This is a genomic window from Lysobacter sp. K5869 (genome assembly GCF_018847975.1).
In the GTDB taxonomy this organism is placed as follows: domain Bacteria; phylum Pseudomonadota; class Gammaproteobacteria; order Xanthomonadales; family Xanthomonadaceae; genus Lysobacter.
Window position 1 is genome coordinate 114,905 of the sequence record NZ_CP072597.1, and the last position, 57,007, is coordinate 171,911.

The 57,007-nt window shown below is 68.9% G+C and carries 47 protein-coding genes, 1 tRNA gene, 1 pseudogene and 1 riboswitch (2 of these 50 cut by a window edge); of the genes and pseudogenes, 17 read left to right on the top strand and 32 right to left on the bottom strand.

Features of this window, described 5'->3' with window-relative positions; genetic code table 11:
* Both purH and J5226_RS00460 read left to right on the top strand, forming a co-directional pair.
* On the top strand, window positions 1–187 hold the 3' portion of the coding sequence (purH, locus tag J5226_RS00455) for a bifunctional phosphoribosylaminoimidazolecarboxamide formyltransferase/IMP cyclohydrolase (RefSeq protein WP_215837901.1). Its footprint begins 1,400 nt before the window's first position; the window shows 187 of its 1,587 coding nt (coding positions 1,401–1,587); its start codon lies beyond the left edge, outside the window; the stop codon is at window positions 185–187.
* Window positions 188–233: 46 nt separating this feature from the next.
* Entirely contained in the window at window positions 234–944 is a 711-nt protein-coding gene (locus J5226_RS00460) for a hypothetical protein (RefSeq protein ID WP_215837902.1), read from the top strand.
* A 289-nt stretch (window positions 945–1,233) separates the two neighbouring features.
* Here the strand turns inward: J5226_RS00460 and J5226_RS00465 are convergent, their stop codons facing one another.
* A complete protein-coding gene (locus J5226_RS00465; RefSeq protein ID WP_215837903.1) occupies window positions 1,234–2,691 on the bottom strand; it encodes a sodium:alanine symporter family protein in 1,458 nt (485 codons plus the stop codon).
* A gap of 327 nt (window positions 2,692–3,018) precedes the next feature.
* On the opposite strand from J5226_RS00465, the gene purD reads away from it, so the two are divergent.
* Window positions 3,019–4,317 (top strand): phosphoribosylamine--glycine ligase, encoded by a 1,299-nt coding sequence (gene purD, locus J5226_RS00470; protein WP_215837904.1) that lies wholly within the window; start codon window positions 3,019–3,021, stop codon window positions 4,315–4,317.
* A gap of 156 nt (window positions 4,318–4,473) precedes the next feature.
* Here the strand turns inward: purD and J5226_RS00475 are convergent, their stop codons facing one another.
* On the bottom strand, window positions 4,474–4,755 hold the full coding sequence (locus J5226_RS00475; protein ID WP_215837905.1) for a hypothetical protein: 282 nt from the start codon (window positions 4,753–4,755) through the stop codon (window positions 4,474–4,476).
* A gap of 139 nt (window positions 4,756–4,894) precedes the next feature.
* The gene (gene cls, locus J5226_RS00480; protein WP_215837906.1) at window positions 4,895–6,388 is read right to left on the bottom strand and encodes a cardiolipin synthase; all 1,494 of its coding nucleotides are present in this window, start codon (window positions 6,386–6,388) and stop codon (window positions 4,895–4,897) included.
* A 321-nt stretch (window positions 6,389–6,709) separates the two neighbouring features.
* On the opposite strand from cls, the gene J5226_RS00485 reads away from it, so the two are divergent.
* Together J5226_RS00485 and J5226_RS00490 are read left to right on the top strand one after the other, a co-directional pair.
* On the top strand, window positions 6,710–7,153 hold the full coding sequence (locus J5226_RS00485; protein WP_215837907.1) for a hypothetical protein: 444 nt from the start codon (window positions 6,710–6,712) through the stop codon (window positions 7,151–7,153).
* A gap of 340 nt (window positions 7,154–7,493) precedes the next feature.
* Window positions 7,494–8,120: a DUF1345 domain-containing protein gene (locus J5226_RS00490; RefSeq protein WP_215837908.1), complete on the top strand. Its 627-nt coding sequence runs from the start codon at window positions 7,494–7,496 to the stop codon at window positions 8,118–8,120.
* Between the two features lie 113 nt (window positions 8,121–8,233).
* Here the strand turns inward: J5226_RS00490 and J5226_RS00495 are convergent, their stop codons facing one another.
* Together J5226_RS00495 and J5226_RS00500 are read right to left on the bottom strand one after the other, a co-directional pair.
* Complete coding sequence (locus tag J5226_RS00495) at window positions 8,234–8,638, bottom strand: hypothetical protein (protein WP_215837909.1); 405 nt, start codon at window positions 8,636–8,638, stop codon at window positions 8,234–8,236.
* Between the two features lie 183 nt (window positions 8,639–8,821).
* On the bottom strand, window positions 8,822–9,085 hold the full coding sequence (locus tag J5226_RS00500) for a hypothetical protein (protein ID WP_215837910.1): 264 nt from the start codon (window positions 9,083–9,085) through the stop codon (window positions 8,822–8,824).
* Between the two features lie 404 nt (window positions 9,086–9,489).
* Here J5226_RS00500 and J5226_RS00505 point away from each other — a divergent pair, with 404 nt between their 5' ends.
* Window positions 9,490–10,089 (top strand): mechanosensitive ion channel family protein, encoded by a 600-nt coding sequence (locus J5226_RS00505; RefSeq protein ID WP_255323076.1) that lies wholly within the window; start codon window positions 9,490–9,492, stop codon window positions 10,087–10,089.
* A gap of 152 nt (window positions 10,090–10,241) precedes the next feature.
* Here J5226_RS00505 and J5226_RS00510 read toward each other — a convergent pair whose 3' ends face one another.
* Window positions 10,242–11,291: an alpha/beta hydrolase gene (locus J5226_RS00510; protein ID WP_215837912.1), complete on the bottom strand. Its 1,050-nt coding sequence runs from the start codon at window positions 11,289–11,291 to the stop codon at window positions 10,242–10,244.
* Between the two features lie 375 nt (window positions 11,292–11,666).
* On the opposite strand from J5226_RS00510, the gene J5226_RS00515 reads away from it, so the two are divergent.
* The 3 genes from J5226_RS00515 to J5226_RS00525 all read left to right on the top strand — a co-directional run bounded on the left by J5226_RS00515 (window position 11,667) and on the right by J5226_RS00525 (window position 14,434).
* Complete coding sequence (locus tag J5226_RS00515) at window positions 11,667–13,550, top strand: MFS transporter (protein WP_215837913.1); 1,884 nt, start codon at window positions 11,667–11,669, stop codon at window positions 13,548–13,550.
* Window positions 13,551–13,670: 120 nt separating this feature from the next.
* Window positions 13,671–13,994: a CD225/dispanin family protein gene (locus tag J5226_RS00520; protein WP_215837914.1), complete on the top strand. Its 324-nt coding sequence runs from the start codon at window positions 13,671–13,673 to the stop codon at window positions 13,992–13,994.
* Window positions 13,995–14,014: 20 nt separating this feature from the next.
* Window positions 14,015–14,434 carry a DUF2752 domain-containing protein gene (locus J5226_RS00525; RefSeq protein WP_215837915.1) on the top strand — a complete coding sequence of 140 codons (420 nt, stop codon included), beginning with the start codon at window positions 14,015–14,017 and terminating at the stop codon, window positions 14,432–14,434.
* A gap of 19 nt (window positions 14,435–14,453) precedes the next feature.
* Here J5226_RS00525 and J5226_RS00530 read toward each other — a convergent pair whose 3' ends face one another.
* From J5226_RS00530 to J5226_RS00570, 9 genes are all read right to left on the bottom strand, one after another.
* Complete coding sequence (locus J5226_RS00530; RefSeq protein ID WP_215837916.1) at window positions 14,454–17,309, bottom strand: TonB-dependent receptor; 2,856 nt, start codon at window positions 17,307–17,309, stop codon at window positions 14,454–14,456.
* A gap of 93 nt (window positions 17,310–17,402) precedes the next feature.
* The gene (locus tag J5226_RS00535) at window positions 17,403–18,410 is read right to left on the bottom strand and encodes a FecR domain-containing protein (protein WP_215837917.1); all 1,008 of its coding nucleotides are present in this window, start codon (window positions 18,408–18,410) and stop codon (window positions 17,403–17,405) included.
* Entirely contained in the window at window positions 18,407–19,162 is a 756-nt protein-coding gene (locus tag J5226_RS00540; protein WP_345778191.1) for an RNA polymerase sigma factor, read from the bottom strand. Before J5226_RS00540 ends, J5226_RS00535 begins: the two co-directional genes overlap by 4 nt.
* 446 nt (window positions 19,163–19,608) lie before the next feature.
* A complete protein-coding gene (ampE, locus tag J5226_RS00545) occupies window positions 19,609–20,520 on the bottom strand; it encodes a regulatory signaling modulator protein AmpE (protein ID WP_215837918.1) in 912 nt (303 codons plus the stop codon).
* A 186-nt stretch (window positions 20,521–20,706) separates the two neighbouring features.
* A complete protein-coding gene (gene nudC, locus J5226_RS00550; protein WP_215840275.1) occupies window positions 20,707–21,651 on the bottom strand; it encodes an NAD(+) diphosphatase in 945 nt (314 codons plus the stop codon).
* A gap of 17 nt (window positions 21,652–21,668) precedes the next feature.
* Window positions 21,669–22,043 carry an iron-sulfur cluster insertion protein ErpA gene (gene erpA / locus J5226_RS00555; RefSeq protein ID WP_215837919.1) on the bottom strand — a complete coding sequence of 125 codons (375 nt, stop codon included), beginning with the start codon at window positions 22,041–22,043 and terminating at the stop codon, window positions 21,669–21,671.
* Window positions 22,044–22,269: 226 nt separating this feature from the next.
* Window positions 22,270–23,049 (bottom strand): DUF6776 family protein, encoded by a 780-nt coding sequence (locus J5226_RS00560; RefSeq protein ID WP_255322947.1) that lies wholly within the window; start codon window positions 23,047–23,049, stop codon window positions 22,270–22,272.
* Window positions 23,050–23,081: 32 nt separating this feature from the next.
* On the bottom strand, window positions 23,082–23,507 hold the full coding sequence (locus tag J5226_RS00565; protein ID WP_215837920.1) for a polymer-forming cytoskeletal protein: 426 nt from the start codon (window positions 23,505–23,507) through the stop codon (window positions 23,082–23,084).
* A gap of 3 nt (window positions 23,508–23,510) precedes the next feature.
* Complete coding sequence (locus J5226_RS00570; protein ID WP_215837921.1) at window positions 23,511–24,248, bottom strand: DUF6776 family protein; 738 nt, start codon at window positions 24,246–24,248, stop codon at window positions 23,511–23,513.
* Window positions 24,249–24,319: 71 nt separating this feature from the next.
* On the opposite strand from J5226_RS00570, the gene J5226_RS00575 reads away from it, so the two are divergent.
* Window positions 24,320–24,913 carry a DUF4126 domain-containing protein gene (locus J5226_RS00575; protein WP_215837922.1) on the top strand — a complete coding sequence of 198 codons (594 nt, stop codon included), beginning with the start codon at window positions 24,320–24,322 and terminating at the stop codon, window positions 24,911–24,913.
* A gap of 584 nt (window positions 24,914–25,497) precedes the next feature.
* Here the strand turns inward: J5226_RS00575 and bfr are convergent.
* The 3 genes and pseudogenes from bfr to J5226_RS00590 form a co-directional block, all read right to left on the bottom strand.
* Window positions 25,498–25,974 carry a bacterioferritin gene (bfr, locus tag J5226_RS00580; RefSeq protein ID WP_215837923.1) on the bottom strand — a complete coding sequence of 159 codons (477 nt, stop codon included), beginning with the start codon at window positions 25,972–25,974 and terminating at the stop codon, window positions 25,498–25,500.
* Window positions 25,975–26,151: 177 nt separating this feature from the next.
* Window positions 26,152–26,355, bottom strand: coding sequence for a (2Fe-2S)-binding protein (locus J5226_RS00585; protein WP_215837924.1), 204 nt, complete (start codon window positions 26,353–26,355; stop codon window positions 26,152–26,154).
* A gap of 276 nt (window positions 26,356–26,631) precedes the next feature.
* Window positions 26,632–27,111, bottom strand: a pseudogene (locus J5226_RS00590) (RNA pyrophosphohydrolase); the annotation flags it as partial.
* Between the two features lie 125 nt (window positions 27,112–27,236).
* Here J5226_RS00590 and J5226_RS00595 point away from each other — a divergent pair.
* The 3 genes from J5226_RS00595 (at window position 27,237) to J5226_RS00605 (ending at window position 28,621) form a co-directional block, all read left to right on the top strand.
* Window positions 27,237–27,313: transfer RNA gene (locus J5226_RS00595), tRNA-Met, on the top strand.
* Window positions 27,314–27,518: 205 nt separating this feature from the next.
* Window positions 27,519–27,875: a 6-carboxytetrahydropterin synthase QueD gene (queD, locus tag J5226_RS00600; RefSeq protein ID WP_215840278.1), complete on the top strand. Its 357-nt coding sequence runs from the start codon at window positions 27,519–27,521 to the stop codon at window positions 27,873–27,875.
* 326 nt (window positions 27,876–28,201) lie between these two features.
* Window positions 28,202–28,621, top strand: a complete 420-nt coding sequence (locus tag J5226_RS00605) for a phasin family protein (RefSeq protein WP_215837925.1) — start codon at window positions 28,202–28,204, stop codon at window positions 28,619–28,621.
* Window positions 28,622–29,044: 423 nt separating this feature from the next.
* Here J5226_RS00605 and bioD read toward each other — a convergent pair whose 3' ends face one another.
* On the bottom strand, window positions 29,045–29,731 hold the full coding sequence (gene bioD / locus J5226_RS00610) for a dethiobiotin synthase (protein ID WP_215837926.1): 687 nt from the start codon (window positions 29,729–29,731) through the stop codon (window positions 29,045–29,047).
* 169 nt (window positions 29,732–29,900) lie between these two features.
* Between bioD and J5226_RS00615 the strand changes: the two genes are divergently transcribed.
* The 3 genes from J5226_RS00615 (at window position 29,901) to btuB (ending at window position 33,604) form a co-directional block, all read left to right on the top strand.
* On the top strand, window positions 29,901–30,383 hold the full coding sequence (locus J5226_RS00615; RefSeq protein WP_215837927.1) for a GAF domain-containing protein: 483 nt from the start codon (window positions 29,901–29,903) through the stop codon (window positions 30,381–30,383).
* On the top strand, window positions 30,380–30,841 hold the full coding sequence (locus J5226_RS00620) for a TfoX/Sxy family protein (protein WP_215837928.1): 462 nt from the start codon (window positions 30,380–30,382) through the stop codon (window positions 30,839–30,841). The genes J5226_RS00615 and J5226_RS00620 overlap by 4 nt, the downstream gene beginning before the upstream one ends.
* A 537-nt stretch (window positions 30,842–31,378) precedes the next feature.
* A riboswitch (cobalamin riboswitch) is annotated at window positions 31,379–31,637 on the top strand.
* Between the two features lie 122 nt (window positions 31,638–31,759).
* On the top strand, window positions 31,760–33,604 hold the full coding sequence (btuB, locus tag J5226_RS00625) for a TonB-dependent vitamin B12 receptor (RefSeq protein ID WP_215837929.1): 1,845 nt from the start codon (window positions 31,760–31,762) through the stop codon (window positions 33,602–33,604).
* A 265-nt stretch (window positions 33,605–33,869) separates the two neighbouring features.
* Here btuB and J5226_RS00630 read toward each other — a convergent pair whose 3' ends face one another.
* From J5226_RS00630 to J5226_RS00675, 10 genes are all read right to left on the bottom strand, one after another.
* Window positions 33,870–34,775 carry a hypothetical protein gene (locus J5226_RS00630; RefSeq protein WP_215837930.1) on the bottom strand — a complete coding sequence of 302 codons (906 nt, stop codon included), beginning with the start codon at window positions 34,773–34,775 and terminating at the stop codon, window positions 33,870–33,872.
* Window positions 34,772–35,692, bottom strand: coding sequence for a hypothetical protein (locus tag J5226_RS00635; RefSeq protein WP_215837931.1), 921 nt, complete (start codon window positions 35,690–35,692; stop codon window positions 34,772–34,774). The genes J5226_RS00630 and J5226_RS00635 overlap by 4 nt, the downstream gene beginning before the upstream one ends.
* 61 nt (window positions 35,693–35,753) lie before the next feature.
* Complete coding sequence (locus J5226_RS00640) at window positions 35,754–39,104, bottom strand: hypothetical protein (protein ID WP_215837932.1); 3,351 nt, start codon at window positions 39,102–39,104, stop codon at window positions 35,754–35,756.
* Between the two features lie 228 nt (window positions 39,105–39,332).
* A complete protein-coding gene (locus J5226_RS00645) occupies window positions 39,333–41,612 on the bottom strand; it encodes a hypothetical protein (RefSeq protein WP_215837933.1) in 2,280 nt (759 codons plus the stop codon).
* Between the two features lie 95 nt (window positions 41,613–41,707).
* The gene (locus J5226_RS00650; protein WP_215837934.1) at window positions 41,708–43,864 is read right to left on the bottom strand and encodes a hypothetical protein; all 2,157 of its coding nucleotides are present in this window, start codon (window positions 43,862–43,864) and stop codon (window positions 41,708–41,710) included.
* A gap of 489 nt (window positions 43,865–44,353) precedes the next feature.
* The gene (locus J5226_RS00655) at window positions 44,354–45,046 is read right to left on the bottom strand and encodes a hypothetical protein (RefSeq protein ID WP_215837935.1); all 693 of its coding nucleotides are present in this window, start codon (window positions 45,044–45,046) and stop codon (window positions 44,354–44,356) included.
* Between the two features lie 33 nt (window positions 45,047–45,079).
* Window positions 45,080–46,882, bottom strand: a complete 1,803-nt coding sequence (locus J5226_RS00660) for a hypothetical protein (RefSeq protein WP_215837936.1) — start codon at window positions 46,880–46,882, stop codon at window positions 45,080–45,082.
* A 1-nt stretch (window position 46,883) separates the two neighbouring features.
* Entirely contained in the window at window positions 46,884–49,382 is a 2,499-nt protein-coding gene (locus J5226_RS00665) for a hypothetical protein (RefSeq protein ID WP_215837937.1), read from the bottom strand.
* A gap of 171 nt (window positions 49,383–49,553) precedes the next feature.
* On the bottom strand, window positions 49,554–50,411 hold the full coding sequence (locus J5226_RS00670) for an NmrA family NAD(P)-binding protein (protein WP_215837938.1): 858 nt from the start codon (window positions 50,409–50,411) through the stop codon (window positions 49,554–49,556).
* Between the two features lie 180 nt (window positions 50,412–50,591).
* On the bottom strand, window positions 50,592–51,383 hold the full coding sequence (locus tag J5226_RS00675) for an FCD domain-containing protein (protein WP_215837939.1): 792 nt from the start codon (window positions 51,381–51,383) through the stop codon (window positions 50,592–50,594).
* A gap of 293 nt (window positions 51,384–51,676) precedes the next feature.
* On the opposite strand from J5226_RS00675, the gene J5226_RS00680 reads away from it, so the two are divergent.
* On the top strand, window positions 51,677–53,893 hold the full coding sequence (locus J5226_RS00680) for an alpha-galactosidase (protein WP_215837940.1): 2,217 nt from the start codon (window positions 51,677–51,679) through the stop codon (window positions 53,891–53,893).
* A gap of 45 nt (window positions 53,894–53,938) precedes the next feature.
* On the opposite strand, the gene J5226_RS00685 is transcribed toward J5226_RS00680, so the two are convergent.
* The 3 genes in view from J5226_RS00685 to J5226_RS00695 are tightly spaced (at most 30 nt apart) and all read right to left on the bottom strand, a layout consistent with a single transcriptional unit that may run on beyond the window.
* Window positions 53,939–54,829 (bottom strand): aldose 1-epimerase, encoded by an 891-nt coding sequence (locus tag J5226_RS00685; RefSeq protein ID WP_215837941.1) that lies wholly within the window; start codon window positions 54,827–54,829, stop codon window positions 53,939–53,941.
* 16 nt (window positions 54,830–54,845) lie between these two features.
* Window positions 54,846–56,045: a glycoside hydrolase family 27 protein gene (locus J5226_RS00690; RefSeq protein ID WP_215837942.1), complete on the bottom strand. Its 1,200-nt coding sequence runs from the start codon at window positions 56,043–56,045 to the stop codon at window positions 54,846–54,848.
* A 30-nt stretch (window positions 56,046–56,075) separates the two neighbouring features.
* On the bottom strand, window positions 56,076–57,007 hold the 3' portion of the coding sequence (locus J5226_RS00695) for a sodium/sugar symporter (protein ID WP_215837943.1). Its footprint extends 625 nt past the window's final position; only the last 932 of its 1,557 coding nucleotides appear in the window; its start codon lies off the right edge, out of view; its stop codon occupies window positions 56,076–56,078.

The window sequence follows — 57,007 nt, forward strand, 5'->3', positions numbered from 1 at the left end:
GCCGGGTTCGGTGATGGCGTCGGACGCGTTCTTCCCGTTCCGCGACGGCATCGACGCCGCCGCGGCCGCCGGCATCAAGGCGGTGATCCAGCCGGGCGGTTCGATGCGCGACAACGAAGTCGTCGCCGCGGCCGACGAGCACGGGCTGGCGATGGTGTTCACCGGCGTGCGCCACTTCCGCCACTGAGCCGCCACCGGTGCGGGCGCCTCGGCGCCCGCGCCGCGCGCCCGTCATGCCGCTGGAATTCAAACCGTATCCCTCGCCCGACCAGCACGCGCTCGGCCGTAGCCTGCTGCGCTCGCTGACGCGCAAGCTGATCGTGCTCGCGGTGTTGGCCGCGGCGCTGGTGCTGTGGGCCGGCTGGCAGTATTCGCAGCGGCAGTCGGTCGAGACCAAGACGCTCGGCGATTACCGCATCGGCGGCGACGCGGTCACCGTGTTGCTGGTCCAGCCCGATGTCTCGCTCGACCTAGGCACCGGGCTGCGCGGCGATTACACCGCGCAGCTCGCGCGCGCCGTCGCCGCGCAGTTGGCGCAGTTGGGCTACCGCACGCGCCAGCTGTCGGCGCGCAGCGACGAAGAGCGCTTCGGCCAAGTCTCGCGCCTGGAAGACAAGAACGCCGCCATCGCGCATCAGACGCAAACCCTGCAGTCGCTGCGCGAAACCGCGGCGCCGGTGCTGCGGGTGTCGCTGGAAGGCCTGGAGAACGACGGCTCGGTCGTCACCCGGCAGCGCTACAAGGTCGAACTGCTCGACCCGCGCACGCTGGAGCCTTCGTGGGAAGCGCTGCTGACGTGGCGCGAAGGGCGCTCGCAATCGATCGCCTTGCTCTGGCATCTGCGCCAGAACCGGCTGCCGCCGCCGTTGTGGGACAGTCTGGCGGCGCTGGCGGTGGAGCGGATGCGCGAGGACGGCAAATTGCCGGCCGACGCGATCCATTAACCCCGCCCGCTTCGCCGCACCCGCGCCACCGTCATTCCGGCGAAAGCCGGACTCCATTTTGATTTTGCCTTTGCCTTTGTTCTTTCGCGCAAGAAGCGCGGAAGCGACGGCAAAATGGATTCCGGCTTTCGCCGGAATGACGGGGTGTGAGGATGGGGAAATCGCCCTGTAGGAGCGGCGCGAGCCGCGACCGCGACACCGCCCCTGCGACGAACCCCGCACAACGCGGCGCCTGTACACGCGGCGCCTCCGCACGCAGCGCCTGCGCACGCACGCGCCCGTCGGCCGCTTACGCCCCCGGCTTAGCCCGCTCCTTCCAAATCTCGTGATCCACCCCATGCCCCAACTCGGGATACTGGGAAATGTGGAACTCCGGCGACTTGCCCTCGTCCAACTGCCGGTCGTAGTCGCGGGTCAGCTTCACCACCACCTTCGCCAGCAACAGCACCGCGATCAGGTTCAGCGTCGCCATCACCGCCATCGCCGCGTCGGCCGCGTCCCACACCAGCTGCACCTTCGAGAACACGCCCCACACGATCACGCACAGCGCGACGATGCGCAGCACGAACAGCGATTTGCGCCCGCCGCCGATGTAGAGCAAACCGCTCTCGGCGTAGGAGTAATTGCCCAGGATCGTGGTGAAGGCGAAGAAGAACAGCGCGATCGACGCGAACCACGCGCCCCACTCGCCGAAGAACACGGTCATCGCGCGCTGGGTGATGACCACGCCGTCGCCGCCCTGGCCGAGCACGCCCGACAGCAGCACGATCAGGCCGGTCGCGGTGCAGATGAACATGGTGTCGAAGAACACGCCCAGCGACTGCACGAAGCCCTGGCTGGACGGGTGATGCGGCACCGGCGTCGCGGCCGCGGCGATGTTGGGCGCGCTGCCCATGCCGGCCTCGTTGGCGTACAAGCCGCGCTTGACGCCGTTGAGCATCGCCGCCGCCATGCCGCCGGCGATGCCGCCCGCGGCCTGATCGATGCCGAACGCGCCGCGCAGGATCATCATCACCGCCGCCGGCACTTGGTCGTAGTGCGCGATCAGCGCCCACAGCGCCAGGCCGATGTAGCCGGCCGACATGAACGGCACCACCCATTCGGCGACCTTGGCGATCGAACGCAGCCCGCCGAAGATGATCGTGCCGGTCAGCACCACCAGCACCACGGCGACCGTGGTCTGCGAGAACTTGAAGGTCTCGCCCACCGACTGGGCGATGGCGTTGGCGTGCACGCCGTTGAACACCACGCCGTACGAGAACAGCAAGCAGGCCGCGAACGCCCAGCCCATCTTCGGCGCGCGCAAGCCGCGGGCGATGTAGTAGGCCGGGCCGCCGCGGTACTGGCCGTTCTCGTCGCGCACCTTGTACAGCTGCGCCAGCGAACTTTCGGCATAGGCCGTGGCCATGCCCACCGCGGCCGTGCACCACATCCAGAACAACGCGCCCGGGCCGCCCAGGCTCATCGCGATGGCGACGCCGGCGAGGTTGCCGGTGCCCACGCGCGCGGCCAGCGACGTGCACAGCGCCTGGAACGGCGAGATGCCGGCGTTGTCGCCGTCGGTGCCGCGGCCGATCACCTTGAGCATGTGCGGGAAGCGGCGCACCTGCAGCAAGCGCAGGCGCACGGTGAAGAAGATGCCGACCGCGAGCAGGCCGTAGATCAGCACGTAGTTCCACAGCACGTTGTTGATCGCGCCGATGATCGGAGAGATGGCGCGTTCGATCAGGTGCAGCAGCCAGTCCATGCGGTCGGTTCCGGAGTTGGGGCGAGAAGGAAAGTCGGTGGATGCGGCCGCGTCCGCGCGGCCCAGCGCCTGGATTCGCGCCCGGGCCCGCGCCTCGCGCGCGCCGCCCGCACCGGGCGCGATCGCGCGAAACCGCGGAAAACCCGGCCCGGACCCGCGGCCGCCCCGGCGCCGCGGGCACCGCAAGCGGGCGCGCGGTCCCCTCCCTGGGCCGGAAGCGAGCGATGGTAGCAGCCCGGTCGCCCCGCCCCGTCCCCTGCCGTAAAATCCCATGCGGCATAAGCCGCTGCTCATCCGTCATTTCCCCCTAAATTCCCTGGAGTACGCATGAAGGTCCTCGTCATCGGGTCCGGCGGGCGCGAACACGCGCTGGCCTGGAAGCTCGCCCAATCCCCGCGCATCGACGAGGTCCTGGTCGCTCCCGGCAACGCCGGCACCGCGCGCGAAGGCAAATGCCGCAACGTCGCGGTGGCCGCCACCGACATCGACGGCCTGCTGAAACTCGCCGCCGACGAAGGCGTCGCGGTCACCGTGGTCGGCCCTGAGGCGCCGCTGGTGGCCGGCGTGGTCGACCGCTTCCGCGCCGCCGGCCGCCGCATCTTCGGGCCCACCGCCGCCGCCGCCCAGCTCGAAGGCAGCAAGGCCTTCGCCAAGGACTTCCTCGCCCGCCACGGCATCCCGACCGCTTACTACGCGGTGCACACCGACGTCGACGCGGCCCTGGCCTACGTGCGCGAGAAGGGCGCGCCGATCGTGGTCAAGGCCGACGGCCTCGCCGCAGGCAAGGGCGTGATCGTCGCGACGACGCTGGGCGAAGCCGAAGACGCGGTCCGCGACATGCTCTCCGGCAACGCCTTCGGCGCCGCCGGCGCGCGCGTGGTGATCGAGGAATTCCTCGACGGCGAAGAAGCCAGCTTCATCTCCATGGTCGACGGCAAAAACGCGCTGCCGATGGCGACCTCGCAAGACCACAAGCGCGTCGGCGACGGCGACACCGGCCCGAACACCGGCGGCATGGGCGCGTACTCGCCCGCGCCGGTGGTCACTCAAGAAGTCCACGACCGGGTCATGCGCGAAGTGGTGATGCCGACCGTGCGCGGCATGGCCAGCGACGGCGTGCCGTTCACCGGCTTCCTCTACGCCGGCCTGATGATCGACGCCAGCGGCGCGCCGAAGGTCATCGAGTTCAACGTGCGCTTCGGCGATCCGGAAACCCAGCCGGTGATGCTGCGCCTGCGTTCGGACCTGCTCGATCTGGTCGAGGCCGCGCTCGACGAACGCCTCGACACGACCCAGGCCGATTGGGATCCGCGCCCCTCGCTCGGCGTGGTGATGGCCGCCGAGCACTACCCCGACACGCCGCGCACCGGCGACCCCATCAACGAATGGGACGCGCCGCTGCCCGCCGACACCTACGTCTTCCACGCCGGCACCCAGCTCGTCGACGGCCAGGCCGTGACCGCCGGCGGCCGCGTGCTGTGCGTGTGCGGGTTGGGCGACAGCGTCGCCGACGCGCAGCGGCGCGCCTACGAAGGCGTGGCCGGGATTTCGTGGCAGGGCGAGTTCCATCGCCACGACATCGGCTGGCGCGCGATCGAACGCGAGCAGCAAGTCGCGAAGCCGTAAGCCGCTCGCGAGCGAAAAACAAAACGGCCGGGAGCGCGAGCCCCGGCCGTTTTCGTGTAGCCCTGTAGGAGCGGCGTGAGCCGCGACCGCGAAACCACGCCTACGTCGCAACCGCGATGTCGGGGTCGCAGCTCACGCAGCTCCTACGGCCAGACTTCAATGCAACGCCGTCGGCGTCTCTTCCGGCGCCGGCTGCAACGACACCGCCACCTCCTCCAACTCCGCGATCTCCTGATCCAGGGCGTCGTACAACTCGCCCTGCCGCGTCATCAACTCCTCGATCCGCTGCGCCTGCTTGAGCTTCTTCAACTCGCCGTCGAACAGCAGCCACTGCGCGGTCAGCTGCTCGACGTAATTCTTGGCGTAGTGGCGCATTTCCTTGAGCTGGTTCAGCGTCGAATTCACGTGATCCAACGGCGTCTTGCTGTCGGCGGACATGGCGGCCTCCTCGTTGCAAGGTGAGGCCTCAGGGTATCGGGGCGAAGCTGGCTGGGGACGAAACGCGCGCGGCGATGCGCGTCGCAGATTCACCCGGCGCCGACATTCCCGACTGCGCGAAAGCGCGGATCGCGGGATTTCACAGCACCGGCGACATCATCGCCACCGCGTTCTGGATCAGGCGCGCAGGGAACGGCCACGCCTCCACGTCGGCGAGCGCGATCCGCTGCGAGACCGACAAATACTTCTCCTGCCGCTGGCGCACGGCCGCGACGACCGCTTTATCGGCCACCAACAGATTGTTCTCGAAATTCAGATCGAGACTGCGCCGATCCATGTTCGCCGAGCCGAGCAAGACGATCTCGCCGTCCAACGTCATCGCTTTGGCGTGCAGCAACCCCAAGGGATATTCGTAGACCTCCACGCCGCATTGCAGCAGATCGGCGTACGCGCTGCGGCAGGCCTGCCCCACCAGCCACGAATCGTTGCGCTGCGGAAACACGATCCGCGTCGTCACGCCGCGCCGCGGCGCCGCGCAGATCGCGCGCAGGATCGATTCGTCGGGAACGAAATAAGGCGTGACGATCACCAGTTCGTGCCGCGCCGCATAGATGCAGGCGACGAACATATCGGTCATCGCGTTGTGGCGGGTGACCGGACCGGTTTCGAACGCCTGCGCGATGCATCGCTCATCGAAACGCTCGGGCGTTACCGCGTCGGGGTAATGCTCCAGCCCTTCCTCGCCGGTCTCCGGAATCCAGCCGCTGAGGAACAGGAACTGCGCCTGCCGCACCACCGGCCCCTCGCAACGCAGCAACAGATCGATCCACGGCGCATACGCGGCCTTGACCCGGAACTCGGCGTCGGCGCAGTTCTGGCTGCCGCAGTAGGCGATGCGGTTGTCGATCACCACGATCTTGCGGTGATCGCGCAGGTCCATGCGGCTGAAGGCCATGTGCTGCAAGCGGTTGATGTCGTCGAGCGTGCGCAACAGCTTGACGCCGGCGCCGCCGAGTTGCGCCCAGCGTTCGCCGGCGATGAAGGCGCGCGAGCCGAACGCGTCCACCATCACCCGGCAGGCGACGCCGCGGCGCGCGGCGCCGGCGACCGCGTCGGCGACGCGGCCGCCGACGTAGTCGTCGAGCCAGATGTAGAAGGCGATGTGCACCGATTCGCGCGCCCGCTCGATATCGGCGATCAGCGCGTCGAGCGCCGCCTGACAATCGCGCTTGGGCTGATCGGCCGGACTGTCGGCCGCGCCGAGCAGCGCGATCCGGTTGCCGCCGACCGCATGAAAACCGTTGATCGAACTCGCCAGTTCGAACAACGACGCCGCGTTGTCGGCCAGCTCGCGCGGCGCGTTGGCCGCGTCGTCGGTCGAGGGCATGCGCTTGTACGCGTTCTCGATGCGCTCCACGCGCTTGCGGCCGATGCTGGTTTCGCCGAGCAACAGATACGCGACCATGCCGATCACCGGCGCCAGCATGATCACCGCCACCCACGCCGCGCGCGAAGCGGGCGTGCGGTTGGGCCGGGTCAAGGCGCGCGCGGCGGCGAGCAAATGCGCGACGAACAGCACCGCGGTCACGCCCAGATTCAGCGACGCAGGCAACCAGCTCCAATCGAACGGCATGCGGTCTCCTTCGATCCGTACCTGAATCCGGTGCGCGGCACGGCGTTCGCGCGCTCGCACCGCGCGGAATCAGAGTGCCTCGCGGCGCTCGCCAAAGTCCAGCCGCGCCGATGTTTCGTCCATGCCCCGCCGGTGCGGCGCGAACCGCGGCCACCGTTTCATCCCCCGATAACGAGCCCTCTGCCTCACTTCGACGGACACGCGACTCGAGCGTGCTAGCTTCGTAGCGACCCGGATCGCCTGCGTTCGTCGCGAACGCTCCGCAACCGCGCCTTCGCGCCCGCGATCCCGCACGATCGTTCACCCGGCAGGAGTCTCCCGTTGAGCAACCCCGACCTAGACCTGTCCACGCCCGAGACCGCCCTGCACGCGTTCGAGGACGCCTGCCGTGGCGGCGACCGCGATCTCGCCCAGCGATGCCGCAACTTCGAGCACGAAGCCGAACTGCTGCTGCACCACCCGCGCGCGCGCGGCAACGCCGCGCTGCCGGCCGCCGATCCCGCGGCGGTCGCCGACGCGCTGGAACGCGAATGGCGGCAAGCGCGCCTACCCGATTTCCTCGGCGTCGCCACCAGCGTCGCCGCCGTCGAGCATTTCGGCGGCCGCTTTTTCGTAGTCACGCAGAACGTGCGCAACGCCGACGGCAGAACGTTTTCGCATCGGCTTTACATGTCGCATTCGGAAGGCGGCTGGGCGGTGCTGCGCCCGGTGCCGGCTTACGAAGCGCCCGCCGAGCCCAAGCCGTGGTGGGCGGTCTGGCGCTGAACTCGCGTTGCCCGCGTCGCCGTCGCTCTCGCGGTTTGCGTTCGTCGCGTTGCCGTTGCGCGAGCCGCTCGGCGATGCGCGGCGCGATGGCGTCGTAGTCGACTCAGGCGGCCTGCGTCATTCGCTCGGGGTCGTCGTGGAACTGGTTGGAGCTTGCGAACGCCGCGGCGATCTCCGCCACTCAACGCAATTCGTCGGGCACGCGTCCCCGGCAGGCTCGCCGACGCACGCGGCGCATCGCGCGTGCGACGCCCCGCCGCCGCGCTGGCTAGCCCGCCGCCGCCGGCGCTATTCTTGCCCTGCCGTCGCCACCGACCGGCGCGCCTAGCGAGGGCTGCCCATGCTCGATTCCCGTCGGTTCTTGTTCCTGCTGATCGGCGCCGCCTACGCGCTCGGCTTTCTGGCGGCGCCGTGGCTGGGCTGGCAGCGCGCGGTCATCGTCGCCGCGAACGGCTTCTTCGTCGTCTACCTCGCGCTCGCCCTGCCCAGCCTGCACCGCCTGAGCGGGCAGCGCCTGCGCAAGGCCGCGGTGAAAAGCGACGTGCCGGTCTACGCGCTGTTCCTGATCGTCGTCTCGACCGTGACCACCGCGCTGGCCGCGTTGTTCATGACCATCAACGCCGAACACCGTCCCGGCCTCGCCTGGCTGATCGTCGCCCTGCTGTCGATCCCCTTGGGCTGGGCGACCATCCACATGCTCGCCGCCTCGCACTACGCCCACCTCTACTGGCGCCCCGGCCCCGCCAACGAACCGCGCCGCGGCCTGGATTTCCCCGGCGAAGGCGACCCGGCCGCGCTGGACTTCGTCTACTTCTCGTTCGTGATCGGCATGGCCGCGCAGACCTCGGACGTGGCGATCTCCGGGCGGGCGTTGCGGCGGTTCGCGTTGATGCACTCGATCGTGGCGTATTTCTTCAATGCGGTGTTGGTGGCGGCGGCGGTGAATGTGGCGGTGGCGGCGAATTGAAGGACGAATCGCGGCGGTCGACCGCCCGCCGGACCGAATAGGAACAGCTCGGCAGCCGTCCACCTACAAATCCACACCACCCGGCCCGCGACGCGAGCCGGGCGGCTTATGGCTCAGACCGCGGCTCGCTTTCGCAGCGGACCGAACAACGCGATCCGATACCCCGCCTTGCGGATCAGGCTTGCCGAGAAGAACAGCAGCACCACGATGCAGATCAGCCGCAGATACGGAACGATCGTGGACAACACGATGACACCGGTGATGAAGCCCGACCAATCCAACGCGCTCGCCGCCAGATAACTGCCGTAGGCGCCGGCCACGAACGCCACCACCGTCAGCAGCGTGGCGACCAACCCCCACGGCCCCGGCAGTTCCATCGTCGCCGCCATGATCGCCAGCCCCACCGTCGCGATGCTGGTCAGAAACGCGAGCACCAACAACCGCAGCCCTAGGAGCGCGTCCTTGGCGGCCGCTTCGAGCTTGTGGTTGGAATTGAAAGTGACGTTGCTCAGGTCCACGCCTACCCCCTATAGGTCGTTGAGCCGCGATTGTGTGCGAAGCGCGGCCGCACCACCAGATCCCACGGCCATCGCACAGCTTCCCGCTTCTCCGCCAAACGCCACGCTCTAGTCTGGATCGCCGCCCGGCTGATCGAAGTAATGGCAACCGGCCAGATCGGCTTCAGAGGGCGCGTTCTTGGCTCAGTCGCAGATTTCGTCGATGAACTTCTTGATTTCGGGATCGACGTTGCGGGCCCGATACATATTGAAATAGAAGAACCCCAGAAACAGGAAGCCGCCGCCCGCCATAAGAATGACGGCAAGAACGGCTATGCCGCTTTTCGAGCGGGTGGCCGCATCCAGGAACTCCATCAGATCGAAATCGACGCCGTGCATCGACATCACGCCAAACGCGATGATGGCCAACCCTATGGCGATGGAAAGAAAGCCCTTGATGAGATACATGTTTGTCCCTTAACTCGATCTTTGCGGCACGGCCGGCCTGCGCGGCCCGAGCTCGGCGAAACCGCCCAGTGTTTCTGCTTCGAGCCGAAGCCCAGGTCGGCGTGCACGGCGGGGACGGGCCTCACCTCCCGGCGAGGGACGCGCGAATCCGCATGGACAAGCCCCTATCCCCGTCGGCTCCCCCTCCAGCATACGCCGCGGCCGAATCCATCGTTACGACAGCGGGCCGGGTGGATCCGGCCGGCTGCCGCATGGTTCTGCTCGCGACTACGTACCCAACCGCGGCGTCGACAAAGGGTGTAGGCCACTTTCGACAAACAGCGCCGGGTTTCGGCACTGCGCGCTAACTCCCCGCCCCTTACACTGCCGGTCCATCCCCGCCGAGACCGCCCGCAATGTCCCCCATGCTCGCCCAGGCCACCTACATCGCCACGAAAATCGGCGAGGCCTTCGCGATCCTGGCCGCCGCGTGGCTGTTGACCACGCTGCTGCGCCAGTTGGTGAAGCGCATGTCCACGCGCTACGACATCGCGCCGGCGTTCGCGCTGGGGCTGCGCCGCGGGCTCAGCACGGTGATCTACATTACCGCGCTGCTGATGTTCCTCAACCGGGTCGGGATTTCCGGGTCGGTGGTGTGGACCACGCTGACCGGGTTCGTCGCGGTGGGCGCGGTGGCGTTCTTCGCGGCGTGGAGCGTGTTGTCGAACATCTTCTGCGCGTTCTTGATCCTCACCACGCGGCCGTTCCGTCTGTACGACTACATCGAAGTGCTGGAGAACGGCGACAAGCCGGGGCTCAAGGGGCGCGTGGTCGACATCAATTTCGTCTACACGACGCTGCAGGAAACCCACGCCAACGGCGACGACACGGTGCTGCAGGTGCCCAACAGCCAGTTCTTCCAGCGCACGACGCGGCGCTGGCGGCACGAGCCGGAGTGGGTGCGAACGCTGCGCGAGCACAAGACCGCCGAGGGCGCGGAGTGGCAAGACGCGGGCGGGCGCTGAGCGCCGCCTCCGGCGTCCGCGAAAGCCGCGCGATCATCCTGTAGGAGCGGCGCGAGCCGCGACCGCGAAACCCCGGCTGCGACGAGCGTTGCGTCGCGAATCGATCGGGCGCGGTCGCGGCTTGCGCCGCTCCTACAGGGGCTTCGGGCGGGTCACAAGGCGACGACATCCATCACCGCTTGAGCGAAGGCCTGCGGCGCTTCCTGCGGCAGGTTGTGGCCGATGCCCCCTTTCAGCTCGCGGTGCTCGTACTTGCCGGTGAACTTGCGCGCATACGCCGCGGCCGGCGGATGCGGGGCGCCGTTGGCGTCGCCCTCCAAAGTAATCGTGGGCACGGCGATGGCCGGCGCTTGCGCGAGCCGCGCTTCCAAGGCGTCGAAGCGCGCTTCGCCTTGCGCCAGACCGAGCCGCCAACGGTAGTTGTGGACGACGATGGCGACGTGGTCGGGGTTGTCGAACGCGGCCGCGCTGCGGGCGAAGGTGGCGTCGTCGAAGCGCCATTGCGGCGAGGCCAGTTCCCAGATCAGGCGGGCGAATTCGCCGCGGTTCTGGGCGTAGCCGCGTTCGCCGCGGTCGGTGGCGAAGTAGAACTGGTACCACCATTGCAGCTCGGCCTTCGGCGGCAGCGGCGCTTGGCCGGCGTGCTGGTTGCCGATCAGGTAGCCGCTCACCGACACCAATCCCTTGCAACGCTGCGGCCACAGCGCGGCCATGATGCCGGCCGTGCGCGCGCCCCAATCGCAGCCGCCGAAGATCGCCGATTCGATGCGCAGCGCGTCGAGCAAGGCGATGGCGTCGGCGGCGAGCGCGGCTTGTTGGCCGTTGCGCGGGGTGTCGGCGGACAGGAACGTCGTCGCGCCGTAGCCGCGCAGATAAGGGACGATCACGCGGTAGCCCTGGCGGGCGAGGATCGGCGCGACCTCGGCGTAGGTGTGGACGTCGTAGGGCCAGCCGTGCAGCAGCAGCACCGGCGTGCCGTCGCGCGGGCCGAGTTCGGCGTAGCTCACGCGCAGGACGCCGGCGTCGATGTGCTTGAGCGGGCCCCAGGCGACCGGCGCCGCGAGCGATACGGCGCGCGGCGCGGCGGCAGCGAAGGCCGGGGCGACGGCGCCGAGCGGGCCGGCGAGCAAGGCCAGCGCGGCGCCGCCGAGCAGGCCGCGGCGGGTGGCGTCGAGAGGGCGGTCGGTCGGGGTAGCGGTCATGGCGGGCTCCGGCGGCGTGGCGTTGGGGTGGGACCATTTCGCCTTCGCCGGGTATCGCCAAGGTGTCCGCGCCGCCGGGGTTTTGTATGCCTGCGTCGGCGCGGGGCGCGGCGATACAGTGGGATACAAAGCGGCGATGCGGCGCCGCATCCCGCCCCCTGCCGACCGTGCAGCCCCGGCGCCGGCATCGGCCGGCGCGAAGACTTCGTCCGTACGCACCCCGCGCGGTCTAAGCCCACAGCCTCGCCGGGCTACTTTCGCGCTACCCGCCCGACCCCGCTACACCCCCGTCAGCCCCTTTTGCTAGGCTCCCAGCGCGAATCCTTCGCATGAGCCGCACATCGACGTGCGGACCCGACCGGACAGCAGGACGGCATGGCGCACAACCAGTTCGCGTTGCTCACCCAACGGCGCTTCCTGCCGTTCTTCCTCACCCAGGCGTTCGGCGCCTTCAACGACAACGTGTACCGGCAGGCGATCATCGGCCTGCTGTTCTATCTGGGCGTCAGCGACGAGCAGCGCACGCTCTACACCAACCTCGCGCCGGCCTTGTTCATCCTGCCCTACTTCCTGTTCTCGGCCACCGCCGGGCAGATCGCCGAGAAGCTGGAAAAGCACAAGCTCATCCGCATCACCACGACGATGGAAATCGTCATCATGTCGCTGGCGGCGGTGGGCTTCCTCACCCAGAACATGACCGTGCTGCTGATCGCGCTGTTCTGCACCGGCTTGCAGTCGACGCTGTTCGGGCCGGTCAAGTATTCGATCCTGCCCTCGGTGTTGAAGCCCGAGGAACTCACCGGCGGCAACGGCCTGGTCGAGATGGGCACCTCGATCTCGATCCTCGCCGGCATGATCTTCGGCGGTTTGATCTTCACCCTGGCCGGCGCGCACGGCCCGATCGTCGCGGCGGTGGCGATCATCGCGCTGGCGGTCACCGGCAACATCGTCAGCCGCTTGATTCCGCGCGCCGACGCCGGCGAGCCGGAGTTGAAGATCAATTGGAACCCGATTCCCGAGTCGGCCAAGATCATGCGCATGACCCGCCGCCAGCCGGCGGTGCGCAACGCGATCCTCGGCGTGTCGTGGTTCTGGTTCGTCGGCACGGTGCTGACCTCGCAGCTGCCGGGCTACGCCGAGGACAACCTCGGCGGCGGACCGACGCTGTACATCTTCGCGCTGGCGCTGTTCTCCATCGGCACCGGCGTGGGCTCGATGCTGTGCGAGAAGCTGTCGGCGCGCACGGTCGAAATCGGCCTGGTGCCGCTGGGCGCGTTCGGCATGACCGCCTTCATGGTCGATCTGTATTTCGCCCATCCCGGCATGGCCACGGCCAAGGGCCTGGACGTGAGCGGCTTCGTCCACAGCCAGGGCGCGTGGCGGATCGTCATGGACTTGGTCGGCATCGGCGTGTTCGCCGGTTTCTTCGTGGTGCCGCTGTTCGCGCTGATCCAGAACCGCTCGCCGAAGAACGAACTGTCGCGCGTGATCGCCGGCATGAACATCCAGAACGCGGCCTTCATCGTGCTGGCGGCGGCGTTGGGCGTGATCGTGCAGCGCTTCTTCCACTGGACGATTCCGCAGGTGTTCCTGGCGCTGGGCATCGTCAACGCCTTGGTCGCGATCTACATCTTCACCATCGTGCCCGAGTTCCTGATGCGCTTCCTCAGCTGGGTGCTGGTGCGCGGCCTGTACCGGCTGCGCGTGGAAGGCACCGAGCGCATTCCCGACGAAGGCCCGGCGCTGATCGTGTGCAACCACGTCAGCTACATGGACCCGCTGATCCTCAGCGCGAGCGTGTCGCGGCCGATCCGCTTCGTCATGTACTACAAGATCTTCAAGATTCCGGTGATGAACTGGATCTTCCGCACCGCCAAGACCATTCCCATCGCCGGCGCCAAGGAAGACCCGGAAGTGCTGCGGCGCGCGTTCGAGGAAATCGAGGCGGCGCTGGCGGACGGCCAGCTGGTCGGCATCTTCCCCGAGGGCGCGCTGACCAAGGACGGCGAGATCGCGCCGTTCAAATCGGGCGTGGAGAAGATTCTGGAAAAGACCCCGGTGCCGGTGGTCCCGATGGCGCTGCGCGGGATGTGGAGCAGCATGTGGAGCAAGCGCGATTCGCGCCTGGGCCGGATGCGGGTGCCGCGCCGGTTCCGCGCCGCGGTCGAGGTGGTGGCCGATCCGCCGCGCGATCCGCAAGGAGTCACCGCCGAAGCGCTGGAAGCCCAGGTGCGCGGGCTGCGCGGGGATCGTGCGTGAGCCTGCGCTGATCTGCGTCCGGGCCGCGCGTTCGGCGTGCCCGGGCGACGCCGGCGCTGCTAGGATGCGGGCAACCGCCGCCGTTCCGGCGCGGCTCTAAGGACTCAGGGGAGAGTCGAAATGAACCAGCCCGTCGCCGCTATTTCGCCGTATCAGAACTATTTGGCCTGGTCGATCACCGTCACCGTGCTGGGCCTGTGCTTCTGCTGCCTGTTCGGCGCCGCGCCGGGCGTGGTGGCGATCGTGTACGGCAGCCAGGTCAACAGCAAGTTCGCCGCCGGCGACGAGGACGGCGCGCGCCGCGCCTCGGAGAACGCCAAGCTGTGGTGCTGGATCGGCACCGCGGTGTCCGCGCTGGGCATCGTCTGGACGATCGTGTCGTTCTTCATCAACGGTTTGTCGTTCGTGCCCAACGGCGATTTCCAGAAGCTGCTGGGCCACTGAGCCCGCGCGCCCCGACGCCCATGCAAGCGCCCGCCCGCCATTACGCGCTCGCCGCCACCGTCGCCGCCGCCGGCGCGGCCGCGGCGGCCGCCACGTGGATCCTGCAACGGGTCGATCCCAACGTCGCCGGCAGTCCGCTGCCGGCCTGCATGTTCCATCGTTTCACCGGGCTGTACTGCCCGGGCTGCGGCATGACCCGCGCGCTGCACGCGCTGGTCCACGGCGATTTCGCCCACGCCGTCGCCATGAACGCTTTGCTGCCGGTGCTGATGGTGGCGCTGCCGCTGCTGGTGCTGCACAGCTTCGGCTATCGCCTGCCGCTGCCGCGGCGCGCGGTCGATACGCTGCTCAGCGCGAAATTCTGGCTGCCGCTGCTCGGCGGTTTCTGGGTGCTGCGCAATCTGCCGTGGCCGCCGTTCTCGTGGCTCGCGCCGGGCTGAGCCCGCGCAGCGGCCGTCCTCAGAAGCGGTACATCGCGCTCAACAGGTAATAGCGCCCGACCGGGTCGTCGTCGACCAGGCTGTAGCCGCCGCTGTTGTAGTCGTAATTCACCGGGCGGCGGTCGTTGAGGTTGCTGATGTTGAGCCCGATCAGCCACTTGTCGAATCCGCCGTAGGCCAGATCCAGATCGAGCAAGGTCGCGCTCGGCGTGCGGCAACGCATCGGCGCGTCGAGGAATTGTTCGCACGGCGAACCCGGGCGGTCGCGCGAGACCGTCGTCGGGCCCATGAAGTGGGCGTTGAGCGTGGCGATCCAATCGCGATAGCTCCAGCGCACGCTGGCCAGCACGGTGCGGTTGGGCGTGCCGAAGCCGGCGTAGTCCAGTTCCGGCGCCAACGGATGCACGCGGCGCAGCAGCCGGTCCATGTAGTGCCCGTTGACGCGGAAACCGAAGTTGCCCCAGCGCTGGGTCTGATAGCGGTATTCGGCGCTGAGCTCCCAACCGGAGACTTCGGTGCTGCCGTAGTTGCCCAGATAGCGCTGCGCGCCGACCAGATAGCCGTATTCGTCGCCGACGAACGCCTCGGGGAACAGCTTGGGATAGTCGAGCGGTTCGATCGGCAGGATTTCGTTGCGGCGGCGGATGCGGTAGCGGTCCACGCTCAGGGTGAAGTCTTCGCTCGGCGTCCACACCACGCCGAAGTTGCGGCTGGTCGAGGTTTCCGGGCGCAGCTTGGTGTTGATGCGCGAGGTCACATCGAGCTCGCAGTAGCCGTTGCCCAGATCCACCGCGCACGGCAGCGGCGCGTCCTTGGCGTCGAGATAGCCCTTGTTGTTGCCCATCGTGATCGGGCGGCGCAGTTCGGCCAAGGTCGGCGCGCGATAGCCCTCGCCGGCCGAGGCGCGCAGGATCAGCGACTTCAACGGCTGCCAGCGCAGGCCGAACATCGGCGAGACCTGATTGCCGTAACCCGAGCTGCGGTCCACCCGCCACGCCGCGTCCATCCACAAGGTTTCGTGCAGCGGCACGTTGACCTCGGCGTAGATCGCCGCGGTGTTGCGGCTGGCGCGGCGCAGATCGAAGGTCTGCGCCAGCGCGACGTCGCCCTTGAGGAACGCGTCGTCGGGCCGGTTGGTCAGCACTTCGCGGCGCGCCTCGAAGCCGGTGGCCAGGCTCAACTCGCCGCCGGGCAATTGCGCCAGCGGGCCTTCGATGCTGCCGGAGAAGGTGTCGAGCACCATCTCGCCGCCGAGCGTGGTCAGCGGCGAGATCCGCTCCAGCACTTCCGGCGTGTTGGTGTCGGCCTTGTTGAAATGCAGGGTCTGGCTCTTCACCTCGGCTTCCACCGCCGGCTCGCTGATCAGGCCGTGGATGCGGTTGTCGACCTTGTTGCGGCGCTGGGCGAGGCTGACGTCCCAATCCCAGCGGCCTTGGAAGCCTTTGACGCCGACGGTGAAGTCGCGGGTGGTGGTGGTGGTGCGGCTGCGGATCGGGCCGACGTCGGAGAACCAGTAGTTCAATCCCAGGCCGTAGAAGCTGTCGGGGTGGCTGCTGGGCAACGACACCACCGCGTTGAACGGCGCGGTCTGCACGTCGAGCTTGACCCGGGTCGCGCGCAGGTCGGCGTAGAACTCCTTGTTGTCGCCGAAGGGCTGACGGAAATAGGTGTACAGCGCGCTGCTGTCGATGCCCGGCTGCAGGCTGACGTAGCGCGGGAAGTCGAGCCGGCAATCGGTGTCGAACTTGGGATTGGTGGCCTCGTCGCCGTCGGCGCAGCCTTTGTTCGGCAGCACCCAATACGCGTAACCGAAGCCGTAGCCGGAACGGTAGCGGCCGTCGGCCTGACCGTTGCGGCGCTGATCCATCGTCGCCCACGAACGTTGGCTGCCGATCAGCGGATTGCGGGTGAAGCGGTCGACGCTGAGGAAGATGCTGCCGCCGCCGGGCGTCTGTTCGCCGAAGCTGGCGTACTGGCGCTGCTGCTCGGCGTCGCCGCGCTGCGACACGCCGTAGCTGGCGCCGACTTCGGCGCCGCGGTAGTCCTTCTTGAGGATGATGTTGACCACGCCGGCCATCGCGTCGGCGCCGTAGATCGCCGAAGCGCCGCCGTGGGCGATCTCGATGTGGTCGACCATGCTCAACGGGATGCCGTTGAGGTCGGTCAGCGCGCCGTAGTCGGTGGAGACCAGGCCGTAGTTGGCCATGCGCCGGCCGTCGACCAGGAACAGCGTCGCGCGCGGGCCCAGCGAGTACAGGCTGGCCGAGGCGGCGGCGGCCGAGGGCACCTGGCTGGCGCCGTTCTCGGTGGCGACGTTGCGCGGGTGGTGGCCGCTCATGCCGGGCATCAGCCGCAGCACGTCGAACAGGGTTTGGTGGCCGCTGGCGCGGATCTGCTCGTTGGTGATCAGAGTCAGCGGCAGCGAGCTCTCGAACGCGGCGCGGCCGATGCGGGTGCCGGTGACGTGGACGGTGTCCAGCTCGGTCGTGGTCGGCCCGCGCGGCGCCGGAGCCGCCGCGACGGCCGGCGCCGGCTGCGGGCGCGGCCGTTGCCGCGGCGCCGGCTGCAGCAAGTAGACATTGGCTTTTACGGCTACCGCGGTGAGGCCGGTGCCGTCCAACAACCGGGCCAGACCTTCCCGTACGGGCGGTTCGCCGCGCAAACCGGCGGTGCGCCGGCGCGCCACCAGGGCCGGCGAATAGATCAGCTGCAAACGATTACGGGTGGCGAACGCGTTCAGCGCGTCGTCTAGCGCGCCTGGGGCAATGGTGTAGCCATCGGCTGGAAGTTCGCCTTGCGAGGCCGGCAAGGCCAAAGCCAAAGGCGAGAACGTCAGCGCGATGGAAACGATGAACGCATGGGAAATCTTGGCCATCCACCAACCGCATCGATCGGGCTACAGCTGAACCGGTGCGCCCCCTGTCGTTGGCGCAGCCCAACCATATCACCGCCGCGACGGCCAGGGGGCTCAGCCCGGATTGCGATGCAGGACAATTTCGTCGTCCGCGGCGCGTTCGGCCTTCAGCGACCAGCCCTGCTCGAGGGCTTCCAGCAGCGCGGCCTGATCGCCGATGTGGAACACGCCGCTGACGGTGATCTTGCCCAGGTTCGGGTCGGCCAGCCGCAGCTTGGTCGCCGAGTAGCGGTTCATCTCGGTGAGCAGCGCGTCCAGGCGGCGGTTCTTGAACACGAGATCGCCGCTGGGCCAGGACTCGGCGACGCTGAGGTCGAGCGGCTCGGGCGGGGTCATGCGGCCGCTGTGGTCGTAGCTGAGCTGCTGGCCCGGGCGCAGGGTGCTGCCGGCCTGGGCCAGCCCGTTGGACACCTGCACCTCGCCCTCGATCAGACCGACGTTGACCTCGCTGCCGTTCTTGAGGACCTGGAAGGTGGTGCCGATGTCGCGGATGGTGCCGGTGCCGGCGATGACCGAGAACGGCCGCGCCGGATCGGCGGCGACCTGGAACTGGACGCGGCCGCGATCGACCTCGATCTCGCGGCGCTCGCCGCTGAAGCGGGCGAGGATCGCGGTGTCGGTGTCGAGCATCACCTGGGTGCCGTCGGCCAGACGCAGCGAACGCTGCTCGCCGACTTGGGTCGCGTAGCGCAGGCTTTCCACCGGCGCCGGCGAACGCAGCCAGCCGACGCCGACGACGGTCGCGACCAGCAAGGATGCGGCCATCGCGGCCGGCGCCCACCAGCGCGAGCGCGCGCGTTCGCGTCCGGTCTGGCGCCAGGCGATGCGCGCGGCGGCTTGCAGCATTTCGTCGCCGGCCAGTTGCGCGGCGGCTTGATGCGCGCGCTCGGCGGCGACGTAGGCGGCGACGTGGGCCGGCGAAGCGTCGAGCCAGCGCTCGAACTCGGCGCGCTCGTGCGGCGTGCATTCGGGCGAGTCCAGCCGCGCTACCCAGGCTTCCGCGCGGCCGTCGTGCGGGCCGGGCGCGTTGGCGTTCGTCGATGTGGGCAGTGTCGTGTTCATGGCTCTTGCAAGGTCTCGTAGCCGCTTTCCTTCATGCGCGCGCGCAACAGCGCGAGCGCCCGGCCGATATTCTTCTCCACCGCCTTTACAGAAATGCCGCAGTGTTTCGCGATCTGCGTGTAACTCATTCCGTTGATGCGGTTGAGCAGGTAGATCTGGCGGCTGCGCACCGGCAACTGCATGATCGCCGCGCGCACCAGCGCCAGTTCCTGCTCGGTCGCCACGCGCTGGTCGTGGCTGGGTTCTTGCGACGGCAGCGCGTGGTAGTCCTCGTCCAGGCTGACGTGTTCGGGCGCGTGGCGGGTCTTCTGCCGGCGCCCGCGATCGTTGAGCGCGTTGATCGCGATGCGGTACATCAGGATCTTCAGCGCGTCGGCCGGCTGGTCGCGATAGCGCAGCATGCGCATCATCGTTTCCTGGGCGATGTCCTGGGCGTCCTCGTGCGAGGCGGCGGACTTGCGCAGGAACGCGATCAGCGCCTCGCGGTTGTCGCGCAGGAACGCGACGAATCCTTCGTCGTCCTGCTGCGCCGTCGCGACCTGATTCGCCGCCGCTGACTCCTCGCCCACGTCCACCTTCGCCCACGCCCCGGTTATCTGCTTCGATACTAGCCCAGCCTCCGCGGCCGGGCGAACGAAGCTCAAGTCGAAACCAGAACGGTCTTGCGCGCCGGACGCCGGCGCCAATCCGATCTGGCCCATGCCGGTTTGATTCAAACCGACTTGAAGCACCGAGGTGAAGCGATTCGCCAAATCCAACTCCTCCGCAAGCGTGATGATCGGCGCAAGACACGAATCGTGTGCCTACGTGGCACACGGGGCCCGATCTTCACGCCGGGCTCCCGTGCACACGCAAAGCGCGTTCCGTCGTCGCTGTCGCCGTTGCCGGCTGTTGTCGCGGCCGGACGCCCCAGGACGCCGGCCCGGGCCTGTCTCCATCGCAGCGCGCGGACCGTCCAGCCCCCTCGGCAGGACCGCCTTTCGACGCCGGGGTGGCCAGCGGCTCAGGCTCGCGCGGCTCGCGACTTCTGCAGAACCCGAACGTACAAACGCGCGGCGGCGCGCGCCCCCCTACCCGTTGCCGGGCGGCAAGGTGCGCAAAGCACGCGAAATGCGTCGAAACTGCGACAAAAACGAAGTTGGGGCTGACGGGCGGGAGAAATCGGCGGACCGGCGGCGGGGCCGGTCCGGGCAGCCGTTCAGGCCACGAAACCGGCGATCACGAACAGCGCCAGCACCGCCAGCCACACCAGCAGGCTGCGCCAGACCAGACTCATCGCGTCGCGCAGCTCCGGCACCTCGCCGGTGACCACGGCCACGGCCTGCCCCGGCACGCCGGATTCGTTGACGTAGTCGGCGGCCTCCTCGGCCAGTTCGCACTTCACGCTGGCGCGGGCGACCGCGCCGAGGAAGCGGTTGTCCAGGCTGAAGCGCGCGCCGCCGGATTCGCGCCAGGCGCCGAGCACGGTGTCGAAGTTGCCGACCAGGGCCATCGCCAGGGTCAGCAGCTGCGCCACCGGCCAATCCAGCAACGACAACAAGGTGCGCGCGCCGCCGAGGGTCTCGCCGGGCAAGCGCCGCGAGGCCTCGCCCTCGGCCGCCAAGGCGGTCAGGCGATAGCCGAGCGCGCCGACCGGGCCGAGCAGCAGGAACCAGAACAGCACGCCGAACCAGCGCCGCAGCGCGCTGCGGAACACCGCCTCGACCAGCGAACCGCCGTCGAGCGCCGGAGTGGCGCCGTCCGGCCACAGCCGCGCCGCGGCTTCGCGGCGGGCGCCGGCGTCGCGCGCGGAGGCCAGCGCTTCCACATCCAGGTCCAGATCGCGCGGGCCCCAGGCGTAGAACAAAATGAAGATCGCGAACACCAGACCGCCGAGCCCGATCAGCGGTTCGGCCAGGGCCAGTTGGAACAGGCTCACCGCCAGCAACGGCGGCACCAGCGCGATCACGATGCCCCAGCGGCCGCGCCAGAAGCTGCCCTCGGGAAAGCGGCTGTCGATCCAACGCAGCCAATCGTCGAACCAACCGAAGTGGCGCACGCCGGCGGCCAGCGATTGGGCGAGATGGCCGAGCACCAGAGCGACGACGGCGGCGATCAGGGTGACGGACATCGGGACGACGCTCCTGGCGTGGCGAATCTGGCCCGGATTCTAGCGCGACCGTGTGCAGGCGAGGTCGCGCACGACGGCAGCGCTGACGGTCGCGCAAACGCATCGAGCCTGAAGCCCTCCCGCGGCGTCGCGCGTGGAGGGCTTCAGGCCCGATGCGTTCTGCGGCGCGACCGCCTCATACCCCGGTCAACGCCGCGCGCGTTCCTCGGCGGCCAGCCGCCACTGTTCGATCAGCCAGCGCGAAATCGAGATGCTCGGCGACAGCAGATAGCCTTCGCCGTCGTCCGCGCCGCGTTCGCCGCGCGCGATGGCGGCGCGGATTTCCTCGAGGGTGAACCAACGCACTTCTTCGAGTTCGGCGCTGCTCTGCGGTTCGTCCGCGCCGGCCTCGGCGGCGAAGCCGAGCATCAGCGCGCCGGGGAACGGCCACGGCTGCGAACCCAGATAGCGGCAGCTGCGCACGCGCACGCCGGTTTCTTCCAGCACTTCGCGCGCGACGGTCTGCTCCAACGATTCGCCCGGCTCGACGAAACCGGCGATCACCGAGAACCGGCGCGCCGGCCACGCCGCCTGGCGGCCGAGCAGCAAGCGTTCGCCGTCGCTGACCGCGACGATCACCGCCGGATCGGTGCGCGGGTAATGTTCGATGCCGCATTGCCCGCAGCGGCCGGCCCAGCCAGCGCGCTCGAATCCGACCATGCCGCCGCAGACGCCGCAGAAACGGTTGCGGCCGCGCCAGAACTGCAGCGCGCGCGCCTGGGCGAACACGCTGGCGTGCAGCAGCGGCCAGTGCGCGGCGGCGGCGCGCAGGTCGACCCGACGCGGCGCGTCGAAGGCGACCAGTTCGGCGTCGATGGCGAACCACGCGCCGCCCTCGCCGTCGAGGCCGAGAAAGATCGCCGCGCCGGGCCCGCCCGGACCTTCGCTGAGTTCGCGGCCGAGCGGCGCGCGCAAGGCGCCGTCGTCGCCGGCCAGCGCGTTGCCGGTGGCGTCGAGCACGATCACCCGCGCGCCGGGCCACAGTTCGATCAAGGCCTCGGGCTGATCGCGCAGATGATCGGCGCGGTCCAGCGCCGCGCGCCAGGCCGCGTCGGCTTCGACGAAGGCGAAGGGGCGCGCGGCCTGCGTCAGGGCGGCTTCGGCGGTACTCACACGCCGAACGAGGAACCGCAGCCGCAGGTGGTCTTCGCGTTCGGATTGCGGATCACGAACTGCGAGCCGTGCAAGCTCTCGGTGTAGTCGACTTCCGCGCCCATCAGGTATTGCAGGCTGAGCGGATCGACCAGCAAGGTGACGCCGTCGGTCTGCACCGCCAGATCGTCCTCGCCCTGCTGCTCGTCGAACTCGAAGCCGTATTGGAAGCCCGAGCAGCCGCCGCCTTGGATGTAGACGCGCAGCTTGAGCGCGTCGTTGCCTTCCTCGGCGATCAGCTCGCGCACCTTGCGCGCGGCCGAGGAGGTGAACTGCAGCGGGCGGTCCAGCGACTGGTAACCCGGCGCGGCGTTGAGCGTGGCGATTTCCATGTGCAAAGGATAAGGCCGCGTGCCGCGCATTCAAGCGCGTCAGACGAACACAGCGGATCGCGGCGTGGCGCGTGGAGGTGCGGTTTGGGGTGGTTGGGGGGCTGGCGGCGCCCTGCGCGGCCGTAAAGCCGGGTCGCGGCTCGAATACGGGCTGGGGCGGGAAGCGGTCCGGCGAATCTCACCGCGACGGGACGCTCAACCCCGGCGGGCGCTTCCGCGCCCCCGATCAACCGCCCGAGTGCCCCACCTCGATGGTCGGCACCGGCACGGCGTCGCGGGTCGCGTCCGCCCAGGTGAAGGACTGCTCGACCGCGGCGCCGGACTGCGGGGTCAGCCGTACCGTCACCCGCACCGGGGTCAGCCCGGCCGGCACGAACACATCGCCCTCGACCTGCTCGAAATATTTGAACGAATAGGCCGCGCCCGGCGCGTCGGCCTGCTGGCGCAGGTCGCTCCAGGCCAACTTTTCGAGCTTGCCGTTGCGGGTGCCTTCCAGGGCCAGACTCAGCCGCCCGGCGCTGACCGCGCCGCGGTTGAGGTTCTGGGTCAAGGTGGTGGTGAAGTGCCAGGCCGAGGGCGCGCCGTCCTGCGGCTGCATCTTCAAGGCATGCACGGTGAGGCCGCGACGCTGGCCGGTGGCGCCGACCAGACGCTCATAGAACGCCACGTCGGCGCGCAGGCCGGAGATCTCTTCGTCGCGCTCGGCCAGGGCGCTCTGCAGGTCGCGGTTGGCCTGCCGGCTGATCGCGTCCGAGCGGCCGAGGGTGGCCACGCGCTGGCGCAGCTGTTCCAGCTCGGCCTGCATCTGGCGCGGGGTCTGCGCCGCGGCCGGAGCCGGCGGCGGCGCGTCCTGGCCGCTGAACGACCGCCACAGCCCCCAGGCGCCGAACGCCAGGGCCGCCGCCAACAACGCCATCGCCGGCAGGCGCCAGCGGTGCGACGGGTGCGCGGCGCCCGCCGCCGGGGTCGCCGGGGCGGGACGGGGTTGGCTGCTTTGCTCGCTCATCCGCCCCAGCGTGAGGGCGGCGGCGGCCGGGCTCAATCCACCAGGACGCCGGCGGTAATCGCGGCTTCAGGCGGCGGCAACGCGGCCGCGGCGTCGGCGTGGATCAGGCGGCCGGTGAGCTGCGAGCCGGCGGTCATCTCGACCACCTTGTAATGGACATTGCCCTCGACCCGGGCCTTGGAGGCCAGCTCGACCCGCTCGCTGGCGTAGACGTCGCCGTGCAGGGTGCCGTTGATGACCACCACCGGCGCGCGCACCTCGCCCTCGATGCTGCCGTTCTCGGCCAGGGTCAGGCTGGCCGGCTGGCCGTCGACGGCGATCAGCTTGCCGATGATGCGGCCTTCGATATACAGGCCGCCGCTGAACTGCAGGTCGCCGCGGATCACCACCTGCGAGCCGATCATGGTGTCGACCTGGCCTTCGCGCAGCGGGGCCGGTTTGCTGTTGGTCTTGAACATCTGTCAGGTTTCCCCAGTCGTTACGGTGACACCGCTCTTCCAGCCGAAACGCTGCTCGATCGAGGCGTTCTCTCCGCGCAACGAAACGCGTACGCGTTGCGGAGTGAACCCGGCCGGCAGCATCACGCTGCCGTCGAGGGTCTGGAAGTAGCGGAAGGAGTAGTCCTGGGCGGGCGCCTTGGACTTCTGGTGCAACTCGTCCCAACCGATGCTGGCGAGCTTGCCGCCGCGCACCCCCTCGACCTGAAACTGCAGCCCCCCGCTGCTCACCGCTCCGCGGTTCAGGTTCTGGGTCAGGACGATCTGGTACCGCCAGGTGCCGCCGGCCTCGGGGTGGAATTCCACCGAATGCACGTTCAGCCCCTTGGCCGGCGCGGTGGCGCCGACCAGGCGTTCGTAAAAGGCCACGTCGGCGCGCAGGTCGGAGATCTCCTCCTCGCGCTGGGCCAGCGAGCTTTGCACCTGCTTGTTGGCGGCGCGGCTGATCTGGTCGGAGCGCTGCAGGTTGGCCTCGCGCTGGGCCAGCTTGTCCAGCTCGCCCTGGCGCTGGCGCAGCTCGCGCTGGGTCTGGTCGAGCTCGGACTTGAGCTTGGGCAGCTGCGGCGCGGCCAGCGACTGCGACCACCACCAGGCCAGCGCCAGCGACACCGCCCACGCCACGCCTACCGCCGACCAGATATAAGGTCGCTTGTCCGGCTGCTGCTGGACGATGACGAAGCGCGGCGGCGGCGTTTTGCTCATGCGAGAACCTCGACGGCCCGGAGCCGCCGCTTTACCTATACTCAACCTTCAATCTTAACGGGAACGCCACGATGTCCGATGCGCACCTGTTCGCAGTTGGCGTAGTTCTGGCCTGGCTGTCGGGCGTGCGGGTCTACCTGACCGTGTTCGGGGTCGGGCTGGCCGGCATGTTGGGCTGGCTGGACCTGCCGCCGGCCTTGCAGGCGACCCAATCGCCGTGGGTGCTCGGCGTCTGCGGCCTGCTGACGGTCGGCGAGTTCTTCGCCGACAAGATCCCCGGCGTGGATTCGGGCTGGGACTTGCTGCACACCCTGCTGCGGGTGCCGGTCGGCGCGTTCCTGGCCGCAGCGACGATGTCGCCCGACGGCCAGCTCAGCGGCGGCGCCCTCGCCGCCGGCGCCGGCGTGGCGCTGACCAGCCACCTGCTCAAGTCCGGCTCGCGCGCCCTGCTCAACACCTCGCCCGAACCGGTCAGCAACTGGGCCGCCTCGATCACCGAGGACGCCGCCGTGCTCGGCGTGCTGGCGCTGGCCTTCGCCCATCCGTGGCTGAGCCTGGGCATCGTCGCGACGATCACGTTGGTGTTGGTGTTGGCGCTGTGGTGGCTGTGGCGCTTGCTGTTCCGGCGGCGCAAGCGCGAGCCGAAGCCGTTGCAGGCGGGGTAAGGCCGCGGCCGGTTCGTTCGGAAAAAAACCGCCGGCCGCGCTGGCGGCTTTTTCGTATGCGCGCGGTTGTCGCCGAAGCTTCCTGTAGGAGCGGCGTAAGCCGCGACCGCGAGGTTTCCGCTCGCATCGCCGCTTTCGGCGTAGTTGCGTTGCCGCGGTCGCGACTTGCGTCGCTCCTACAGGCAGCAAAGGCCGTTGCGCGGCGAACGGGTTGAATCGTTTTTCAGAAGCAACGATACGCCCCATCTCAAACACTCTGGCCGAAGCCCCTGTAGGAGCGGCGCGAGCCGCGACCGCGAAGCTTCCACTCGCGCCGCAACGTTCGCCGTAGTTGCGCTGCCGCGGTCGCGACTCGCGTCGCTCCTACAGAAAGCGATCGCCGCAACGTTTCGAGCGGCCACAAAAAAAGCCGCCGGCACGTGGCCGGCGGCTCGGATTTCGTCTGGCTGGCTCGACGATGCGCATCGCCGCGGCTGGCTGGAGACTTCGCCGCTCAACGCGGCTGCGGCGCATCGATCCGTCTGGCTGGCGTCGGCTGGCTCGTGGATCGCGCCGCGGCGAGGGAGCGCGAAGCTCCCGCGCGCTTACTCGTCGCCTTCGATCTTGGTCAGCAGATAATTCTGCTCGCCCAGGCGCCCGATCAGCGCCAGCTGGGTTTCGATCCAATCGACGTGCTCTTCTTCCGAATCCAGGATGTCGGCGAACAGCTGCCGGCTGACGTAATCGCCGACGCTTTCGCAATGCTTGATCGCTTCGCGCAGCAGCGGGATCGCGTCCAGCTCCAAGGCCAGATCGCACTCCAGCAGTTCGCGCGGGTTCTCGCCGATGCGCAGCTTGCCCAGCGCCTGGAAGTTCGGCAGGCCGTCGAGGAAGAGGATGCGGTCCGACAGCTTGTCGGCGTGCTTCATCTCGTCGATGGACTCGTGGTACTCGTGCTCGGCGAGTTCCTTGAGCCCCCAGTTCTTCAGCATCTTGGCGTGCAGGAAGTACTGGTTGATCGCGGTCAGCTCGTTGAAGAGCGCCTTGTTGAGAAATTCGATGACTTTGGGATCGCCCTTCATGGCCGGCCTCCGGTTGCGATGGGCGGCACTGTAGCCCTTTCGCGCGGGCCGTGACGAAACGCGAATCGTGCGCAACGGGACTCGCGAATCGCTCGCATGCGCACGCGAAAACGGCCGCTCACGGCGGCCGTTGTTGATCGAACTCGAAGCGCGCGGCCGAAGCCGGCGAGAAGTGCGTCAGGCCGCTTGCGGCAACACCGACAGCGGCAGTTCGCGCACGTTGCGCGCCTGCTCCAGCAAAGCGCCGGCCAGTTCCAGGCAGCTGCCGCAATTGGCGCCGGCGCCGGTGCGCATGGTCAGCTCCGGCACGCTGCGGCAACCGGCCTCGGCGGCCTGGCGGATATCGCGATCGGTGACTCCGTTGCAGATGCAGACGTACACGGGCGCTGGTCTTCGGTAGGCAGCCGGCTGGCTGCGGAGACCATTCCGCCACGAATGAGAATGATTGTCAATTAACGGCAGCCCAATCCGCCACGGCCGTCGCCCAGCCGGGTCGGCATCCGTCCGGAGGCCGCCTCAGACGCCCGGCTCGGACCCGCCGCCGCAGGCCGAATGCCCGCCGCCGCTGCGCGCGCGCGGCCGCTGGTGCTGGCGACCGCCCAGCCCGGCCTCGCGGCGCGGATCGGGCACCGGGCACGGCGTCGGCACCGCCAGGGCGCCGGCCACGTGCTGGGCGAACGGAGCCAGATGGCGCAGGGCGCTGGCGTAGACGCCGCGCTTGAACATCACCACGTGCTCGATCGGGTACCAGAAATCCACCCAGCGCCAGTGATCGAACTCGGGCTTCTCGGTGGCGTCCAGGCACAAGTCCGACTCCTCGCCGGTCAGCCGCAGCAGGAACCAGACCTGTTTCTGGCCGATGCAGACCAGCCGGTCGTTGCGCCGCACCGCCCGCCGCGGTAGCCGGTAACGCAGCCAGCCGGGGGTGGCGCCGAGGACTTCGACGTGATGGGGGTGCAGGCCGGTCTCTTCGCGCAGCTCGCGGTACATCGCCTCGAGCGGGGTCTCGTCCGAGTTCATCCCGCCCTGCGGGAACTGCCAGCCGTCGCGATGCACCCGGCGCGCCCAGAACAGGCGGCCGTCCGGATGCATCAACACGATGCCTACATTGGGTCTGTAGCCGTCCGGATCGATCACGATGCGGACTCCGAATTTCACTGTCTCCGACTCTGCCACGGGGTCGGCCAGAGGACAAGCCGGGCAAAACGCGGGCAAAGGATTGACAAGACCGGCGCGGACATGAAGAATGCGCGGCTCACCGTGGCTATGTAGCTCAGCCGGTTAGAGCACAGCACTCATAATGCTGGGGTCGGTGGTTCGAGTCCACCCATAGCCACCAATAAGACAACGCGCCGCAACACCGTCCGGGCCCGCCAGCGCAGCGGGCTTTTTCGTATCCGTTCCTCGGATCCGCGCCGTCGCATTCCGCCGCCCGCAGCGTTTCGCCGCCGGGTTCGCGCCCTCGCCCCGGCTGCGCGATCATTGTCTCCACGCGCCGGCGCCGCCGGCTCCGCACCCGCAGCAGCACCGCCGCCATGCCCGCCATCGATATCTTCAAGGTCTTCACCCTGGAAGCCGCGCACCGGCTGCCGAACGTGCCGGAAGGCCACAAGTGTGCGCGCCTGCACGGCCATTCGTTCCGCATCGAAGTGCATCTGCGCGGCGAAATCGGCGAGCACAGCGGCTGGCTGATGGACTACGCCGACGTCAAGAAGGCGTTCCAGCCGATCTACGACCGGCTCGACCACCACTACCTCAACGACATCGACGGCCTGGACAACCCGACCAGCGAGCGGTTGGCGGTATGGATCTGGGAACAGCTCAAGCCGGCGCTGCCGCTGCTGAGCGAGATCGTGGTGCACGAGACCTGCACCGCCGGCAGCCGCTACCGCGGCCAGTAACTCCCGCGCCGGCGCCTCTCGCGCCGGCCTTTGCGACGCGACCGGCCCGCCGCCCCGTTTCCGGGACGGGTCATGTGCGCGCCACCGTTCCGACATCCAGGCCCCGCAGCCTCGCGGGGTCGCGGCCGTGCGCGCGTGCGCAAGAACCCCCACCCGGTCACGCTTTGCCTATTCAGCTTGCAACCCCGTAACTGACTGACCGGGCAGGCTTTCTGAACGATTCAGCACCGCTCGTCGGCGTCATGTTGCGCCGCAACAAAGACCGGCCTATGCTGCAACGCACCATCCAGCCCCCACTCGTCTGGACCACTCTCAGGAGCTCAGCCATGTACCAGCAGTTCAACGAACAGTTCGCCGCCGCCACGCGCCAGTTCGCGGACACGGCCGCTCAGGTCAACCGCCTGGCCCTCGACAACGCCGAGGCCGTGTTCGGCCTGCAGATCGCCGCGATCGAGGACCGCGTCAACGCCACCTTCGCGTTCTTCGGCGAAGCCGCCGAGGCCCGCGACTTCGACGCCCTCAAGACCCTGTTCCCGAAGGGCGTGCAGGTTGCCCGCGAGAACGTCGAGCGCGCCGTCAGCACCGGCCAGGAAGCCTTCGGCCGCACGCTGAAGACCAACGAAGCCATCGCCGAGCTGGCCAAGTCGCAGGTCGAGACCGCCGCCAAGGCCACCCAGGCCAACGTCGAGAAGGCCACCAAGGCCGCTGCGAAGGCTGCCGCTCCGGCCGCCACCGCCGCCAAGTAAGGCGTCGCGGCCGCCGTCTCTCTCCCGGCGGCCCGATGCGAGGAAAGAACCCGGCAGCGCGAGCTGCCGGGTTTTTTCGTGTTTGGGGAACGGCGGGGTGGACGCCTGCGGGGTTTCGAAGCCTCCCGGTAGGAGCGGCGTGAGCCGCGACCGCGACAACACGGCTACGACGAGAGTGGCGGCGCGAACGGATGCTGCGCGGTCGCGGCTTGCGCCGCTCCTACAGTCGCTTCGTTGCGGGTTCGGTTGCTGCGTGTAAGAGCGGCGCGGGCCTCGGGGGACGCAAGCGGTGGCGTTCGCGGGCAGGGCGTGGGAGCCGGGCTTCGGCTATGGCGCTTTCGGGGCGTCGCTTCGGTTGGTCGCGGCTCACGCCGCTCCTACAGTCGCTTCGTTGCGGTTTCCCGCTTGCCGGCAAGCGCGGTTTCAGTAGACCGGGCGCAACGCCGCCGCCAACACCGCCGGATCCGGCTGCGCCGCGAACGGCAAGCGTCCCCAGCACGGCACCGGCAAGCGCCGGCGCAGGATTTCGAAATTCTCGTCCGCGCGCGCCATGTGCGGGTCGATGCCATTGGCGATCCAACCGATCAGTTCGACGCCGTCGGCCTGGATCGCGCGCGCGCTCAAACGGGCGTGGTTGATCGCGCCCAGGCGCAGGCCCACCACCAGCACCACCGGCAGTTTCAGCGCGCGCACCAGATCGATCTGATCGAGCTGCGCGCTGACCGGCGCGGCCCAGCCGCCGACGCCTTCGACCACGACCGTGTCCGCCTGCGCGGCCAGACGCGCGTGCGCGGCCAGGATCGGTGCGAGCGCAATCTCTACGCCCGCTTCGGCGGCGGCGATTTCCGGCGCCAGCGGTTGCGGCAACGCGTAGGGATTGACGTCTTCATAGCGCGGCCGCGGTTCGCTGGCGGCCTGCAGCAGCAGCGCGTCTTCGTTGCGCCAGCCGTCCGGTCCGGGCTCGCAGCCGCTGGCGACCGGCTTCATGCCGACCGCGCGCGCGCCGCCGGCGCGCAGGGCGTGCAGCAGGGCGGCGCTGGCGACGGACTTGCCGATCCCGGTGTCGGTGCCGGTGACGAACAGGCCGGAAAGCCGGTGCGTTGGGGTCATGCGGGTTCTCGCGGCTGGAGCGGCCGCGCGCCGGCGCGGCGGAGGCCGGCGCGGCGCGCGTGCGCGCTGGTCGGAAGGCGGGCGGGCGCCTGTGACTGATCTCGCGCTTTCTCCGGCGCCGCCCAGCGGGCATGGTAGTCGCAGCGGACGCCGCTGTTACACTCCGAAGATGTTTACTGCCTCCACACTTTCGGGCGGAAAGTCCGAGCAATACGCCCAATTGGTCGAGCAGGCGCGCGCCTTGCTCGACGGCGAGCGCGACCGCGTCGCCAACGCCGCCAATCTGTCGGCCTTGGTCAATCAGGCCCTGCCGCAGCTCAACTGGGTCGGGTTCTATTTCTTCGACGGCGCCGAGCTGGTGGTCGGCCCGTTCCAGGGCCTGCCGGCGTGCGTGCGCATTCCGCTCGACAAGGGCGTGTGCGGCGCGGCCGCGTCCAGCCGCGCAACCCAGCGCGTGGCCGACGTGCACGACTTTCCGGGCCACATCGCCTGCGATGCGGCCTCGCGTTCGGAAGTGGTGGTGCCGCTGACGCGCGGCGAGGAACTGATCGGCGTGTTCGACCTGGACAGCCCGGTGCCGGACCGTTTCGACGCCGACGATCAGGCCGGCCTGGAAGCCTTGGCGCGGGTCTATGTGGAGTCGTTGGCATGAGCGGAGCGAAGCTGCGCAACATCGGCCCCAAGAGCGCGGCGTGGCTGCGCCAGGTGGGGCTGCGCACGCACGAGGACATCGCCGCGATCGGCACGGTCGAGGCGTTCATGCGGGTCAAGCGCGCGGGCTTCAAGCCGACCTTGAACCTGCTTTACGCGATCGAAGGCGCGCTGCTGGACTGCCATTGGCAGGAGATTCCGGACGAGCGCCGGCAGGAGCTGATCCTGGCCGCCGACGCCGCCACCGCGCTGCTGCCGGCGCCGCGCAACAAGCCGGCGGCCGCGCCGGTGCGGACCACGGTGCATAACGAGGATCGGCACGACGAAGGCTTCGGCGGCTTCGGCGGCGGTCGCGAAGAGCCGCGCGATCACGACGAAGAACGCGACGGCGGCGAGCGCGATCGCGACGGCGGCGACGATCATCACGGCGGCCGCGACGAAGACGACGGGCGCGATTGAGCGGCCCTGGTCCGGCTCCCTGCTCTCGGCAGGGGCGGGACGATCTTTGGAACCCTTCTCCCGCCAGCGGGAGAGGGACGAAGCGCGAGACGTTCGCGCAAATCCACGACGCCCGGCGTTCTGAAGCGCCCCTCCCACCGACGGGAAGGACAAGCGCCGACGACGCCCGCATCACCCGGCTGCCCGGGAAATCCTTAAGCCCACTCCCCTCATGGAAGATGGAGCCCGCGGCGGCAACCCACCGACGGGAAGGACGAGCGCCGGCGACGCCCGCGTCACCCGGCTGTCCGGGAAATCCTTAAACCCATTCCTCTCATGGAAGGTGGAGCCCGCGGCGGCACCCCGCCGACGGGAAGGACCAACGCCGACGACGCCCGCGCCACCCGGCTGTCCGGGAAAACCCTCGAGCCCACTCCCCGCTCACGGAGATGGAGCCCGCAGCCCGGCCACCCGCAGATTCAGAAGCCCCGCTCCCGCCCGCGGCACGGGGATTCGAGCGAGCGCCGCCCGCCGGGCAGCCCCGCCCCACTTCGCGTACACTGCGCCCCGCTTCGAGGTGACCCCGCGGCCAGGCCGCCGGGTTGAAACGGGAAGCCGGTGACGTCCGGCGGCGCGGATCGACGATCCCGCCGCGGCCAGTCCGGCACTGCCCCCGCAACGGTAAGCGCGCCCAACGCGCGGCATCGCCACTGTGCCACCGGCCTTCGCGCCATCGGCATGGGAAGGCGCCGCGCCGGAACCGGTCCGCCGGTTCGGCCCGCGAGTCCGGAGACCGGCCCCGAAGCCCCCACAGGTTGCGATGCGGAGGGCATCGCGGCGGTCGCCGCGCCTTCGCGCCGGCCTCGCTCGCGTTCGCTCTCCCCCGCTGCCGCCCTTCGCCGTACGTCGCGCGCAGGATCGCGCGCGCAGGAGTGTCTTATGCGTCGTTTCACCTTGCTGTCCCTCGCCATCGCCTTCGCGCTGCCGGCCGCCGCCGTCGCCGCGCCCGCCGGCGAGGCCACCGATCTCGATCAAGTCGTGGTCACCGCCAACCGCACCGCGGTCAGCGTCAACGACTTGCTGACTCCGGTCGACGTGCTCGACCGCGCCGACATCGAGCGCAGCCAGGCGCGCGACCTCAACGACCTGCTGCGCGGCCGCGCCGGCATCACCATTTCCAACCAGGGCGGCGCCGGCAAGCTGACCACGCTGTTCCTGCGCGGCAGCGAATCCGACCATGTGCTGGTGCTGGTCGACGGCATCCGCATCGGTTCGCCGACCTCGGGCCTGGCCTCGCTGCAGGATCTGCCGCTGGAGCTGATCGACCGCATCGAGATCGTGCGCGGCCCGCGTTCGAGCCTGTACGGCGCCGACGCCATCGGCGGCGTGATCCAGGTGTTCACCCGCCGCGAGCGCCAGGGCTTCGCCCCGCGCGTGCACGCCGGCGGCGGCAGCAACGGCACGGTCGAGTTCGGCACCGGCTTCGGCGGCCGCAGCGGCCGCGGCTGGTTCGGCGCCGACTACAGCTTCCGCAAGACCCAGGGCATCAACGCCTGCCGCGGCGCCGGTTTCCCGGTGTTCGCCGGTTGCTTCACCGACGAACCCGATCGCGACGGTTACGAGAGCCACGCGCTGTCGCTGCGCGGCGGCGTCGAGATCAACGAGCAGTGGAGCGTGGAAGGTCAGGCGCTGCGCGCGGAAGGCCAGAACGATTACGACGGTAGCTTCGTCAATTACTCGGAGACCGTGCAGCAAGTGGTCGGCGGCAAGGTCGATTGGCGTCCGAGCGAGCGCGTGCACGTGCAGCTCAGCGGCGGGCGCAACGTCGACAGCTCGGATAATTTCCTCGGCGCGGTGCCGATGGGGTATTTCAGCACCAACCGCGACAGCGCTACCTTGCAGGCCGACTTCAACCTCGTCGAAGGCCACGTGTTGACCGCGGGCTTCGATTGGCTGCGCGACGAAGTGCGCAGCGACACCGTTTACGACGAAAGCGCGCGCGACAACAAGGCCGGCTTCGTCCAGTACCAGGGCCGCTTCGGCAACCAGTCGTTCGAGGCCAGCGTGCGCCGCGACGACAACGAGCAGTTCGGCGGCCACACCACCGGCGGCGCCGCGTGGGGCCTGAACTTCGCCCAGAACTGGCGCGTCACTGTCGGCTACGGCACCGCGTTCAAGGCGCCGACCTTCAACGAGCTGTACTACCCGTTCTTCGGCAACGCCAAGCTCAAGCCGGAAGAGTCCAAGACCTGGGAAGTCGGCCTGGCTTACCGCGGCGAGAACTTCAACGCCCGCCTCGACGGCTTCGACACCCGCGTGGACCAGCTGATCACCTTCGACTCGGCGATCAACCTGCCCAACAACATCGAACGCGCGCGCATGCGCGGCGCCGAGCTCGGCATCGACACGACCTTCGCGCAGTGGACGCTGGCGGCGAGCGCGAGCTGGCTCGACACCGAGAACCGCGTCGGCTTCTACCGCGGCAACGACCTGCCGCGCCGCGCCAAGCACAGCGCGCGCATCGACCTGGACCGCGCCTTCGGCAAGTTCCGCGTCGGCGCCACCGCAGTGGGTTACGGCTCGCGTTACGACGACGTCGCCAACAGCAACCGTCTGGGCGGCTACGGCACGCTGGACCTGCGCGTGGAGTACGCATTCAACGACGCGCTGACCCTGCAGGCGCGCGTGGCAAACGTGTTCGATCGCGAGTACGAGACCGTGTCGTACTACAACCAGCCGGGACGCGAGTGGTTCCTGACCTTGCGTTACGCGCCGAAGCCCTGAGGGGTTCGGGGTCGGTCGTTGACCGGTCTTGAGCGGTAGACACGAAGCCCGGCTCCGGCCGGGCTTCGTTGTTTCCGAAAGCTCGTGTAGGAGCGGCGTGAGCCGCGACCAACCGAAGCGATGAAATACCACGCGTCCTTACGGAGAGACTGACCTCCCAAGCACTAAGAGCGGTGCGGACTCGGTCTTCGGTTGGAGCGCTCTTATGAATTCCTTCGGTTGGTCGCGGCTTACGCCGCTCCTACAGGCGCTTCGTCGCGATTTCTCAGGCCATTGCGGTGAGTTGTTCGTCGAGTTCGGATTGTTCCCGCATTCGTCGATGGCGACTCGCGCGCATGGCCTCCTGCGCCCACTCGCGCAGGCGCGCGAGCTCGGGCGAACGCCACACCGCCACGCCGTAGGGGCTGCCGCATACCGCGTGATCCCGCCGCGTACTGCGTTGTTCCGCATCGCATCCCCAGGCCGTCGCCGAAGCCCGACGATGCAACGCTTGCATCCCGCGCGCGCCGCACTCGGCGGCGTGATCGAGCGCGAGCGCGAACTCGGCCGGGTCGGGATAGAACGGCGACAGGCTCGCCGCGCGCAGGTCGTCGTCGCCGGCCCATTCCACCGCGGCGGCGAGCATCTCGCCGGCCTCACGTACGCCGGGCAGGTGCGACAGGTCCAACGCCGCGAACAAGGCCAGCGCATTGGCGGTCGCGGTGCAATCGACCAAATCGCGGCGGATGCCTTCACGGCTCCAGGTAGCGAACACGCCGGGCCGCAGCCACGGCGGACGCAGCAGCGGAAAACCGGCGACGCGACGGCGCGCGATGGTCAGGCAGGCGACGCGGCGCGCCTCCTCGCGGCCGACGCGGCCGGCACGCACAAGCTCCAGCAGCATGATCGCGGTGTCGTCGGCATCGTCGGGCAGATCCGGCGCCCACTCGGGCCGCGCGTCCTGCGGCCAGAAGCGGAAGCCGCCACGCGCCGAACAGCAGCGTTCCAGCGCATCGAGCAGCGCCGCCGGCACCGGCAAGCCGCGCCGCCGCAGCGCGCGCACACCCAGCGCGGTAACGAAGCCGTTGCGGTCGGGCAAGCGTTCGTGGCCGATGGACACTTCGCTGAGGATGAAGTGTGGTTTCGCGGCAGTCGCGGCATCGAAGCCCCGGGCGAGCGGCGCGGCGCTCATGTCGGCCGCACGCCGCATTGCACCCAGGCGTTGCCGGTAATGTCGGCGCCGACGCCGATCATGCCGTGGCGCCAGCGCCCGTCGGCCGGACCGGCGGCGAGCGCGGCGTAAACCTGCGCCGAGCGTCCCTCGCCTTGCGCGCGCAGGCAACGTTCGACTTCGGCGTCGTCGCGGAAGATCGCCTTGGCGAAGGTGAACCACGTCAGCGCGCGCACCTGCCCTTGCGCCGACAGCGCCAGACTGATGCCGGACGGACGCGGCACGTCGTCGGCCGGCAGCACTTGCAGCAAGCGCCGCAGCAAGGCCGATTCGTCGCCGAGCGCCGCGCGCGCGAGCTGGCGCAGCGCGGCCAGATCGAGCTCGTCGGCGCGCGCGTAGCACTCGACGCTGCCGTCGGGATTGACGCCGCACATGCGCCAGAACAACAGCGAGGAATCGAACAAAGGATGACGCCCGCGCCACTGCGGCGGCAACCGGCCCTCGGGCAGATCGGCGTAAAGCTTGGCGGCGAAATCGTCGCCGTGCCGCGCCGAGGCCCAGGCGCCGAACTTCAGCCGCGCGCCGCGCTGATGCTCGATCCACGGCCGCAGATCGCCGGGCCAATCCAACGCCCGCGCCGCGCTGTGCAAACGCGAGGCGTCGTCGGCCTCGGGCTCGGCGACTTCCGCGGTCCAACGCACCGCCGCTTCGCGCGAGGTCCAGGCGAACTCCACCGGCAGGCCGGTGTTGGTCAGCGAACTGAAGCTCCACGCCACCTCCGGCCAGCGCGACGCCACCAGCGGCGCCAGCGTACGCGCCAGCAGCGCGCCTGCTTCGTCGGCCTGCGCGGGCAGCACCCCGCGCAGGCGTTGCAAGGTCGCCGCGACCGATGCGGGCAAGACCGCGTCGCGCGTCGGATGCGGCGCCGCATCGCTCATTGCCGTCGTCTCCGTGCGTTGGCCGTCCCTGGCGATGTTCGCGTCCATGCCCGATCTCCTCTTATTGCACCGCGACCAGCTCTTCGCTGTCCTCGACCCAGGCGCGCTGGTCGAACTGCCCTTGCATGCCGACGAAGGTGAAGCGCCGGCGGAACTTGCGCTTGTCGCCGTTCTTCAGCGCGATGCGCAGCTTGATCGGATCGGTCTGGGTGCCCGCCATCTCGATGCGCTCGCTGCGCTTGTAGGCGCCGTCCTCGTACTTCACGTCGATGTAGACGCGCTTGACCGCGGCCGGATCGAACACCGGGATGAACTCCAGTTGCAGCGCGTCTTCGAAGCTGTCGTGGATCAACAGCTCGGGCACGTCGACCTCGACCGGCGGCGCGGCCGGATCGGGCTGCGCCGCGCCCTTGCGCCGCTGCACGATCTGATACGTCACGCCGCGGTTGGCCGGCGCCGGCTTGGCGCCGCGCAGACGCCAGGTCTTCGGACCCGAAGTCGCGGTGAGCGTCAGCGTGGTCTTCGGCTCCGGCGTGGCGTAACCGCGCGCCTGCAGCTTGACGTCGATCGCCTCGACCACGTCCCAATCGACATCGCCCGGAGTCGCGGTGATCTGACGGAACTCCACGTGCTCGTAAGGATTGACGAACAGCGTGCGGTCCTCGGTGCGCTCGGCCGGAATCGTGTACGAGGTGCGGTCGGCGGCCCAATCGGACTGCGGATCGAAGTGGTATTGGTACGACGCGTCGTAATCGATGTCGCGGGTTTCGTTCATGAACACTTCGAAGCGCTTGACCGCGGCGTCGCCCGGCGAGAACACGAAGTCGGCGTGCTTGTGATCGCGCGGCTTGGTCTTGTCGCCGTAGTCCAGCGCCACTTGCGCCGACTTCAGATCGATCGGCTCGAACGCGATCGGCATGCTCGCCTCGACCGCGAACTGGCGGAAGAACGGATCGTCCAGATCGATTTCCTTGAAGTACTTCGACTTGTCGCGCAGGTCGCCCAGCATTAAACCGAAGAAGCCCTGCGGCGCGTAGGTGCGGCGCACCGCTTCGGCGCGGTTGTAGCGCAGGGTGAGCTTCTTGCGTTCTTCCTGATGCACGAACTTGAGCTTGAGCGAGAGGCTGGCCGGCGTCGGCGGCGTGGGCACGACCGGCGGCGTCACCGGCGGAGTCACCGGAGGCACGACCGGCGGGACGACCGGCGGAACCACGGGCGGCACGACCGGCGGCGTGATCGAAGCGGGCCGGCGCAAACGTCCGTGCCAACGGTTCGGCGCGGTGCCGGCGGCGCGGCCGGTGACGTGGACGACGCGGTTGTCGGGGTCGCCGCCCATCGCCGAATGGGTACCGGGCCGGCTGCTCGCCGGCACGTCGCCGTTGGCCGCTTGCGCCGAGATCGTGTACGGCACGCCGGCGCGCTTGATCACCGCCAGCGCGACCTCCAGGCGACGCTGCGACAAACGCCGGTTGTAACGCTCGCGTTCGGTTTCGCTGGCGCCGCTGACGTGCTCGTGGCTGGCATAGGCCTGGACGTTGAGCGCGCGCGGCGCCGGCAGGCTGCGGACCCAGGCGATCAGGCGATCGGCGCCGCGCTCGCTGCCGCTCCAGTTGCCGTCGCCTTCGATGCGCAGCGTGCCCGACGCGTCGCGATAGCGCGGGTCGGTCGTGGTGTTGTCGACGTAAGCGCGGTACTGCGTCGACGGCGGGTTGAGGTTCCAGCCGGCTTCGGCGGGTTTGTCGAAATCGAAGAACAGGCCGAAGGTCTGGTCTTGCGTGCTCGCCGGCCATTCGACGTCGATGCGCTTGCTCGAATCGGCGGGCACGGTGATGTTGACCCGGCCCTGCGCGTCGGCGGCGACGACTTGATCGTCGACCTTCACCACCGCGCCGGCACCGCTGACGGTGATGGTTTCCTGCAGGCCGCTCGCGGCCGGCGTGTGGGTGACCGACAGGCCCGCGGGCAAGGGCGAGGGTTCGGTGGAATCGACGGTGAGCGCGGCGGGTTGGATCTGCGGCGCGGGCGGCGTGGTGCCGCCGGAGGTGCCGCCGGAGGTGCCGCCTGAAGTTCCACCCGAGGTTCCGCCCGACGTGCCTCCCGACGTGCCTCCCGAACTGCCGCCGCTGGCCGCGCCGGTGCGCGCGCCGCCGCTGCTTGCGCCGGTGGTGCCGCCGGAGAAACCGCCTCCGCTGCCGCCCGAGCTACCACCGCTCGAACCGCCGCTGCTTCCACCCGAGCTGCCACCGCTCGAACCGCCGCTGCTGCCGCCCGAGCTGCCGCCGCTCGAACCGCCGCTGCTGCCGCCCGAGCTGCCACCGCTCGAACCGCCGCTGCTGCCGCCCGAGCTGCCGCCGCTCGATCCGCCGCTGCTGCCGCCCGAACTGCCGCCGCTCGATCCGCCGCTGCTGCCGCCCGAACTGCCGCCGCTCGATCCGCCGCTGCTGCCGCCCGAGCTGCCGCCGCTCGATCCGCCGCTGCTGCCGCCCGAACTGCCGCCGCTCGAACCGCCGCTGCCGCCCGAACCGCCGCCCTGCCCGCCGTTCGACCCACCGCTCGATCCGCTGTTGACGGTCGCCGGATCGGTCGCCAGCTTGCCCGGCACCAAAGTCGGTTCGAACCACTTGCTCAGCAGATCGTTCTTGAAGAAATCCAGCGCCCACTTCTCCTGATCGCGCCGGTCTTCCGCATCGGTGAAGGCCTCGACCTGGATATCGATCACGCCGTTCTGCACCAACGACTCGAACGCCGCGTCGATGCCGGCCTTGAACCACGCGTACTGCCCTTCCAGGCTGGCGCTGAAGTGGTTGTAGATGCGCTCGAAGTCGGCGGTGATGGTGACCCGCAGCGCCGGCCGCATGGCCAGATACTTGAAGTCGTAGATCACGCCGATCGGCGTCATGCCGTCGCTGAGCGCTTGTTCGAGGATGGTCGCGCCTTCCGCCGACAGGCTCAGGCTGAAGGCCGCGCGGTTGGCCGCGTCCATCGACGGCACCGTCGCGCCGAGGATGTGCTCGACCGCATTGAACGTGCCCGGCGCGGCCGGCTGCGCCGAAGTGCCGCCGCCGCCCTGCGCGTTGAGCGCGATGCACTGCACCGTGCCTTCCTCGAAGGTCGCGCAGGTCAGCCGCACCGGCAACACCACGCCGGGTTCGGCGTTGAGCCGGCCGATGATCTTCGACTCCATCGACGACGGCAGCTGCAAGGTGGTGACGAAGGTGACGAAGCCGCCGCCCTTATCGGCCGCGCTGGCGTCGGCGACGCGGTACTTGAGGAAGTTGAATTCCTTGCGCCCGTCGGCCTGACGCTTGGCCAGATCGACCGGACCGGGCAAGTACCAGAACTGGCTCTTGTCGGCGTGGTCGCGGAAGACGGTGATGCCGTCGATGGTGATGGGTTTTTCCAGGCTGAGCATGACGAACTCCGATGGCTCTGCGGTGGGCGCGCGGGGCGCGGCCGTTCCTTGTTCTGTTGTTGCGGGGCCGGACGGCGCGCCTTGCGCTGCGTCGTTCCCGCGAACGCGGGAACCCAGGGCTTCATCGAGGCATCGCGCTGAAGTCTCTGGATCCCCGCATTTGCGGGGACGACGTGCTGCAAACGAACGTGGCGTCCGGCCGCTGCGTCGCTGGGTCTTCGCGACCGGTCAAGGCATCTTCAACACCAGATCGGTGGTATCGCTCGGCGCCCAGTTCACGTTCTTGTTGGTGCCGTTCTCGAGCAGATAGCTGGCCTTGTACTCGTAGCGCATGCGCGCCGGATCCAGGTAGTCGTACTCGAACTCGCCGCTGGCGCCAGCGCTGTCGAAGTCGAAGTCCTCGGCGAACGACAGCCCGCCGGTGAAATCCTCGAAGCGCAGCGAGACTTTCACCCGGCGCATCTTGCGCTTGGCGAAGTCCAGCGGCGGCTTGACCGTGACGATGCGCCGGCCCTTCATCCCCGACTTGAGCATGATCCGGCTGCCGTTGGTGACCGACTCGGGAATCTCCTCGACGTCGCGCCCGTCCTTGTAGAGGATGCTGACGCTGTAATAGACGCCCTTGACCTCCGGATTGCGAAGATCCACCGCGAACACCTGCGAGGCCGCGCCTTCCTGGAACGACATCTGCATCTCTTCCTGGACGTTGTTGGCCTTGTCCGAGTAGCGCAGATCGACGAACACTTCCTGCACGTCGTTCCAGTTGAAGTTCGGGATCACCTGGACCACGCGCCGGGTCGGGAACGGGTTGCGCACCATCACCTGCGGCTCGTCCAGCGGCGCCCAGTCGCGCACGGTGTCGCCGCCGCTCATGCCGTGATGGACGATGCGGACCTCGTAGCCGGTCTTGCTCGGGTCCATCATGAACATCTTCCACACGCCGGACGGCGAATCCTTGGTCAGCCGCACCAGATCGTTCTGGTTGATCTTGTTGGCCGGATCGCGATAGCGCAGGAACACGTCGACCGAGCTGTAGCGCTCCCACGGGAAGTTCTCGGCCAGCACCGGCACGGTGTTGATCGCGTACAGGTCGCGCGGAATGATCTCGATGTTCTCCACATCGAAGCTCTGCGGCTTGGACTTGAGCTTGGTCGGCCGCTCGGCCGCGTCCACGCCCTTGAAGCTGACCTCGTACTCGACCTGCACGTCGCGCTTCATCTGGCCCTTGTCGAGCTGGCTCAGCCACTCGAAGCTGGCGTCGCCCTGGCTGGCGCCGAGCAGCGCGTTCTGCGCCTTGTCGCCGTAACGCACCCGCACGTTGATGCTGCCGATGTCGTCGGCGGCCAGATCGGCGCGCGAGATCACCTTGACCCGGCGCTTCTTGAAGAAGTCGTTGTCCAGGCTGATCTGCTTGACCAGCCGCTCGCGCGGCACGTTGCCTTCGCGGATGGTCTTGAACAGCGCCGCCAGATGGCCCTGCGGATAGATCGAGCGCTTGACCGCCACGCGTTCGGAGAAGTTGACGTTGAGCTTCTTCTTGTCGACCCGCTTGTAGTCCATGCGCTTGTAGCTGAAGCTCGGCAGCAGCGCGCCGATCGGGCCGCCGGCGGCCATCGCCGCCGAACGCGAGGCGAACTTGCCGAGCGCGTCCAGGCCGGCCTCGAAGTCGGACTTCTTCTCCGGCGTCCACGGCGGCAGGCTGGGCTGGAAGAACGCGTCGGTGACCATGTTGCGCACCTGCGCCAGCGCGGCGTCGCGGCGGTCGATGATGCCCTTGGTGTCCTCGCTCTCGGCGACGAAGGTGTCGGACTCCAGCACGATCGCGCGGCTCTCGACCAATTCGTCCACCGCCTTGCCGATCTCGGTGGAGAAGAAAATGTTGCCGCCGGAGAAGCTCTCGTCCATGTGCTTCTGCACGCGGTCCCAATCGATCTTCAGATTGATGTTGTAGGCCGGGCGCAGGCCGAGGAAGTCCAGCGAATAGATCACCGCCACCGGCAGGATCTCGCCGTCCAGGCACTGCTCCATCACCGTGTAGCCGTCCTGGTCCAGGCGCACCGAGAACGCGGCCTGGTTCGCGCCGTACAACGCGGGTTTGGCGGCCTGATCGATCTTGAGCACGAACTGCGGCCCGGCGCCCGGCGTGGGCGCGGTGTCGCCGGTGGCCTTGCCGAGCATCATCAGCTTGACCGCGCCGTCTTCCAGCGGCACCGGCGCGATCCGCGGCTTGTTGCGCAGGTTTTCGCTGTTGGCGATCTCGCGCGCCAGATCGTCGATCTGCTTCTGGCTGGCGCCGAGATTGCAGTCGAAGTTGAGGAAGCCGCCGGTGCCCGCGTCGCCGCGGAAACCGATCAGCAGGAACTGCGGCACATCCAGGCCCAGCGCGTTGTCGCGCACGGTGGTCAGATGCGGGTTGAGCGGCATGTAGTACCACTGCTCGGGATCGGCGTGGTCGGGGAAGACCGAGATGCCGTTGATCTCGCGGCTGCGGCTATCGAGGAGAAGCATGATCGGACTCCTTCCGAATCAAGCACAACGAAAAGGGAAATCGCTGGAGGCCCGATGCGCGGCGGACCCGCCGCCGCGCATCGCGAACGCCCGGCTCAGGCGGCGGGCAGTTCCAGGAACAAGGTCATGTCGTCCTTGGTTTCCGGACCGACCACCTTGCGGCTGCCGTCGGTGAGGAAATAAGTGACGGTGGCCTTGTAGTCCGGCGCCTCGCCGTCGGTCAGCGGCAGCTTCCAGCTCTTCTCTTCGTCGCCGGGCTTGAAGCGCAGGTCGGTGCGCTTGGTGCCGTGCGCCAGCGAGACGCTGACCAGCTTCAGCTCGTCCCAGTTCAACAGGTCCGGCACCACCGACACTTCCAGCTGATCGAGCTTCTTGCCGACCAGGATCGTCGAGCGCGTGGCGACCTTCTCGGCCTCTTCCTTGCTGGTGCCGTCGGCGAACAGCGTGGTCACCGAGTACTTCACCTCGCCCAGGGTCTCGTCCACCACCGGGAAGGTCCAGTCGAAGGACGTCATCTCGCTGGACAGGGTGACGATGGTCTTCTGGTTGTACTTGTTGGCCGTGTCGGCGTAGCTCGCATCGACGGTGATCGAGGCGATCTCCTCCGACAGGTTGCCGGCGGCGCGGAAGCTCACGGTCTTGGTCGAGGAGAACGGATCGTCGACGTACAGCTCCTTGGCCTGCTGCTTGTCGGTCTTCTTGATCTGGCGGCCGTCGGCCAGGGTGTAGAGGAACTCGAGGTCGATGTCCTCGGTGCGCGGCTTGCCGATGATCTTGCGCAGCTGGAAGGTCGGCGTGTCCTTGGTCATGTTGAACTTGGCTTCGACCGGCTGCTTGCCGTACTTGTAGCGCACGGTGATCTGGGTGCGCGGCACCTGGGCGAAGTCCAGATCGCCCGGGCCGATGTCCAGCGCCAGCACGCCGAGGTCGTCGACGTTGATGGTGAGGTTGGTGTCGTCGGTCTTGATCTCCTCCGACACCTGCTTGAACGTCGCGCCCTTGTAGTTCACCGTCACCTGGTAGGTGAAGTCGCGCTTGCCCTCGTGCACGAAGGCCTCGAACTTGGCGACGTCGTCGGGTTTGGTGAACACGAACTCCTGGACCTTCTTGTTCGGCCCGTACGGATAGCGGATCTTCACCTCGACGCTGTGGATCGGCAGGTTGGCGAAGTCGGCGTTGACCCGCATCACCACCTGCACGGTCTTGAGGAACTCGTCCAGGTTGATCTTGGAGTAGTAGTCCTCCCACTTCAGCGGCTTGTTCTTGTCGTCCTTGAGCGAGGTGATGGTCGGCAGCATGCCCTGCGGATTGCGGTTGACGATGACCGCCTTGGCCTCGCTCCACTCCACCCGCACGTTGGCGATCTGCGATTTGTTGATGGTGCGGCGGATGTCCTCGATGCCCGAACCCTCGCGCAGCTCCTTGGTGTTGGGATCGACTTCGGCGATCTCCTTGAGCATGTTGCGCTGGACCGCGGCCTCGAGCTGCTTGTTGATGATCGCGCGGATGTCGGACTCGAGCTTGGCGTTGTCCTCGGCGCTGATGTTGGGCGCCTGCACGAACTCGAAGTGGGTCTTGGTGACGTCGTTCTTGTAGCGGCTGGAGTTGACGACCTCGGTGTAGCTGTCCTCGCTCCAGAAGTTGTCCTCGGTGTTGATGTCCTGGAAGAAGCTGTAGAACTCCGAAGCGTTCCAGGTGCCCCAGGCCTTCATTTCCGGCAGGCGCATGTAGCAGTTCATCTTGTAGACGACCTGCACCGCCGAAGCCGAGCCGGTGCTCAGGGTCTCCTTGAAGATCGCCGTGCCCAGCTCGGACAGCTCGACCATGAACGACGCGATGTTCTTGCCGTAGATCGAGGGCTTGCCGGCGCCGCGGATCTTCTCCACCAGCGCGCCGCCCTCGCTGAGCAGCAGCTCGACGGTGCCGTCGGTCCACACCACCGGCGCGATCGCGACCTTGGGCACGGTCTTGCCCTTGTACTTGTCGGCCAGCTTCTTCTGCAGTTCGTCGGTGATCTTCTTCTGCACGTCGGCCGGCACCGACAGCTCGGTGTCGAAGGCGATGAAGCCGCCGAACTTCTTGCCGCCGTCCTCGCGGATCTGGCCGTATTCGACGAAGCGCATGGCCAGGCCGCCGCTGGCCATCTTCGCGAAGGTCGGCGCGTTGGGCATGATGTAGTAGGTGAAATCGTTGGCGTCGTCGCCGTACACCACGTGGTCGAACAATGTGTCGACGTTGTCGATCTTAAGCATGGACTTGCTCCTTATCCTCTATGGTCCTGAGACGTTTTTCGTCCTGAAACGTTGTCTGCCGCGGCGCGTCGCGCAGTGCGCCGATGTCTTTTCGCTTTCGCCCGCCGCCGCCGCGAGGCGGGCGAACCGCGATGGCGATCCGCGGCCGGATGCGTTGCCGGCTCGAATCTTCCAACGCCGATCACAGTTCTCACCGGACACGGAAAAACACAGGTTTTTCCGCTGTTTTTCGCGCCTTTTCGCGGGCGCGAAAGCTCCCGTCGGCGCGCGCTTTCGAGGCGCGCGCGTTGCGTCAAACACGAGCGGATCCGTCGCGTCGCGACGGCGTCGTCGGCGCGCGGGTGACGTTCGTCTGTGTCGCGGCCAATGCCGCCGGCGCACGTTCGCGCCGTTGGGACCGGGGCGCGGCTGCGTCGGCGTTCGCTCAGCCGATGCGCAGTCGCGCCGGGATCCAATCGCCTCGTCCGCCGCGCCGCGCGGCGGATCGTTTCACTGCTTCGGCAGCCCCCAATCCGCGGCGTCGGCCGAATACGAACGGATGCTCGGTTCGGGCCGGCCGCTGTCGGCCTCGACCCGCTCGCTGTAGCGCAGTTTCGCGCTCATGCCGGCTTCGCCTTGCGCGTCGCGCAGCGCCGCGTCCACGCTCAACGATTCCTCGGTCTGCGCGCTGCTGGCGCGCCGCGCCGCCAGCGCGTCGCTGGCTTCGTAGCGCAGCTCCAGCCAGCCGCGTTCGCCGGCCAGCGCCTTGCGCACCTTCGCCGCCTGTTCGGCGGTCAGCATCAGATTGAACGCGGCGTGGTACGGCGGCGCGCCGGAGGACTGCGCCTTGGCTAGTTCCTCGAAGCCGCCGGCGCCGTCGCCGAGCATCAAGCGCACCGAACCGACTTCGACCGGCTCGGGCGACAGGCTCAACTGCGCCGGCGGCACCTGCGCGCGCGCAGCCAGTTCCGCGCGCACTGCGTCCAGCGCCGCGGACGGCACGCCCCAGCTCGCGGTCAGCGCCAGCATCGTCACCGGCCCCGCGCCGATCAAGCTGAACTGCGCGCGCCCGTCGCCGCCGCGCGCCACGCCCGGCGCGCACGGCCGATAGCGCCAGGCGCCGCCCGCGTCGCGCGCGACCAGCACGCCCTGCACTTCTTCATAGCCGCCGTCGCCGGCGGTGTCGTCCTTGCTCGCATTCATGCGATCGCTCCCCATCCTTGATTTCGCTATGACTCAATTCGTCGTCGCCAACGCGGCTTCGCTGCTGCGCAGGCGCAGCGGCGCGTCGGGCTGCAGCACCGGCGACCACGTCGCCTGCGCGTTCCAGCGCCAGCGATAGCCGCCGCGGAACGGCGACAACGCCAGCCAACCCCAGTCCTGTCGCGGCCGCGCGCGGGTGAAGCTCAGGCGCTTGCGCCGCTGCGGATCGTCGATGCCGTCCTCGGGCGCGATCTCGATCGCGCACTGGCGGGCGTCGTCGTCGAACTCGCACTCCAGCGCCAACTCGCGCGAGCCGCTGCCGTCGAAACTGAAAGCGTCCAGGCGCAGGCTGTCGGCCGGCTGCGGCGCCATCGCGCGCTGCGCGCCGTCGCTCTTGGCGCGGGCGACGGCGCGGATCGCCGCATCGTCGACGTCGAACGGCACGGCGAAGGCCAGCTCCGGGCGCGCGGCATCGAGCGTTCCGCGCGCGCTCCAGGGCTTGCCCTTGCGCGTGCCGAAACATTCGGCGTCGATGTCGGCCTGTTGCAGGAACGCGGGCTCGGCCTCCACCGGCAGCCAGCGCAAGCCGAAATCGTCCACGCCGACCAGCAGATGCTCGCGCTCGCCGCTGCGCAGCGGGCCCTTGAGGGTTTCCGCGCGGCCGTCGCTGAGCAATACCGCGCTGGTCTGCCATTGATACGCCAGCGTCTCGGTCGGCGACAAACGCAGATCGAGCGTGGTGGGCCGGTCGGTCGCGGTCAGCGGCGCGGTCGCTTTCACCGTGAACATGCGCGCCGGCGGCTTGGCCGGCACCTGCACGTCCACTTGCGCCGACACCACGCCGACCCGCCGCGACGGCAGGTTGGCGCGCACGCTCAGGCTGCGCCAGCCGCTGGCCAGCGCGCGCGCGTCGAAGCGGCGCACCACGCGGTCGTGCAACTCGCCGGCCGGCAACGTGCGCAGCGGGCCGAGCGGATCGGCTTCGAGGATCAACAGGCGCGGCGCGAGCAAGGCGTCGGCCAGATTCCATTGCACCCGGCCGGAGCTCATCGCCGCCGCGTCGAACGCCAGCGTCGCGCCGACCGGCGCGTCGGCCGGCGACGGCTTGGGCGTGGCGAAGCGCGCGGCGATGCGGTCGAGCACGGCGTCGGCCAGGGTTTCCTTCGCGATGTCGGCCGAACGCTCGGGCAAACCGAGGCCGAGCAGGTGCGGCGCGTCGAGCAAGCGCTGGCGCAGCAGCGCCGCGTCGATCTCGTTGCCGCCGCCGGCCAGCGCGCGCACCGCGGCGAGCAAGGCGGCCGGATCGAAGGTCAGGGTCAGCGGCACGCGCTCGGCCACGCCGCGCACGCGCAGCCAGGCGCTGGCGCCGACCGCGAGCAAGCCGCGCTGCAGCGCGGCGACGAACAGATCGGTGCCGGCGCTGTCCAGGCGCACGGCCAGATTCATCGCGCCCAGGCTGGCGGCGTCGAGCGACAACAGCTCGCCCAAGGCCGGCGGCAGATCCAGCGCCTGCACCGCGTTGAGCCGCAGCCAGCCGCCTTCCACCGCCAACGGCGCCAGTTGCACGCGCTGGCCGAGATCGAACGCGGCCTGGCGCGCTTCGCTCAGGCCGAAATCGGCGGCGAAAGCCAACGACAGGATCGAGTAGCGCGCCAGCGCGTTGCCGCGGTCTTGCTGCACGATGTCCAGACGCAGCGGCGATTCGCCGTCGACGCTGTACGCCGCCAACGCTTGCGGCGGCAGCAGGAAACGGCCGGGTTGATCGAACGCGGCGTAAGCGCGGCGCTGCGCGATCGGCAGCGGCGAACGCCAGTCGGGGCGGGCGGCGAAGGACATGTCAGAGCGCCGTCGCGAACAGCACGCCGGTGTCGTCGGCCTGCCATGCAGAGGTGGGCGTCTTCTGCCCGGACTTGAACACCACGGTCTTGCGGTATTCGTAACGGCCTTCGCTGTCTTTGCGCAGTAGGATGTCCATCAGCGGCACCGGCACGTCGATGTCGACGCTGGTGGCGCCCGCGTTCAACACCGCCCGGCGGTTGCCGCGGAACTCGATGATGATGCTGAGGATCTCGCCGCGCTCGTCGCCGGCGTTGGTCAGCACTTCCGGCGCGGTCATCACCGTCACCGTGCGCACGGTTTCCTGGTCGATGCTGTCGTCCAGGGTGTACTTGAGGATAGCCTCGCCGTCGGGCACCGCGCGCACCGAGGCGGTGTTGAAGATCGCGTCCGCCGGCAGCGGGCCGGTCGGCAGCGTCGCCGGCTGCACGACGAAGTCCACGCTCTGGTCGGGGCCGATGGTCACCGGCTGGCTCAGGTCCAGGCCTTCGATGCGGCCTTCGACCAAGCCCTCGCCGCGGGTGATCCACACCGGCAAGCGGGTGATGCGCAGCGCGCTCTCGATCGCGTTGAGCAGTTTCACCGTCACCGCGCCGGTGTTCGGGTCGGGCGTTTCGATCGAGCGGAACAGTTCGCCTTCCATGTCGGCGAAGTTGAGCTTGACCGGCACGGTGACGTTCTCGTTGACGCCGCTGGCGACCACCACGCTGCCTTGCAGCAGGTTGGACGCGCCGCCGGCGGCCATCAGCACGCCGAACACGTCCTGGAAGTCCTTGAACTCGAAGCGCTCGTTGACGGTGAAGCCGTTGTCCCAGTCGATGGTCGCCGGCACGGTTTCCGAACGCACCGCGCCGTTGCGCAGCAACGCCATCTGCAGGGTCGAGGTGGCGCGCAGCAGACGCAGCTCGAACTCGCGGGTCGGATTCGCCGCGGTGACCGGCACTTTGTCGGCGAGCGCGGTGCGCGCGGCGAGCAAGCGCTCGCCGTCGGTGACCGGGCGCACTTCGCAGGTCAGATCGACCATCACTTGTTCGGCGTTGCTGCCTTGATCGACCTGGAACACCAGCGCCGGCGCGTGCGGCGCATCGCTGCGGCGCGCGAGCTTGAACGAATCGGGCAGGTAATAGATCCGCGCCGGGTCGTTCAAATCCTGGAAGTAGGCGTGAGCGCGGCCGGTGTCGGCGGGAAAGCGCAGCGAGTGCACGGTCCAGCGCGGCGCGCGCGGGCCGGTGGCGCTGCCGGCCGGGTACAGATACGGGTGCAGCGCCGGCTCGAACAACAAGGCGATGCTGCAGTCCTGCGATTGATTGGATACGTCGAAGCGTTGCTCGGGCGCGGGCGGCTCGGGCTCCGGCTGCGGTTCGGGTTGCGGCCGCGGGAACGGGAACGGCCGCGGACGCGGGTCGAACGGCTTGCGCCGCCACACCTCGTCGCCTTCGATGATCGAGGCGCCGCCGCCACCGGGACGCAACATCGCCGCGGCCATGCCGCGCGGCGGCGCGATGCGCGCGCCGGCGTCCGGCGCCGGCGCGGCCGCGGCGGCGACGTTCGCCTTGAGCATCATCTCCGCCGCCGGCGCGCGCATCAGCTGCATCTGGCCCTTGACCATCATCAGCTGGCGCTTGGGCGCGTCCGGCGCCGCCGCGGCCGCGCGCGGCACCGCCACGGTGTAGCCGCGCGAAACGATCAAGCGGCATTGGGTGTCGGCGGACATGAAAGCGCGCAGCAGGTTGTCGCGCTCGGCCAGATTCAGATGCAGCATCACCACGCAGCCGCCGCGCGGATCGTCGAGGATCTCGCCGGCCGGCAGGCGTTGTTCGATCGACGTGCCCGGCGCGCGATAGGCGATCACCGCGGCGCGGTTGATCCCCATCATCACCATCGTGCGCGCGGCCTCGGCGATTTCCGGCGCAGGATAGGTTTCCAGCGCCAGACTCACCGCGTACAGGCCGTCCTGGCCCTGGTTCTCGGCGACGCTGATTTCGTAGCGGCCGTTGCCGTTGCGCAGGCGGAAGCGCGGCAGCCAGTAGCGCTGCTGCGGATTCTTGGCGTCCTCGAAAATGCAGCGGTCGTCGGGCGCGGCGTTGGGGCTGATCGGATAGGCCGACTCGGCGCGGGTGAAGCCGCCGCCGGTGTTGGGCAGCAGGCCGGGCCGCAGCGCGTCCAGGCGCGGGCGCAGCGTGCGGCCTTCCAATTGCGCGATCAGCGCGGGCTGCGCGCGCAGCACCGCCGGATTGACCCGCAGCGCGGCGCCCGGAATGAAGGCCGGCGCGACCGCCGGCGGCGGTGCGACGACCGCGGCGGCCGCGGGCGCGACGGGCGTCGCGGCATGCACGGCCGGCGGCACGGCGACGGCCGCGCCCGGGATGCGGATGCGCAGGCCCGCCGCGGCGATCGCGGCCGCGGCCGGCGCCGGAGCGGGTTCGGCCGCGGGCGCGGCCGGTGCCGGGCGGACGCCGGCGACGATCTGATTCAAGTTGAGCAAGCGTCCCAGCGGCATGTACCTCTCCCTGTCTTGGCGCAAAGCGTCGCCATCGCGGCGCCTTGGGCGCCGCGTCCGTTTCCGTATGGTCTGGATCGATTGCGCGATGCGCGCCGATCACCCCGGATCAAACGCCGCTGCCGGGCGCGGCCGGACATTTCAAAAATGAAACATCGCCGCCGGCGCGGTTCAGGCCGCGCCGGCCAGGGCGTCGATGTATTCGCGCAGGGTGGTTTCGCCGCGCCACGGGTGCTCGGCCAGCTCCAGGCCGTCCACCGTCGCCGCGGTCATCGCGGCGTACGACGACGCCGCCGGGGCCGAGAAGCCGAGTTCGCGGAAGCCCTCGACCCAGCGGTCGCGCGGCACTTCCTCCACCCGCACCTCGCGGCCCAGCGCGCTGGCGAAGCAGACCGCGACATCCTCGGGCGCGTAACGGCGCGGGCCTTCGGCATAACGCACCTCGCGCTCGGCGGCCGGCGCGGTCATCAGTTCGGCGGCGACGCGGCCGAGATCGCAAGGCGCCACCATCGGCAAGCGGAACGACGCCGGCAAGAAGCTGCGCACGATGCCGTCGGCGCGCGCGGTCGCCAGCGCGGCGTCCCAGTTGCTCATGTAGTAGGCGGCGCGGATCGTGCTGAAGGGGATCGGTTGCGCTTCCAACGCGCGCTCCATTTCGTACAGCACGCCCAGATCGCCGGCGCGCTCGATCGGCTGCGCGCCGTAGGTCGATTCGGCGACGATCTTCTCCGGTCCCGAATCCTGCAGCGCCGCGACGATCGAACGCACGCTCTCGCGTTCGACCATGTCGGTATCGGCGGCGACCGCGGCGGGCGGATTGAGCAGGAACAGGCGCCGGCCGCGGCGGAACACTTCGCGCAAACCGCTGGGGTCGCGCACATCGGCCAACGCGACCCGCGCGCCGCGCGCTTCCCAGTCGCCGCGTTTGGCCGGATCGTGGGTCACCACCGTGACCGCTTCGCCGCGTGCGATCAGTTCCTCAGCCAACGCCGAACCGACGTGGCCGGTTCCGCCCAGCACGATATGCATGCGCGCGTCTCCGTAAACACGATGCGCGGCAGCTTATCGGCGCAGCGGTAAGCCCGGCGCCACGGCGAGGTGAAGGGAACGTAGCGTCGCGGCGGTCGCCGTCGTCGAAGCGCGCGCGGCGCCAGCGCGCGGTGGTCGCATCGAACCGGCGCGTCGCGCGCGGCCGGCCCCGCGCGGCGATCAAGCCTTGGTCCGGGCCATCTTCCCGGCGGCGCCCTTGCGCGCCTTGCCCGTGCTGCGGCCGGCCTCTTGCGATTCGGCTTCCGCGATGAGTTCCAGCACGTCGGCGATGATCCGCGACATCGCCGCGTGCGCCGCCGCGGCGTCGCCGGCCTTGATCGCGTCGAGCACCTTGCGGTGCGCGGGAATGCTCGCGGTGCGGCCCTTGATCCGGTTGGTCAGCTGGATCGAGATGCGCAGCGCAGTGTTCACCAGATCGTGCAGCTGCATGTAGAAGGGATTGCCGGTGGCGTCGAGGATCGCGACGTGGAAGGCCACGTCGGAGGTCAGGTGATCGTCCTGACCGCGCTCGGCCGCGTGCATGCGCTCCAGTCCGCGCTCGATGTCCTCGATCGCGCGCGCATCGGCGTTGCGCGCGGCCAGCGCCGCGGCGGTGGGCTCGATGCCCAGGCGCATCTCGGTGAACGAGCGCAGCAGCTTGTACGAGAACTTGCGCTCCAGCATCCAGCGCAGCACGTCGGCGTCGAGCAGGCTCCACGCGCGCTCGGGCTGGACCACGATGCCGCTGCGCGGCCGCGCCGACAGCATGCCCTTGGAGGTGAGCATTTTGATCGCTTCGCGGGTGACGCTGCGGCTGGTCGAATACGCCTCGGAGATTTCCGCTTCGGTCGGAAACCCGCCGGCCTCGTAACGTCCGAGGACGATCTCGCGGCCCAGCGCATTCAACAGTTGTTCCGTCAACGTCATGCGGCCGGTCAGCAGCGACCGTCCTGCGGGCTCGATTGGAGGCATTGCGTGCGACTCGGGTGGGGGAACCTGGCGCCGCGCAGCGGACGCGGCTAGCGCGCGGCAGCGGCATTGGCGTCACCATAGCATGCGGCCGCGAGGCGCCCCATCACGTTGCGAGGCCGCCGCGCAGGCCGTATCGGGCCGCATCGAGCCGTATCCGACGCCGCTTTCATCGCCGCTTCCGACCTCGTCTCCGAGGGTCCGCACGCGGCGAAAAATCCCGCGAGAATCGACGCCGGATCATTCATATGATAAATACTACAAAGAGGGGAAAGTCTCCACAGAGGTAGACCGTCATGCGCCGTCCGTCGCTTCCCGCCTGGGCCTGGGTCGCCCTGGCCGCCCACGCCTTGTTCGTCGCCGACGCGCGCGCCGCGGCGCGTTTCGATGCCGCCACGCGGGTGTTCCGCCTCGACGGCGAACGCGTCACCTACGCCTTCGGCATCAACGAAGCCGGGCAGCTGCAGTCGCTGCATTGGGGCGGGCGTCTGGCCGACGGCGATCCGCTCGGGCCGGCCAAGAGCTTGCCTTCGCATTCGAGCTTCGATCTGTCGGCGTCGATCACCCCGCAGGAATTTCCCGCGCAGGGCGGCGGCGTCTTCACCGAGGTCGCGCTCAAGGTCGCCTACGCCGACGGCAACCGCGACACCGTGCTGCGCTATGTGTCGCACACGCTCGAACGCGACGCGGTGACGGTGCGCCTGCGCGATATCGCCTTGCCGCTGGAGGTGAGCCTGCGCTACACCATCGACCCCGGCACCGGCGTGATCGGCCGCTCGGCGCGGATCGAAAACCTCGGCCGCACGCCGCTGCGCATCGATCAGGCTGCGTCCGCCGCCTACACGCTGGCGCCGCAGGACGATTATCGCCTGCACCACCTCAGCGGCCGCTGGGCCGGCGAATGGAGCCTGCAACAACGCCCGGTCAGCGAAGGCGCGAGCGTGCTGGAAAGCCGGCGCGGTTCGACCGGGCAGCAGAACACGCCGTGGTTCGCGATCGACCGCGGCGGATCGAGCGGCGAAGACAGCGGCCCGGTCTGGTTCGGCGCGTTGGCGTGGTCGGGCTCGTGGCGCATCAGCATCGACAAGGACCCGCTCGGCGCGGTGCGCGTGGTCGGCGGCTACAACCCCTACGATTTCGCCTACCGCCTGGCGCCCGGCGAACGCCTGGACACGCCGGTGTTCTACGCCGGCTACTCGGACGGCGGCATGGGCGGCGCCTCGCGCCTGCTGCACCGCTTCGAGCGCGAACGCATCCTGCCCGGCGGCGGCAAGCCGCGCCTGCGGCCGGTGCTCTACAACAGTTGGGAAGCCACCGAGTTCGCGGTCGACGAAGCCGGACAAATGGCCTTGGCCGAAAAGGCCGCGCGCATCGGCGTGGAGCGCTTCGTGGTCGACGACGGTTGGTTCGGCGCGCGCAACAGCGACAAGGCCGGGCTCGGCGACTGGAGCGTCAACCGCGCCAAGTTCCCCAACGGCCTCAAGCCGCTGATCGACAAAGTCCACGGCCTGGGCATGGAATTCGGGTTGTGGGTGGAACCGGAGATGGTCAATCCCGACAGCGATCTCTACCGCGCGCATCCGGATTGGGTGCTGAATTTCCCCGAGCGTCCGCGCACGCCGGCGCGCAACCAACTGGTGCTCAACCTCGCCCGCCGCGACGTGCGCGATCACGTGTTGCAAGTGCTAGACGCCTTGGTCACCGACAACGACATCCAGTTCCTGAAGTGGGACTACAACCGCAACTGGTCCGAACCCGGCTGGCCGCAGCTGGCGCCGGAGGACCAGCCCAAGGTCTACGTCGAGTACGTGCGCAATCTGTATTGGATCCTGGGCGAGCTGCGGCGCAAGCATCCCAAGCTGGAGATCGAATCCTGCTCGGGCGGCGGCGGCCGCATCGATCTGGGCATCATGGCGTTGACCGATCAGGTCTGGCCGTCGGACAACACCGATCCGTTCGACCGGCTGAGCATGCAGGACGGTTTCAGCCACGCCTACGCGCCGGCGGCGATGATGGCCTGGGTGACCGATTCGCCGAACTGGGTCAATCGCCGCGAAACCTCGCTGGACTATCGGTTCTTGTCGTCGATGCAGGGCGCGCTCGGCATCGGCGCCAACCTCAACCATTGGCGCGATGCGGATTTCGCCACCGCCGCGCGCATGGTCGCGGCTTACAAGCAGGTGCGCGCGACCGTGCAGCAAGGCGATCTGTACCGGCTGATCTCGCCGGCGAACGGCAGCCCCCGCTCGGCCACCTTGTCGGTGTCGCCCGACCGGCGCCAAGCGGTGCTGTTCGCGTTCCTGCACAGCCAGAGCAAGGGCATGCAGGAACCGGCGATCCGCCTGCGCGGGCTGGATCCGCGCCAGCGCTATCGCATCGCGCGGCTGGGCGGCGGCGCGCTGCCCGAAGCGATGCCGGCCGAGGCCAGCGGCGCGTACTGGATGGAACACGGGCTGGCGGTGCCGATGCGCGGCGACTTCCAGGCCAGCGGTTTCGTGTTCGAGGCGAAGTGAGCCTGCGGCGAGCGAAGCGCGCGGCCGCGACGCGGCGGCGCGGCCTCAACCGGCGTCGTCGCGCACGCTGAAACGGAACTGCCGGTGCAGCGATTGCCCCGACGCCAGCAAGGTCATGCCGTGCACGCCCGCGCCGCCCGGCAGGTTGACCGCGTCGATGGCGTGATCCACCGGCTCGAAGCAGAAGTAGTCCGCATCCGTCGGCGTGTACAGCACGAAGCGCTCGACATCGGCGCGCAGTTCCAGCCGCAGCCCGCGCCGCGGCCAGCAAATCCAGGCCTCGCCGCTCCAGCCGGCGAAGCCGTGATCGACGCAGTCGCCCGGCAGCGGCCGCGCGCCGCCGAAGCGCCAGCGTTCGGGAACCGGCGCCAACTGCCGCGGTAGCGGCGTGCGCCCGTCGTTGAGCCAGACCTCGCGCGCCGGCGCGTACAGCCGCGTGTCCGCGTCGCGCGGGAAGAACGGATGCAGGCCCAGCCCGAACGGCAGCGTCCACGGGCCGGTGTTGGTCGCGCTCAGGCGCACGTCGAGCGCGTCGGCGCCGAGCAGGTATTGCAGGCTGGCGCGATAGCAATAGCCGTCGCGGGCGAATTCCTCCAGCGACAGCAGCGCGTAGTCCTCGCCGCTGTCCTCGACCCGCCACGGCCGCTGCCAACCGCTGCCGTGGATCGGCCAGGGCTCGTCGCTGCGGTTGCGCTGCAATTCGATGCGGCGGCCCTCGCAGACGAAGCCGCCGCGCGAAATCCGGTTCGACCACGGCAGCAGCGGATAACACGCCAGCCGGTTGGGATCGGGCGGCATCGAGGAATCGTCGGGCTCGGGCCGCCATGGCCGGAACAAGGGTTGGGCGACGCCGCCGGCCGTGCGCTCGAAGCGGACCAGGGCGCCGCCCCAGTCCGGCTCGACCTGCGCGCGCAGCGCGCCGTTGGCGAGGATCATCGTCGCGCGCCGCGGTTCATCGCGCGCCGATCCGGAACATCGCGGTCGCGTGCGGCGCCAGCGTGAGCCGCAGCGAACCGTCGCCTTCGGCCTGGCTGCCTTGCCACAAATCGCGGACCACGTACTTGCCCGCATCCAGACCGATCTCGGCGGCGCTCACCGACGTCACGCGTTCGCCGTCGCCCTCGTTGAACACCGCGACCGCGCGGTCGCCGTTGGCCAGCGGCTTGACGATCACGTGCACGCCGTCGCGCTCGCGCACGCGCTTGCCCTGCACGCCGAGCGGATCCTGATCGACCGCGATCACGTCCTGATTGGTCAGGATCTTCAGCGCCTCGGGCTTAATGCTGCGCAGGTCGGTGCCGATCAGCAGCGGCGCGGCCATGATCGACCACAGGCTGAAATGGCTGCGGTATTCGACGTCGGTCATGCCGCCGTTGCCGACTTCGAGCATGTCCGGATCGTTCCAGTGCCCGGGCTTGGCGTAGCGGTCCAGGACCACGTTCTGCTTGAAGATCTTCAGCATCGAAGCGTATTCGTCGCGGATGTCGCCGGTGGTGCGCCAGGAGTTTCCACCCACCGGCGACTCGCCGGCCCACAGCCAGGGCTGGTTCTCGCCCCACTCGCACACGCTGTAGAAGATCGGCCGGCCGGTCGCGCGCAGCGCTTCGCCCATCGCGGCGTACCGCTGCTTGGCATCGAGCTTCTCGTTGTTGCAGTTGTCGTACTTGAGATAGTCCACGCCCCACGACGCGAACAGCGCCGCGTCCTCGCGCTCGTGCCCGAGCCCGCCGGGGAAACCGCGGTTGACCTGCTTGGGCTCGCAGGTGAACGAGCCGGCGCTGGTGTAGAGGCCGAACTTCAATCCCTTGCCGTGGATGTAATCGGCCAGCGCCTTGATCCCGCTGGGGAAGCGCTCGGGATTGGCGCGCAACCGGCCGTCTTTATCGCGCTGCCAGTAAGCCCAGCAATCGTCGATGTTGACGTAGCGGTAACCGGCGTCCTTGAGCCCGAGCGCGACGATCTTGTCGGCGACGCCGCGGATCATCGCTTCGTCGAATTCGGCGCGGCAATGGGTCGAATTCCAGTTGTTGAAACCCATCTGCGGCGTGGGCGCGAGTTGCGCCGGCGCCGCGGCCCGTGCGGCCGGCGATGCCGCGGCCAGCAACGACACCAGGACGGCGCCGGCGAGGAAGTTTCGGCAGGGAAGATTCATTCGGACTCTCCGGAGTGGGGCGCGGCGCCGTCACCAGAACACCGCGTACAAGACCGCGACCGCCAGCGTCACCAGCGCCGCGCCGAGATTGAAGCTCAGCGGAGTGCGGTAACTGATGTCGTCGGTGCGGATCAGGTCGCTGCCGCCGCCGCTCTTGGTCGCCAGCGAGACCGCCACGGCCAGGACCAGCGACAGCACGAAGACCACGCCGACGCGATTCATGAAGGGATACTCGGGCCAGTACTTCGACATCGCGACCGACAGCAGCACCGAACCGATCGCCGCGGTGACCGCGCCGGCCTGATTGGCGCGCTTCCAGAACAGCCCGAGCAGGAAGATCACGGTGATGCCGGGGGTGAAGTAGCCGGTGAGGTTCTGGATGTACTGGAAGCCCTGATCGAAGCTGCCGAGCAGCGGCTTGGCCGCGAGCACGGCGATGGCCACGGCGATCAGCGAGGCGAGGCGCCCCACCCGCACCAGCCGCGCCTGATCGACGTCGGGCCGCAGCTTGGCGTAGAAATCCAAGGTGAAGATCGTCGCGACCGAATTGATCTTGGAGGCCAGCGAGGACATGATCGCGGCGATCAACGCGGCGAACACCAGGCCGAGCACGCCGGTGGGCAACAGGCCCATCATGGTCGGATAGGCCTGATCGGGCTTGGCCAATCCGGGCGCCAACACCACCGCGGCGATGCCGGGAATCACCACGATCGCCGGCACCAGCAGCTTCAAGAACGCGGCGAACAACACGCCCTTCTGCGCCTCGGCCACGCTCTTGGCCGCCAGTCCGCGCTGGATGATGTACTGGTTGAAGCCCCAGTAGCTGAAATTCATGATCCACAGGCCGCCGAGCAGCACGCCCAGGCCCGGCAGATCCTTGTAGTGCGGATTGTCGGGACTCAGGATCATGTGGAAGCGTTCGGGCTGGGTCTGCAGCAGATGCTGGAACCCGGCGATCACGC

Coding starts and splice junctions, on each gene's coding strand:
- J5226_RS00560 (WP_255322947.1), bottom strand. CDS start 23,049: ATGAGCGAGCAAAGCAGCCAACCCCGTCCCGCCCCGGCGACCCCGGCG.
- J5226_RS00525 (WP_215837915.1), top strand. CDS start 14,015: ATGCAAGCGCCCGCCCGCCATTACGCGCTCGCCGCCACCGTCGCCGCC.
- J5226_RS00570 (WP_215837921.1), bottom strand. CDS start 24,248: ATGAGCAAAACGCCGCCGCCGCGCTTCGTCATCGTCCAGCAGCAGCCG.
- J5226_RS00685 (WP_215837941.1), bottom strand. CDS start 54,829: ATGATCCTCGCCAACGGCGCGCTGCGCGCGCAGGTCGAGCCGGACTGG.
- J5226_RS00645 (WP_215837933.1), bottom strand. CDS start 41,612: ATGCTTCTCCTCGATAGCCGCAGCCGCGAGATCAACGGCATCTCGGTC.
- purD (WP_215837904.1), top strand. CDS start 3,019: ATGAAGGTCCTCGTCATCGGGTCCGGCGGGCGCGAACACGCGCTGGCC.
- bfr (WP_215837923.1), bottom strand. CDS start 25,974: ATGAAGGGCGATCCCAAAGTCATCGAATTTCTCAACAAGGCGCTCTTC.
- J5226_RS00465 (WP_215837903.1), bottom strand. CDS start 2,691: ATGGACTGGCTGCTGCACCTGATCGAACGCGCCATCTCTCCGATCATC.
- J5226_RS00635 (WP_215837931.1), bottom strand. CDS start 35,692: ATGAGCGATGCGGCGCCGCATCCGACGCGCGACGCGGTCTTGCCCGCA.
- J5226_RS00565 (WP_215837920.1), bottom strand. CDS start 23,507: ATGTTCAAGACCAACAGCAAACCGGCCCCGCTGCGCGAAGGCCAGGTC.
- J5226_RS00640 (WP_215837932.1), bottom strand. CDS start 39,104: ATGCTCAGCCTGGAAAAACCCATCACCATCGACGGCATCACCGTCTTC.
- J5226_RS00460 (WP_215837902.1), top strand. CDS start 234: ATGCCGCTGGAATTCAAACCGTATCCCTCGCCCGACCAGCACGCGCTC.
- erpA (WP_215837919.1), bottom strand. CDS start 22,043: ATGGAAATCGCCACGCTCAACGCCGCGCCGGGTTACCAGTCGCTGGAC.
- J5226_RS00675 (WP_215837939.1), bottom strand. CDS start 51,383: ATGCCTCCAATCGAGCCCGCAGGACGGTCGCTGCTGACCGGCCGCATG.
- J5226_RS00510 (WP_215837912.1), bottom strand. CDS start 11,291: ATGACCGCTACCCCGACCGACCGCCCTCTCGACGCCACCCGCCGCGGC.
- J5226_RS00650 (WP_215837934.1), bottom strand. CDS start 43,864: ATGCTTAAGATCGACAACGTCGACACATTGTTCGACCACGTGGTGTAC.
- J5226_RS00575 (WP_215837922.1), top strand. CDS start 24,320: ATGTCCGATGCGCACCTGTTCGCAGTTGGCGTAGTTCTGGCCTGGCTG.
- J5226_RS00490 (WP_215837908.1), top strand. CDS start 7,494: ATGCTCGATTCCCGTCGGTTCTTGTTCCTGCTGATCGGCGCCGCCTAC.
- J5226_RS00535 (WP_215837917.1), bottom strand. CDS start 18,410: ATGAACACGACACTGCCCACATCGACGAACGCCAACGCGCCCGGCCCG.
- J5226_RS00690 (WP_215837942.1), bottom strand. CDS start 56,045: ATGAATCTTCCCTGCCGAAACTTCCTCGCCGGCGCCGTCCTGGTGTCG.
- J5226_RS00520 (WP_215837914.1), top strand. CDS start 13,671: ATGAACCAGCCCGTCGCCGCTATTTCGCCGTATCAGAACTATTTGGCC.
- J5226_RS00515 (WP_215837913.1), top strand. CDS start 11,667: ATGGCGCACAACCAGTTCGCGTTGCTCACCCAACGGCGCTTCCTGCCG.
- J5226_RS00605 (WP_215837925.1), top strand. CDS start 28,202: ATGTACCAGCAGTTCAACGAACAGTTCGCCGCCGCCACGCGCCAGTTC.
- J5226_RS00530 (WP_215837916.1), bottom strand. CDS start 17,309: ATGGCCAAGATTTCCCATGCGTTCATCGTTTCCATCGCGCTGACGTTC.
- J5226_RS00670 (WP_215837938.1), bottom strand. CDS start 50,411: ATGCATATCGTGCTGGGCGGAACCGGCCACGTCGGTTCGGCGTTGGCT.
- J5226_RS00630 (WP_215837930.1), bottom strand. CDS start 34,775: ATGAGCGCCGCGCCGCTCGCCCGGGGCTTCGATGCCGCGACTGCCGCG.
- J5226_RS00620 (WP_215837928.1), top strand. CDS start 30,380: ATGAGCGGAGCGAAGCTGCGCAACATCGGCCCCAAGAGCGCGGCGTGG.
- J5226_RS00475 (WP_215837905.1), bottom strand. CDS start 4,755: ATGTCCGCCGACAGCAAGACGCCGTTGGATCACGTGAATTCGACGCTG.
- cls (WP_215837906.1), bottom strand. CDS start 6,388: ATGCCGTTCGATTGGAGCTGGTTGCCTGCGTCGCTGAATCTGGGCGTG.
- J5226_RS00615 (WP_215837927.1), top strand. CDS start 29,901: ATGTTTACTGCCTCCACACTTTCGGGCGGAAAGTCCGAGCAATACGCC.
- btuB (WP_215837929.1), top strand. CDS start 31,760: ATGCGTCGTTTCACCTTGCTGTCCCTCGCCATCGCCTTCGCGCTGCCG.
- ampE (WP_215837918.1), bottom strand. CDS start 20,520: ATGTCCGTCACCCTGATCGCCGCCGTCGTCGCTCTGGTGCTCGGCCAT.
- J5226_RS00680 (WP_215837940.1), top strand. CDS start 51,677: ATGCGCCGTCCGTCGCTTCCCGCCTGGGCCTGGGTCGCCCTGGCCGCC.
- J5226_RS00500 (WP_215837910.1), bottom strand. CDS start 9,085: ATGTATCTCATCAAGGGCTTTCTTTCCATCGCCATAGGGTTGGCCATC.
- J5226_RS00655 (WP_215837935.1), bottom strand. CDS start 45,046: ATGAATGCGAGCAAGGACGACACCGCCGGCGACGGCGGCTATGAAGAA.
- J5226_RS00665 (WP_215837937.1), bottom strand. CDS start 49,382: ATGCCGCTGGGACGCTTGCTCAACTTGAATCAGATCGTCGCCGGCGTC.
- J5226_RS00505 (WP_255323076.1), top strand. CDS start 9,490: ATGCTCGCCCAGGCCACCTACATCGCCACGAAAATCGGCGAGGCCTTC.
- bioD (WP_215837926.1), bottom strand. CDS start 29,731: ATGACCCCAACGCACCGGCTTTCCGGCCTGTTCGTCACCGGCACCGAC.
- J5226_RS00660 (WP_215837936.1), bottom strand. CDS start 46,882: ATGTCCTTCGCCGCCCGCCCCGACTGGCGTTCGCCGCTGCCGATCGCG.